The sequence below is a fragment of the Actinokineospora guangxiensis genome (assembly GCF_042657845.1).
In the GTDB taxonomy this organism is placed as follows: Bacteria; Actinomycetota; Actinomycetes; order Mycobacteriales; family Pseudonocardiaceae; genus Actinokineospora; species Actinokineospora guangxiensis.
The window spans coordinates 224811-280159 of record NZ_JBHSKF010000001.1 but is presented as its reverse complement, the minus strand read 5'-3'; the positions used below and the strand labels follow the sequence as shown (position 1 = coordinate 280159).

Annotated in this window: 57 protein-coding genes and 1 tRNA gene (2 of these 58 cut by a window edge); 24 read left to right on the top strand and 34 right to left on the bottom strand. The window is 72.0% G+C overall.

Going from position 1 to position 55349, the window contains the following annotated elements:
- From ACFPM7_RS01385 to fbaA, 3 genes are all read right to left on the bottom strand, one after another.
- A protein-coding gene (locus tag ACFPM7_RS01385) for an amidohydrolase (RefSeq protein WP_378242860.1) crosses the window boundary here: on the bottom strand, positions 1-516 show its 5' end (the start). It extends 663 nt beyond the left edge of the window; the window shows 516 of its 1179 coding nt (coding positions 1-516); the start codon lies at positions 514-516; the stop codon falls past the left edge of the window.
- Between the two features lies 1 nt (position 517).
- Positions 518-820: a GNAT family N-acetyltransferase gene (locus ACFPM7_RS01380; protein ID WP_378242858.1), complete on the bottom strand. Its 303-nt coding sequence runs from the start codon at positions 818-820 to the stop codon at positions 518-520.
- 272 nt (positions 821-1092) lie between these two features.
- Positions 1093-2127: a class II fructose-bisphosphate aldolase gene (gene fbaA, locus ACFPM7_RS01375; protein WP_378242856.1), complete on the bottom strand. Its 1035-nt coding sequence runs from the start codon at positions 2125-2127 to the stop codon at positions 1093-1095.
- Positions 2128-2214: 87 nt separating this feature from the next.
- Between fbaA and ACFPM7_RS01370 the strand changes: the two genes are divergently transcribed.
- The 3 genes from ACFPM7_RS01370 to ACFPM7_RS01360 all read left to right on the top strand — a co-directional run bounded on the left by ACFPM7_RS01370 (position 2215) and on the right by ACFPM7_RS01360 (position 3990).
- Positions 2215-2499, top strand: coding sequence for a DUF427 domain-containing protein (locus tag ACFPM7_RS01370; protein ID WP_378242854.1), 285 nt, complete (start codon positions 2215-2217; stop codon positions 2497-2499).
- Between the two features lie 94 nt (positions 2500-2593).
- A complete protein-coding gene (locus ACFPM7_RS01365) occupies positions 2594-3514 on the top strand; it encodes an SDR family oxidoreductase (RefSeq protein ID WP_378242852.1) in 921 nt (306 codons plus the stop codon).
- Positions 3515-3522: 8 nt separating this feature from the next.
- Positions 3523-3990, top strand: a complete 468-nt coding sequence (locus tag ACFPM7_RS01360) for a pyridoxamine 5'-phosphate oxidase family protein (protein ID WP_378242850.1) — start codon at positions 3523-3525, stop codon at positions 3988-3990.
- Here ACFPM7_RS01360 and ACFPM7_RS01355 read toward each other — a convergent pair.
- Entirely contained in the window at positions 3984-4265 is a 282-nt protein-coding gene (locus ACFPM7_RS01355) for a YciI family protein (RefSeq protein WP_378242847.1), read from the bottom strand. The genes ACFPM7_RS01360 and ACFPM7_RS01355 overlap by 7 nt on opposite strands.
- Before the next feature lie 49 nt (positions 4266-4314).
- Between ACFPM7_RS01355 and ACFPM7_RS01350 the strand changes: the two genes are divergently transcribed.
- Positions 4315-4914 carry a SigE family RNA polymerase sigma factor gene (locus ACFPM7_RS01350; RefSeq protein WP_378242845.1) on the top strand — a complete coding sequence of 200 codons (600 nt, stop codon included), beginning with the start codon at positions 4315-4317 and terminating at the stop codon, positions 4912-4914.
- 114 nt (positions 4915-5028) lie between these two features.
- Positions 5029-6168 carry an N-acetylglucosamine-6-phosphate deacetylase gene (nagA, locus tag ACFPM7_RS01345; protein WP_378242843.1) on the top strand — a complete coding sequence of 380 codons (1140 nt, stop codon included), beginning with the start codon at positions 5029-5031 and terminating at the stop codon, positions 6166-6168.
- A 118-nt stretch (positions 6169-6286) separates the two neighbouring features.
- On the opposite strand, the gene purB is transcribed toward nagA, so the two are convergent.
- The 4 genes from purB to ACFPM7_RS01325 all read right to left on the bottom strand — a co-directional run bounded on the left by purB (position 6287) and on the right by ACFPM7_RS01325 (position 9621).
- Entirely contained in the window at positions 6287-7714 is a 1428-nt protein-coding gene (gene purB, locus ACFPM7_RS01340) for an adenylosuccinate lyase (RefSeq protein ID WP_378242841.1), read from the bottom strand.
- Positions 7715-7725: 11 nt separating this feature from the next.
- Complete coding sequence (locus ACFPM7_RS01335) at positions 7726-8304, bottom strand: TetR/AcrR family transcriptional regulator (RefSeq protein WP_378242839.1); 579 nt, start codon at positions 8302-8304, stop codon at positions 7726-7728.
- A gap of 2 nt (positions 8305-8306) precedes the next feature.
- Complete coding sequence (locus ACFPM7_RS01330) at positions 8307-8591, bottom strand: hypothetical protein (protein ID WP_378242837.1); 285 nt, start codon at positions 8589-8591, stop codon at positions 8307-8309.
- Positions 8592-9093: 502 nt separating this feature from the next.
- Positions 9094-9621: a SigE family RNA polymerase sigma factor gene (locus ACFPM7_RS01325; protein WP_378242835.1), complete on the bottom strand. Its 528-nt coding sequence runs from the start codon at positions 9619-9621 to the stop codon at positions 9094-9096.
- 125 nt (positions 9622-9746) lie between these two features.
- Between ACFPM7_RS01325 and ACFPM7_RS01320 the strand changes: the two genes are divergently transcribed.
- Complete coding sequence (locus ACFPM7_RS01320) at positions 9747-10793, top strand: threonine aldolase family protein (RefSeq protein WP_378242834.1); 1047 nt, start codon at positions 9747-9749, stop codon at positions 10791-10793.
- Here the strand turns inward: ACFPM7_RS01320 and ACFPM7_RS01315 are convergent.
- From ACFPM7_RS01315 to ACFPM7_RS01295, 5 genes are all read right to left on the bottom strand, one after another.
- The gene (locus ACFPM7_RS01315) at positions 10750-11550 is read right to left on the bottom strand and encodes an ion channel (RefSeq protein ID WP_378242832.1); all 801 of its coding nucleotides are present in this window, start codon (positions 11548-11550) and stop codon (positions 10750-10752) included. The genes ACFPM7_RS01320 and ACFPM7_RS01315 overlap by 44 nt on opposite strands.
- 38 nt (positions 11551-11588) lie before the next feature.
- Positions 11589-11762, bottom strand: a complete 174-nt coding sequence (locus ACFPM7_RS01310) for a hypothetical protein (RefSeq protein WP_378242830.1) — start codon at positions 11760-11762, stop codon at positions 11589-11591.
- A 73-nt stretch (positions 11763-11835) separates the two neighbouring features.
- Positions 11836-12987 (bottom strand): pyridoxal phosphate-dependent aminotransferase, encoded by a 1152-nt coding sequence (locus ACFPM7_RS01305; RefSeq protein WP_378242828.1) that lies wholly within the window; start codon positions 12985-12987, stop codon positions 11836-11838.
- Positions 12988-12997: 10 nt separating this feature from the next.
- Entirely contained in the window at positions 12998-14560 is a 1563-nt protein-coding gene (locus ACFPM7_RS01300; protein WP_378242826.1) for a GMC family oxidoreductase, read from the bottom strand.
- A 51-nt stretch (positions 14561-14611) separates the two neighbouring features.
- Entirely contained in the window at positions 14612-16738 is a 2127-nt protein-coding gene (locus tag ACFPM7_RS01295) for a putative bifunctional diguanylate cyclase/phosphodiesterase (RefSeq protein WP_378242824.1), read from the bottom strand.
- Between the two features lie 316 nt (positions 16739-17054).
- On the opposite strand from ACFPM7_RS01295, the gene ACFPM7_RS01290 reads away from it, so the two are divergent.
- The 6 genes from ACFPM7_RS01290 (at position 17055) to ACFPM7_RS01265 (ending at position 22351) form a co-directional block, all read left to right on the top strand.
- The gene (locus tag ACFPM7_RS01290; RefSeq protein WP_378242822.1) at positions 17055-17873 is read left to right on the top strand and encodes a lysozyme; all 819 of its coding nucleotides are present in this window, start codon (positions 17055-17057) and stop codon (positions 17871-17873) included.
- Between the two features lie 20 nt (positions 17874-17893).
- Positions 17894-18781 carry a hypothetical protein gene (locus ACFPM7_RS01285; protein WP_378242820.1) on the top strand — a complete coding sequence of 296 codons (888 nt, stop codon included), beginning with the start codon at positions 17894-17896 and terminating at the stop codon, positions 18779-18781.
- Between the two features lie 71 nt (positions 18782-18852).
- Positions 18853-19371, top strand: a complete 519-nt coding sequence (locus ACFPM7_RS01280; RefSeq protein WP_378242817.1) for a WXG100 family type VII secretion target — start codon at positions 18853-18855, stop codon at positions 19369-19371.
- A 9-nt stretch (positions 19372-19380) separates the two neighbouring features.
- Complete coding sequence (locus ACFPM7_RS01275; RefSeq protein ID WP_378242815.1) at positions 19381-20172, top strand: ESX secretion-associated protein EspG; 792 nt, start codon at positions 19381-19383, stop codon at positions 20170-20172.
- Positions 20169-21524: a lipase family protein gene (locus tag ACFPM7_RS01270; protein ID WP_378242813.1), complete on the top strand. Its 1356-nt coding sequence runs from the start codon at positions 20169-20171 to the stop codon at positions 21522-21524. Before ACFPM7_RS01275 ends, ACFPM7_RS01270 begins: the two co-directional genes overlap by 4 nt.
- Positions 21521-22351 (top strand): hypothetical protein, encoded by an 831-nt coding sequence (locus ACFPM7_RS01265; RefSeq protein WP_378242811.1) that lies wholly within the window; start codon positions 21521-21523, stop codon positions 22349-22351. Before ACFPM7_RS01270 ends, ACFPM7_RS01265 begins: the two co-directional genes overlap by 4 nt.
- Positions 22352-22394: 43 nt before the next feature.
- Here the strand turns inward: ACFPM7_RS01265 and purL are convergent, their stop codons facing one another.
- The 3 genes from purL to purS are packed head-to-tail and all read right to left on the bottom strand — an operon-like array spanning position 22395 to position 25572.
- Complete coding sequence (gene purL, locus ACFPM7_RS01260; RefSeq protein WP_378242809.1) at positions 22395-24668, bottom strand: phosphoribosylformylglycinamidine synthase subunit PurL; 2274 nt, start codon at positions 24666-24668, stop codon at positions 22395-22397.
- Positions 24665-25336, bottom strand: coding sequence for a phosphoribosylformylglycinamidine synthase subunit PurQ (gene purQ / locus ACFPM7_RS01255; RefSeq protein ID WP_378242807.1), 672 nt, complete (start codon positions 25334-25336; stop codon positions 24665-24667). The genes purL and purQ overlap by 4 nt, the downstream gene beginning before the upstream one ends.
- Positions 25333-25572 (bottom strand): phosphoribosylformylglycinamidine synthase subunit PurS, encoded by a 240-nt coding sequence (gene purS, locus ACFPM7_RS01250; RefSeq protein ID WP_378242805.1) that lies wholly within the window; start codon positions 25570-25572, stop codon positions 25333-25335. The genes purQ and purS overlap by 4 nt, the downstream gene beginning before the upstream one ends.
- Before the next feature lie 139 nt (positions 25573-25711).
- Between purS and ACFPM7_RS01245 the strand changes: the two genes are divergently transcribed.
- On the top strand, positions 25712-26689 hold the full coding sequence (locus ACFPM7_RS01245) for an NAD-dependent epimerase/dehydratase family protein (protein WP_378242803.1): 978 nt from the start codon (positions 25712-25714) through the stop codon (positions 26687-26689).
- Between the two features lie 381 nt (positions 26690-27070).
- On the opposite strand, the gene ACFPM7_RS01240 is transcribed toward ACFPM7_RS01245, so the two are convergent.
- Entirely contained in the window at positions 27071-28894 is a 1824-nt protein-coding gene (locus ACFPM7_RS01240; RefSeq protein ID WP_378242801.1) for an acyl-CoA dehydrogenase, read from the bottom strand.
- A gap of 117 nt (positions 28895-29011) precedes the next feature.
- On the bottom strand, positions 29012-29719 hold the full coding sequence (locus ACFPM7_RS01235; protein WP_378242799.1) for a LuxR C-terminal-related transcriptional regulator: 708 nt from the start codon (positions 29717-29719) through the stop codon (positions 29012-29014).
- Positions 29720-30024: 305 nt separating this feature from the next.
- Between ACFPM7_RS01235 and ACFPM7_RS01230 the strand changes: the two genes are divergently transcribed.
- On the top strand, positions 30025-30477 hold the full coding sequence (locus ACFPM7_RS01230; protein WP_378242797.1) for a hypothetical protein: 453 nt from the start codon (positions 30025-30027) through the stop codon (positions 30475-30477).
- Between the two features lie 374 nt (positions 30478-30851).
- Here ACFPM7_RS01230 and ACFPM7_RS01225 read toward each other — a convergent pair.
- Positions 30852-30925, bottom strand: a tRNA-Gly gene (locus ACFPM7_RS01225).
- A 65-nt stretch (positions 30926-30990) separates the two neighbouring features.
- Here ACFPM7_RS01225 and dcd point away from each other — a divergent pair.
- On the top strand, positions 30991-31572 hold the full coding sequence (dcd, locus tag ACFPM7_RS01220; protein WP_378242795.1) for a dCTP deaminase: 582 nt from the start codon (positions 30991-30993) through the stop codon (positions 31570-31572).
- Here dcd and ACFPM7_RS01215 read toward each other — a convergent pair.
- A complete protein-coding gene (locus tag ACFPM7_RS01215) occupies positions 31569-32366 on the bottom strand; it encodes a DUF1206 domain-containing protein (protein ID WP_378242793.1) in 798 nt (265 codons plus the stop codon). The genes dcd and ACFPM7_RS01215 overlap by 4 nt on opposite strands.
- Before the next feature lie 113 nt (positions 32367-32479).
- On the opposite strand from ACFPM7_RS01215, the gene ACFPM7_RS01210 reads away from it, so the two are divergent.
- On the top strand, positions 32480-32755 hold the full coding sequence (locus ACFPM7_RS01210; protein WP_378242791.1) for a GlsB/YeaQ/YmgE family stress response membrane protein: 276 nt from the start codon (positions 32480-32482) through the stop codon (positions 32753-32755).
- Between the two features lie 47 nt (positions 32756-32802).
- Here the strand turns inward: ACFPM7_RS01210 and ACFPM7_RS01205 are convergent, their stop codons facing one another.
- From ACFPM7_RS01205 to ACFPM7_RS01195, 3 genes are read right to left on the bottom strand one after another with little or no spacing between them, the layout of a single operon-like run.
- Positions 32803-34662 carry a VanW family protein gene (locus tag ACFPM7_RS01205; protein ID WP_378242789.1) on the bottom strand — a complete coding sequence of 620 codons (1860 nt, stop codon included), beginning with the start codon at positions 34660-34662 and terminating at the stop codon, positions 32803-32805.
- A 27-nt stretch (positions 34663-34689) separates the two neighbouring features.
- On the bottom strand, positions 34690-35010 hold the full coding sequence (locus tag ACFPM7_RS01200; RefSeq protein WP_189209125.1) for a GroES family chaperonin: 321 nt from the start codon (positions 35008-35010) through the stop codon (positions 34690-34692).
- Between the two features lie 37 nt (positions 35011-35047).
- Positions 35048-36838: an NHL domain-containing thioredoxin family protein gene (locus tag ACFPM7_RS01195; protein ID WP_378243802.1), complete on the bottom strand. Its 1791-nt coding sequence runs from the start codon at positions 36836-36838 to the stop codon at positions 35048-35050.
- A gap of 83 nt (positions 36839-36921) precedes the next feature.
- Here ACFPM7_RS01195 and ACFPM7_RS01190 point away from each other — a divergent pair, with 83 nt between their 5' ends.
- On the top strand, positions 36922-37728 hold the full coding sequence (locus tag ACFPM7_RS01190) for an SAM hydrolase/SAM-dependent halogenase family protein (protein ID WP_378242786.1): 807 nt from the start codon (positions 36922-36924) through the stop codon (positions 37726-37728).
- Between the two features lie 624 nt (positions 37729-38352).
- Here ACFPM7_RS01190 and ACFPM7_RS01185 read toward each other — a convergent pair.
- The 5 genes from ACFPM7_RS01185 to purD form a co-directional block, all read right to left on the bottom strand.
- On the bottom strand, positions 38353-39117 hold the full coding sequence (locus tag ACFPM7_RS01185) for an ESX secretion-associated protein EspG (RefSeq protein ID WP_378242784.1): 765 nt from the start codon (positions 39115-39117) through the stop codon (positions 38353-38355).
- Positions 39114-40397, bottom strand: coding sequence for a hypothetical protein (locus ACFPM7_RS01180; RefSeq protein WP_378242782.1), 1284 nt, complete (start codon positions 40395-40397; stop codon positions 39114-39116). Before ACFPM7_RS01180 ends, ACFPM7_RS01185 begins: the two co-directional genes overlap by 4 nt.
- Before the next feature lie 10 nt (positions 40398-40407).
- Positions 40408-41004 carry a DUF3558 domain-containing protein gene (locus ACFPM7_RS01175; protein WP_378242780.1) on the bottom strand — a complete coding sequence of 199 codons (597 nt, stop codon included), beginning with the start codon at positions 41002-41004 and terminating at the stop codon, positions 40408-40410.
- Positions 40997-41407 carry a hypothetical protein gene (locus tag ACFPM7_RS01170; protein ID WP_378242778.1) on the bottom strand — a complete coding sequence of 137 codons (411 nt, stop codon included), beginning with the start codon at positions 41405-41407 and terminating at the stop codon, positions 40997-40999. The genes ACFPM7_RS01175 and ACFPM7_RS01170 overlap by 8 nt, the downstream gene beginning before the upstream one ends.
- Positions 41408-41511: 104 nt before the next feature.
- Entirely contained in the window at positions 41512-42768 is a 1257-nt protein-coding gene (purD, locus tag ACFPM7_RS01165) for a phosphoribosylamine--glycine ligase (protein WP_378242776.1), read from the bottom strand.
- 172 nt (positions 42769-42940) lie between these two features.
- Between purD and ACFPM7_RS01160 the strand changes: the two genes are divergently transcribed.
- Positions 42941-44029, top strand: coding sequence for a glycerophosphodiester phosphodiesterase (locus ACFPM7_RS01160; RefSeq protein ID WP_378242774.1), 1089 nt, complete (start codon positions 42941-42943; stop codon positions 44027-44029).
- 45 nt (positions 44030-44074) lie between these two features.
- On the opposite strand, the gene ACFPM7_RS01155 is transcribed toward ACFPM7_RS01160, so the two are convergent.
- Entirely contained in the window at positions 44075-45361 is a 1287-nt protein-coding gene (locus ACFPM7_RS01155) for an adenylosuccinate synthase (RefSeq protein ID WP_378242772.1), read from the bottom strand.
- A 99-nt stretch (positions 45362-45460) separates the two neighbouring features.
- Between ACFPM7_RS01155 and ACFPM7_RS01150 the strand changes: the two genes are divergently transcribed.
- The 3 genes from ACFPM7_RS01150 (at position 45461) to ACFPM7_RS01140 (ending at position 47166) form a co-directional block, all read left to right on the top strand.
- Positions 45461-46144 carry a hypothetical protein gene (locus tag ACFPM7_RS01150; protein WP_378242770.1) on the top strand — a complete coding sequence of 228 codons (684 nt, stop codon included), beginning with the start codon at positions 45461-45463 and terminating at the stop codon, positions 46142-46144.
- Positions 46145-46270: 126 nt separating this feature from the next.
- On the top strand, positions 46271-46900 hold the full coding sequence (locus ACFPM7_RS01145; protein ID WP_378242768.1) for an HNH endonuclease family protein: 630 nt from the start codon (positions 46271-46273) through the stop codon (positions 46898-46900).
- Positions 46901-46917: 17 nt separating this feature from the next.
- Positions 46918-47166, top strand: a complete 249-nt coding sequence (locus tag ACFPM7_RS01140; RefSeq protein ID WP_378242766.1) for a hypothetical protein — start codon at positions 46918-46920, stop codon at positions 47164-47166.
- Here the strand turns inward: ACFPM7_RS01140 and ACFPM7_RS01135 are convergent.
- Positions 47163-47834: a TetR/AcrR family transcriptional regulator gene (locus ACFPM7_RS01135; RefSeq protein WP_378242764.1), complete on the bottom strand. Its 672-nt coding sequence runs from the start codon at positions 47832-47834 to the stop codon at positions 47163-47165. The genes ACFPM7_RS01140 and ACFPM7_RS01135 overlap by 4 nt on opposite strands.
- 105 nt (positions 47835-47939) lie before the next feature.
- On the opposite strand from ACFPM7_RS01135, the gene ACFPM7_RS01130 reads away from it, so the two are divergent.
- Both ACFPM7_RS01130 and ACFPM7_RS01125 read left to right on the top strand, forming a co-directional pair.
- On the top strand, positions 47940-48593 hold the full coding sequence (locus ACFPM7_RS01130; RefSeq protein ID WP_378242762.1) for an SCP2 sterol-binding domain-containing protein: 654 nt from the start codon (positions 47940-47942) through the stop codon (positions 48591-48593).
- A gap of 20 nt (positions 48594-48613) precedes the next feature.
- A complete protein-coding gene (locus tag ACFPM7_RS01125) occupies positions 48614-49219 on the top strand; it encodes an SCP2 sterol-binding domain-containing protein (RefSeq protein WP_378242760.1) in 606 nt (201 codons plus the stop codon).
- 55 nt (positions 49220-49274) lie between these two features.
- On the opposite strand, the gene ACFPM7_RS01120 is transcribed toward ACFPM7_RS01125, so the two are convergent.
- The 3 genes from ACFPM7_RS01120 to pdhA are packed head-to-tail and all read right to left on the bottom strand — an operon-like array spanning position 49275 to position 52901.
- Positions 49275-50666, bottom strand: a complete 1392-nt coding sequence (locus ACFPM7_RS01120; RefSeq protein WP_378242758.1) for a dihydrolipoamide acetyltransferase family protein — start codon at positions 50664-50666, stop codon at positions 49275-49277.
- 7 nt (positions 50667-50673) lie between these two features.
- On the bottom strand, positions 50674-51699 hold the full coding sequence (locus tag ACFPM7_RS01115; protein WP_378242756.1) for an alpha-ketoacid dehydrogenase subunit beta: 1026 nt from the start codon (positions 51697-51699) through the stop codon (positions 50674-50676).
- Positions 51699-52901, bottom strand: a complete 1203-nt coding sequence (gene pdhA, locus ACFPM7_RS01110) for a pyruvate dehydrogenase (acetyl-transferring) E1 component subunit alpha (protein WP_378242754.1) — start codon at positions 52899-52901, stop codon at positions 51699-51701. Before pdhA ends, ACFPM7_RS01115 begins: the two co-directional genes overlap by 1 nt.
- A 441-nt stretch (positions 52902-53342) precedes the next feature.
- Between pdhA and ACFPM7_RS01105 the strand changes: the two genes are divergently transcribed.
- Positions 53343-54758: a M20/M25/M40 family metallo-hydrolase gene (locus ACFPM7_RS01105; protein WP_378242752.1), complete on the top strand. Its 1416-nt coding sequence runs from the start codon at positions 53343-53345 to the stop codon at positions 54756-54758.
- Here ACFPM7_RS01105 and ACFPM7_RS01100 read toward each other — a convergent pair.
- On the bottom strand, positions 54743-55349 hold the 3' portion of the coding sequence (locus tag ACFPM7_RS01100) for an ADP-ribosylglycohydrolase family protein (protein WP_378242750.1). 464 nt of this gene lie beyond the right edge of the window; only the last 607 of its 1071 coding nucleotides appear in the window; the start codon falls outside the window, past its right edge — the gene reads right to left on this strand; it ends in the stop codon at positions 54743-54745. The two genes, ACFPM7_RS01105 and ACFPM7_RS01100, sit on opposite strands and share 16 nt — an antisense overlap.

Here is a 55349-nt window from a genome sequence, read left to right as displayed (position 1 = left end):
CGTGTCGGCGGCGGCGAAGGACGGCCCGGCCCGCAGCCCGAGCACCCCGGCGGGCATCGGCGCCACGTGCTGCCCGAGCACCACGTCCGGGGCGCCGAACCGGTCGAACAGCCCGGCGTCGACCATGGCCTGTGCCCCGCCCCCGACCTCCTCGGCGGGCTGGAACACCGCCATCACGGTGCCCGACCACTCCAGCCCGACGAGCTGCTCGGCGGCCCCCACCAGGCAGGTGACGTGCATGTCGTGCCCGCAGGCGTGCATCACGCCGTCCACGGAGCTGGCGTAGTCCAGGCCGGTGTTCTCGGCCATCGGCAGCGCGTCCATGTCCGCGCGCAGCAGCACTGTCGGCCCGGCGCCGCGCCGCAGCACCCCGACGACCCCGGTCCCGCCGACGCCCTCGGCCACCTCGTACCCGGCCGCGCGCAGCCTGCGGGCGGCGATGGCGGCGGTGCGCGTCTCGGCGAAGGCGAGCTCGGGGTGGCGGTGCAGATCGCGGTAGAGCTCGGCCAGGGTCATGTCAGTCCTTGGCCGAGGTGCGGTTCTGGTAGGCGAGGTCCAGGTACTCCGGGTGCCGCCGCATCCACCCCGAGATGAACGGGCACGTCGCCAGCACACCGAGACCCCGCCGCCGCGCCTCGTCCAGCGCCGCCCGCGCCAGCGCGCTGCCCACGCCCCTGCCCTCGAACGCGGGGTCCACCTCGGTGTGCGGGAAGACGATCAGGTCCGCGCCCAGCAGGTACTCCGCGTGCCCGGCCCGCTGGCCGTCCACAGTGGCCTCGAACCGCCGCGCGTCCACGTTGTCCACAACCTCGACACTCATCCCCCGAGCATCCCCGAACCCCGCCCGCACGGCAACGGTGATCATCCGAGGGCGAACACCGCCTCACCGGCCCACCACCCCGGTCAGCACGGCCACCGGCCGATCCTCGCCGAACGGCCCGTCCCCGATCCGCTCCCGCACCCGCCTCGGCGTACCTGGCCCGACTCGCCGCGTCGGGGGTAGCCGGGCCGGAAGCGGGCTTAGCAGTTCCCCGCGGAGCGCAAAGGCCCGCCCCCGCCGGAAGTCGGGGACGGGCCTGCGGAGCGCTGCGGTCAGCCCGCGATCATGCGGCCGGCGGACTTCAGGTGCTCGCACGCCTGGGTCACGCGGGCGGCCATGGCCTGCTCGGCGGCCTTGAGGTAGCTGCGCGGGTCGTAGGCCTTCTTGTTGCCGACCTCGCCGTCGATCTTCAGGACGCCGTCGTAGTTCTGGAACATGTGCGACACGATCGGCCGGGTGAAGGCGTACTGGGTGTCGGTGTCGATGTTCATCTTGACGACGCCGTAGGTCAGCGACTCGTGGATCTCCTCGAGCAGCGAGCCGGAGCCGCCGTGGAAGACCAGGTCGAAGGGCTTGGAGCCGGCGGGCAGGCCCAGCTTCTCGGCCGCGACGTCCTGGCCCTGCTTGAGGATCTCCGGGCGCAGCTTGACGTTGCCCGGCTTGTAGACGCCGTGGACGTTGCCGAAGGTGGCGGCCAGCAGGTAGCGGCCGCGCTCGCCGCCGCCGAGGGCGTCAACGGTCTTCAGGTAGTCCTCGGTGGAGGTGTAGAGCTTGTCGTTGATCTCGTTGTCGACGCCGTCCTCCTCGCCGCCGACGACGCCGACCTCGATCTCCAGGATGATCTTGGCCTTCGCCGCCGCGTCGAGCAGCTCGGAGGCGATCTGCAGGTTCTCATCCAGTGGGACGGCCGATCCGTCCCACATGTGGGACTGGAAGAGCGGGTTGCCGCCGGCGGCCACGCGCTCGGCGCTGATCGCGATGAGCGGGCGGACGAAGCCGTCGAGCTTGTCCTTGGGGCAGTGGTCGGTGTGCAGGGCGATGTTCACCGGGTACTTCGCGGCGACGACGTGCGCGAACTCCGCGAGCGCCGTCGAGCCGGTGACCATGTCCTTGACCTTGGTGCCGGAGGCGAACTCGGCGCCGCCGGTGGAGAACTGGATGATGCCGTCGCTCTCCGCCTCGGCGAAGCCGCGCAGCGCGGCGTTGAGCGTCTCCGACGAAGTCACGTTGATGGCCGGGTAGGCGAACTCGTTCGCCTTGGCCCGGTCGAGCATCTCCGCGTAGACCTCGGGCGTGGCAATGGGCATCGGGGGCTCCTCCTCGGGATGGCCATGCGCCGTTCAGCGGCATCCTACGAAAGGCCGCCCGCGCTCGGGTCGGGCAGACTGGTGTTCATGGCAACCGCTACCTGGAACGGCGAGGTCATCGCTGAGAGCGACGACACAGTCGTGGTCGAGGGCAACCACTACTTCCCCATCGAATCGGTGCACCAGCACCTGCTGCGGCCCTCGGAGATGACCTCCGTCTGCCCGTGGAAGGGCACGGCCAACTACTACACCCTCAGCGTCAACGGCGAGACCAACGAGGACGCCGCCTGGTACTACGCCGAGCCCAAGAAGGAGGCCGAGCAGATCCGCGGCCGGGTGGCCTTCTGGCGCGGGGTCGAGATCACCGGCTGACTGTTACCGAGATTAACTGTTACCGCAGGGTAGCTTACCGGCGGTAAGGTGTTGTACCGTCGCCTCCACCGACCGACTGCGAGGAGGCACCGGCATGGGTGCGACGAACCTGTTCGCCCGCGAGCACGCCGTCGACGGCAAGGTCGTCCTGATCACCGGGGCCGCGCGCGGCCTCGGTGCGGGGCTGGCCAAGCGGCTGGCCGCGCGCGGGGCCAGGATCGCCCTGGTCGGCCTGGAGCCCGAGGAGATGGCGAAGGTCGCCGCCGAGTGCGGCGAGCACGCCGCCGTCTTCGAGGCCGACGTGACCGACTGGGCCGCCCTGGAGGCCGCGACGGCGGGCGTGGTCGAGCGCTTCGGCGGCATCGACGTCGTGGTCGCCAACGCGGGCATCGCCGCGGCGGGCTTCGTGCGCTCCATCGACCCGGCCGCCTTCGAGCGCACCATCGAGGTCGACCTGCTCGGCGTCTGGCGCACGGTCCGGGTGACCCTGCCGCACGTCATCGAGCGCCGCGGCTACGTCCAGATCATCTCCTCGCTGGCCGCGATCACCCACGCCCCCGCGATGGCCCCCTACGCCGCGGCGAAGGCGGGCGTGGAGGCCTTCGGCAACAGCCTGCGCGCCGAGGTCCGCCACCTCGGCGTCACCGTCGGTGTGGCGCACCCGTCGTGGATCGCCACCGACCTCGTGCACGGCGCCGACGAGCACCCGGTGTTCGGCAAGCTGCGCGCGGGCATGCCGGGCCCGATCGGCAAGACCCACTCCGTCGCCGTCGCGCTCGACGCGCTGGAGAAGGGCGTGCTGCGCCGCGACCGCACCATCCACGTGCCCGGCTGGGTCGGGGTGCTCAAGCTCTTCCGCGCGTTCCTGCCGCCGATCGTGGAGATCGGTGGCAGGCTGCGCGGCAACATGGTCGCCAAAGCGGACAAGGCGGCACTGGCCGACGTCGCCGAACGCGGCGCGGAGGTCTCCTCCCGGCCGGTCGGCGCGGGCGGCGCGGCGGCGATGCGGAGGTAGCACGGCCCATGGGTTCTCGACGCGAGCAGATCCGGATGACCGACGCCGAGGTGGTCGCTTTCCTCGCCGCCGAGAAGACCATGGCGGTGGCCACGCTCGGCCCGTCGGGCCGCCCACACCTGACCGCGCTCTGGTACGTGCCGGACGGCGTCACCCTCTCCACCTGGACCTACGCCGCCTCGCAGAAGGTGGCCAACCTGCGCCGCGCCGCGCAGGCGACGGTGCTCGTCGAGGCGGGGGAGTCCTACGAGGAACTGCGCGGCGTCAGCCTGGAATGCGACGTCGAGGTCATCGAGGACGAAGCGGGCGTCGTGCGGATCGGCGGCGCGATCCTGCACCGCTACAGCGGCAGCGAGGAGGCGGCGACCGCGGGCGCGCAGTTCATCAGGGCGCAGGCGGCCAAGCGGGTCGGCCTGGTGCTGCGCCCGACGAAGGTCGTCTCCTGGGACCACCGCAAGCTCGGCGGGGGCTACTGAGCCGCCCAGGGGCCCAGCACGATCGTCCACTCCCGGATCACCCGGGACGAGGCGACGCCCCCGGTGTACGGGTCGTCCGCCAGCAGGGAGTCCACCTCGGCGGCGTCCTCGGCGGCCAGGATGAAGAACCCGCCGGACCCGTCGGCCCACGGTCCGCCGCCCAGGACCCGGCCCGACTCGACGTGACCGGCCAGCCATTCCCGGTGCGCGGGGCGCGCGGCGGCGAGCAGCGCGGCGTCGTCGGTGTAGGTGGTGTCCACGGTGAACCAGGCCATGCGGCCCATCTTGGCACGGCGATCACCGCGGGGCGGGTAAGGTTTGCCCGTGGCAGGGGACGTGAGCGGTGCAGGCGCAGAGGGCCAGGCTGAGCAGAGCGTCGAGCAGACGCTGACACGGCTGCGGGCCATCGATCTCAAGGGCTCGCCCGCGGCGCGCCCGGATTCCCCGCTGACGCTGGAGGACCTGTACCGCACGCACCGGATGCGGCTCATCCGGCTGGCCCTGCTGCTGGTCGACGAGCCCGCCACCGCCGAGGACGTCGTCCAGGAGGCGTTCACCGGCCTGCACCGGCACTGGGGCAACCTGCGCGACTCGGCCGCCGCGGTCGGCTACCTGCGCACGGCGGTGGTCAACGGCTCGCGCAGCGTGCTGCGCAGGCGCAAGACCGCGCGCGAGTACACCCCGCCGCACGCCCCGAACGCCCGTTCGGCGGAGAGCCTGGCGATGCTGACCGCCGAGCACCAGCACGTGGTCAAGGCGCTGCAGCAGCTGCCGCCGCGCCAGCGCGAGGTGCTGGTCCTGCGCTACTACGGAAATCTTTCGGAGGCCGAGATCGCCGAGGCGGCGGGCATCTCCAGGGGTACGGTCAAGTCGACGGCGTCGCGCGCGCTGGAGGCACTGCAGAAGATTATGAACACGCCCTGACGGCTTACTCCAGCTGGGCCCAAGTTGGTTTAGACCATTGCGGTATAGACCAATACACTGCCACTGTGCACAGCGATCGCGGTTGTGCGCGGCGGGACGCGGCTCGGAGGACTCATGGCAGGACAGCTCATCACCGGCGGCAGGCTCGTCACCCCCGACGGCGTGCTGGATGACGGCTGGCTGCTGGCCGAGGACGGCGAGATCGCCGCGCTCGGCGTCGGCCAGCCCCCGCGCGCGGACGCCGTCGTCGACGCCGCGGGCTCCTGGGTCGTGCCGGGCTTCGTCGACATCCACTGCCACGGCGGCGGCGGCGAGCCGTTCACCAGCGGCAACACCGAGCGCATCGCCTTCGCCGCGGGCGTGCACGCCAAGCACGGCACCACCACGATGCTCGCCAGCCTGGTCTCGCGCCCCATCCCCGAGCTGGTCTCCCAGATCGCCGCGCTGCGCGAGCTGACCGAGGAAGGCGTGCTCGCGGGCGTGCACCTGGAGGGCCCGTTCCTCTCCGCGGTCCGCTGCGGCGCCCACGACCCGGCCATCCTCTGCGCGCCCGACACCGACTCCGTCGCCGCCGTCCTGCGCGCGGGCCGCGGCGCTGTGCGCATGGTCACCCTCGCCCCGGAGCTGGAGGGTTCCGTGCGCGCGGTGCGCCAGCTGGTCGACGGCGGCGCGCTGGCGGCCATCGGCCACACCGACGCCATCGAGTCCCAGGTCATGCCCGCCGTCGACGCCGGGGCCACCGTCGCCACCCACCTGTTCAACGGCATGCGCCCCCTGCACCACCGCGAGCCCGGCCCCATCGGCACCCTGCTCGCCGACCCCCGCGTCACCGTCGAGCTCATCTGCGACCTGGTCCACCTGAGCCCGACCATCGTCCGCCTCGCCGCCCAGCACGCGGGGCCCGAGCGCACCGTCCTGGTCACCGACGCCATCGCCGCGGCGGGCGTCGGCGACGGCAGCTACGACATCGGCGGCCTGGAGGTCGTCGTCCGCGACGGCGTCCCGACCCTGGCGGGCGGCACCTCCCTGGCCGGCAGCACCCTCACCATGGACGCCGCCTTCCGCAACCTGGTCGACTCCTGCGGCCTCTCCATCACCGACGCCGTCGCCGCCACCTCCACCCGCCCCGCCGCCCTCCTCGGCCTCGGCGACACCACCGGCCGTCTGGTCAAGGGAATGCGCGCCGACCTGGTCATCCTCGACGCCACCCTGCACCCCACCGCCGTCCTGCGCCGCGGCGAGTGGGTGGGCTGAGGACCTGTCCACACCCCGCTGTTTCCCGTGGAACCAGCCCTCCCACCCCCGATAACCTGGCGGCGGGGGGCCGGATGTCGCACCCCCGCACGACCGCACGGCACGCAGACCTGGCGGACTAGAGGATCGCCGCCGGGACGTAGCCGGTGGCCTCGGGGAAGCGCTTCAGCAGCTCTTCCACGCGCCGCACCACCTCGGCCACCTGCGCCCCCGCCACCCCGGTGAACGGCAGCCGGTCGGCGAGCAGCGCGTCCAGCGCCGCCCGGTCCAGCGGGATCCGGGCATCGGCGGCGAGGCGGTCCAGCAGGTCGTTGCGCTCCGCGCCCTCTTCCCGCATGGCCAGCGCCACCGCGACGGCGTGTTCCTTGATCGCCTCGTGGGCGGTCTCGCGGCCGACGCCGGCGCGCACCGAGGCCATGAGGACCTTCGTGGTCGCCAGGAACGGCAGGTAGCGGTCCAGTTCGCGGGAGATGACCGCCGGGTAGGCGCCGAACTCGGTGAGCACGGTGAGGAAGGTCTCCAGCAAGCCGTCGATGGCGAAGAACGCGTCCGGCAGGGCGACGCGGCGCACGACCGAGCAGGACACGTCGCCCTCGTTCCACTGGTCGCCCGCCAGTTCGCCGACCATTGAGGCGTAGCCGCGCAGGATCACCGCGAAGCCGTTGACCCGCTCGCAGGAGCGCGTGTTCATCTTGTGCGGCATCGCCGAGGAGCCGACCTGGCCGGGCTGGAAGCCCTCGGTGGCCAGTTCGTGCCCGGCCATCAGCCGGATCGTCTTGGCCAGGCTCGACGGCGCCGCCGCCAGCTGGACCAGGGCGGAGACGACGTCGTAGTCCAGCGAGCGCGGGTAGACCTGGCCGACGCTGGTGAACGCCGAGGCGAACCCCAGGTGCTCGGCGACGCGGCCCTCCAGCTCGGCCAGCCGCTCGGCCCCGCCGAGCAGGTCGACCATGTCCTGGGCGGTGCCGACCGGTCCCTTGATCCCCCGCAGCGGGTAGCGCGCGATCAGCTCGTCGAGCCGGGCGAAGGCGACCAGCAGCTCGTCGGCGGCGGTGGCGAAGCGCTTGCCCAGCGTCGTGGCCTGGGCGGCGACGTTGTGCGAGCGGCCCGCCATCACCAGGTCGGCGTGGTCGACCGCCAGCCGCGCGAGGTGGGCCAGGACGGCGGCGGCGCGGGCCCTGATCAGCTCCAGCGAGCGCAGCACCTGCAACTGCTCGACGTTCTCGGTGAGGTCGCGCGAGGTCATGCCCTTGTGCACGTGCTCGTGTCCGGCGAGGGCGTTGAACTCCTCGATGCGCGCTTTCACGTCGTGGCGGGTGACCCGCTCGCGCGCGGCGATGGACTCCAGGTCGACCGCGTCGAGCACGCGGCGGTAGTCCTCGACCGCGGACTCGCCGACGTCGACGCCCAGCTCCGACTGGGCGGAGAGCACGGCGAGCCACAGCTCCCGCTCCAACCGCACCTTCTGCTCCGGCGACCAGAGTCGGGCCAGTTCAGCCGAGGCGTAGCGACCGGCGAGGACGTTGGGGATACGGGGCTTCTCCACGGCCGGGCATGCTATCCGAGCGCGGCCCTCAGCATCCGACGAGCGCTTTCCCGCGGATCGGGGTCGACCTCGATCAGGGCGTTGACCACGGCGCCGTCGACCAGCGCGATCAGCTGCTCCAGCCGCTCGGCGCCGATCGGCACGCCCATCGCGGCGAAGGTGGCCAGCAGCAGCGCGCGCAGCTCGCCGCCCAGCTCCAGCATCAGCGGGCGCAGGTAGGGCCTGCGGCCGGTGGCGACGAGGCGCTCGTAGCGCAGCAGCACGGCCTCGAAGTCGCCCTCGGCGGCGGCCCGGCCGAGCAGCTGGTCGAGCACCAGCTCCACCAGCGTCTCCGGGGGCCGCTCGGCGAGGGAGTCCAGCAGCGCCCGGCCGCGGGCGAGCTCGGTGCGGCCGTGGTGCTGCAGCGCCGCGCCGATGAGCTCGTCCAGCGACTGGAAGTAATAGGTGGTCGAGGCCAGCGGCAGCCCGGCCCGCTCGGCGACGGCGCGGTGGCGCACGGCGTCGAAGCCGCCCTCGATGAGCAGCTCGGCGGCGGCCTCGACCAGGGCTTGGCGGCGGCGCTCGCCCTTGGGCGTGCTGGCGGTGGTCACCCTCAGAATTGTGGCTTGAGCCCGTCGGCGATGTCGCGGGTGTCCGCGGCGTCCAGCGGCGGGGCCGCCGAGCCCGCGACGGGCTCGATCACCACGACCAGCTGCTTGCCGGACTTCGCCACCACGACCGCGCCCTGCGCGCCGGGCCGGTCGGCCCACGGCGGCTGGAGGGCGTACTCGGCGCCCGCGGGCACGACCATGAGGGAGAGCAGACCCTTGCGCGGGCCGTCCGCCACCGGAATGGCGACAGAACGCCCGCCCGACGGGCACGTGATGGGGGAGTCCACCGGTTCACCGGCGGAAGTGGCGGCCGGGAGTTCGCCCGCGAGGGCAGCAGCGAACTCCCGGGCCGCCGTTCCACACCCCGAGGGGGTGCCGCCGGGCTCAGCCCCGGCGCTTCCAGTTGTCGAGCCCCCCTGCATGGGCGCCGACTCCGGAAGGTCTGGTGGAGGGTCGGCGCGGTCACCCGCGCCTTCACTCGGATGGTCGAATATCCCGTAGTCGCCGTTACGTTGGGATACGGGCGCGTCGGCCACTGCGGCCGAATCGTTACCTGAACCACCGTTCGGAGTAGTCGTCAGTACGACACCTGTCATGACGCCACCGACCAACAGCGCAAAGCCTAGCGCCGATCCGGCGAGAAGTCCGTTCCTCTTTCGGGTCAACCTGGCCGACTCGGCGGTGATGTCACCGGTGTCGAACGTGGGCGCCGGGACATCCCCGACCGCGTCCTCGAACAGCGCCGACACGCGCTTCTCGTCCATCACTCCCACCTCCTCGCCAGGCCGATCACTGCGCCGACCTCAGGTCGTCCAGGGCGTCGCCCAAGACGGTCCGCAGGGCCGCCAGACCGCGCGCGGTCTGGCTCTTCACGTTGCCCTCCGAGCACTTGAGCACGGCCGCCGTCGCGGCCACGTCCAAGCCTTCCAGGAACCGCAGGACCAGCACGGCCCGCTGCTTGGGCGGCACGCCTGCCAAGCCGTCGAGCAGCGCCGACCGGGTGGCCACGGTGTCGCCCACCTCGTCGCCGCCCCCGCCGCGGACCGGCCGCTCCGGGACGGCGTCGACGTGGCGTTCCCGCCGCCACGGCCGCCGCGACTCGTCGATCACGGCCCTGACCAGCGTGCGGCGCACGTAAGCGTCCAGGGCGGCTTTGTCCCGGACCTTGCGCCACCTGCGGTGCAGGGCCACGAACGCGGTCTGCGCCAGGTCGTCCGCCCGGTGCCAGTCACCGCAGAGCAGGTACGCGGTCCGCCGGACGGCGTCGCGCCGTGCGGCGAAGTACTCCGCGAACTCACGCTCCTCGCTCTGGTCCACGCGGACGCTCCTGGGGTTCCGGACAAAGGACGGACGTGCAGGGGCCAACGGTTGCACGGATGGCGGCCGTGTCGCACGCCACCCCCTGGGCAGCCGCGAGCACGTGGCTGTGGTGTGATCTGATCGTGACCTTTCCACGCCGCATCGACCTGCGCTCGGACACCGTCACCCAGCCCGACGAGGCGATGCGTGTCGCCATGTCGGCCGCGGAGGTCGGCGACGACGTCCTCGACCACGACCCGACGATGCGCAGGCTGGAGCAGGAGGCCGCCGCCCTGCTCGGCATGGGCGCGGCGCTCTGGGTGCCCAGCGGGACCATGGGCAACCTCATCGCGCTGATGCACCACCTGGAGCGCGGCGACCGCTACCTCGCCCCGCGCGCCGCGCACGTGCTGGAGGCCGAGCTGGGCAGCGGCGCGTGGCTGGCGGGCGGCATGCCGCAGCCGCTGGAGTGGAGCGGCGGGCCCGGCCGGGTCTCCCCGGAGGACCTGCGGACACACCTGGGCGGCGGCGCGCCGTACTACGCGCTGCGCACCCGGCTGCTGTGCCTGGAGAACACCCACAACTTCGCGGGCGGCGCGGTCACCCCGCCCGACGAGCACGCCAAGCTGGTCGCCCTGGCCGCCGAGGCCGGGCTGCGCGTGCACCTCGACGGCGCCCGGCTGTGGAACGCCTCGGTCGCCCTCGGCGTGCCGCCCGCGGCGCTGACCGTGGGTGTCGACACGGTGCAGGTGTGCCTGAGCAAGGGCCTCGGCGCGCCGGTCGGGTCGCTGGTGTGCGGCTCGGAACTGTTCATCGCCCAGGCGCGGCGGCTGCGCAAGATGCTCGGCGGCGGGGTCCGCCAGGGCGGGGTGCTGGCCGCGGCCGGGCTGCTGGCCCTGGGCCGCATCCCGGAGCTGGCCACCGACCACGCCAACGCCACCGCGCTCGCCGACGGGCTCGCCGAGCTGGGCTGGCAGGTCGGCAAGCCGGAGACCAACATCGTCATCGCCGCCGTCCCCGACACCGGGTACGCCCTGGCCGGGCTGGACAAGCTGGGCGTCGCCGCGGTCGCGGTGCCGGGCGGGGTGCGGTTCGTGACCCACCGCGACGTCTCGGCCGCCGACATCGCCGAAGTGCTGGACCGGATCAGGTCGGCGGCGGAGCGCTCGGCTGCGGTGACGGCGGGCTGACCGCGCCGCGGTTGAGCACGGCCAGCTCGGCGCGCAGGGCGGCCAGCTCGGCGCGCAGGGCGACGACCTCGGCGTGCGTGGCCTGGTCGGTGTCCTCGGCGCCGGCGATCTTCTCCAGGAACCAGGACGCGATCGTGCCGGTGGCGACACCGATCAGCGCGATCCCGCCGATCATGAGCGTCGCGGCGACGATGCGGCCCTCGGCCGTCACCGGGTAGCGGTCGCCGTAGCCGACGGTGGTGATGGTCGTCAGCGTCCACCAGAGCGCGTCGCCGAAGGTCGTGATGGTGGCGTCCGGGTGGCGGCGCTCGGCGTCGAGCACCGCCAGCGAGGCGGCCAGCCCGATGAGCAGGGTCGTCCCGCCGACGTAGATGCCGACGCGCCCGCGCAGGCCCGCGCCGAAGCGGCGGTTGAGCACCCGCAGGACGGTGATGAGCCGCAGCGCGCGCAGCTGGCGCACCATCGGCAGGGCCACGGCGAGCAGATCGAGCACGTGGCGGCGGACGAAGCGCCACTTGTTCCTGGCCAGCAGCAGCCGCATGGCGTAGTCGGCGGCGAAGGCCGCCCAGATCACCCACAGGGCGATCTCCAGCGCGAGGTGCAGGCCGGGCCCGACGTCGGTGTCGAGCACCTGCCAGGCGTAGACGCCGAGGAACAGCAGCGCCAGCCCGGTCATGGCGAGGTCGGTGCGCGCCTCCCAGGCCGACACGGCGGGCTCGGCCGGGTCGGGCTTCGGCGCGGTCTTGAGGTGCTGCACCGGGACATGCTCACCCGGCGGCCCCCTGTTTCGCCAGCTTATGGACGGATCTGGCGGTGTTCCTTCTTCCCCTTGATCGCCCCGTACGCCGCGACACCGGCCGTGGCGATGAGCGCCACGACCAGCAGGGTGCCCAGAATCTTGAACACGGTCCCGAGCACGGCGAACGCGATCCAGATGACGATGATCGCGCCGATGATCTTGAGTACCATTGCGCCTCCGTTTCACCAGGTCAACGGACGGACCCCCGGTCGCGTTCCCGCAGCCGGGCATCCGGTCCGGTTGCTACAGCCAGCCGCCGAGCCTGCGCAGCGCCTCGCGCACGTCCTCGGTGGACCCGGCGAAGGACAGCCGCACCGAGCGGTGCCCGTCGACCGGGTCGAAGTCGATGCCCGGCACGATCGCCAGCCCGGTGTCGGCGAGCAGCCGCTGGCAGAAGCTCATCGCGTCGTGGGTGAGGTGCGAGACGTCGGCGTAGGCGTAGAACGCCCCGTCGGCGGGGGCGACCTCGGTGATGCCCAGCTCGGCCAGTCCGGCCAGCAGCACGTCGCGGTTGGTCCGGTAGCGGGTGACGTGGGTGTCCAGCTCGGCGTAGGTCTCGGGCTCGAACGCCGCGACCGCGGCGTGCTGGGAGACCGTCGGCGCGCAGAGGTGGAAGTTGCCCGTCAGGCAGTCGATGGCGCGGTGCAGCCTGCTCGGCGCCAGCAGCCAGCCCAGCCGCCAGCCGGTCATCCCGAAGTACTTGGAGAAGGAGTTGACCACCACGGCCTCACGGGAGAACTGCCAGGCCGACGCGGTCTGGCTGCCGTAGGAGATGCCGTGGTAGATCTCGTCGCTGACCAGCTGCGCCCCGCGCTCGGCGCACCAGCCCGCGATGGCGGCCAGCTCGCCGGGGTCGAGCACGGTCCCGGTCGGGTTGGCCGGGCTGGCCACGATCACCCCGTCGAGCGGACCGGCCTCCTCCAGCATCGCCACCGTCGGCTGGAACCGGGTGTCGGGCCCGCACGGCAGCTCGACCACCTCGCAGCCCAGCGCGGTGAGGATGTTGCGGTAGGCCGGGTACCCGGGCCGCGCCAGCGCCACCCGGTCACCGGCGTCGAACGCGGCGAGGAAGGCCAGCAGGAACCCGCCGGAGGACCCGGTCGTGACGATCACGTCGGCGGCGGACACCTCGACCCCGCTGCGCCGCAGGTAGTGCCCGGCGATCGCCTCCCGCAGCTCCAGGATGCCGACCTGCTCGGTGTACCCCAGCGGCCCCGACCCGATCGCCTCGGCCGCCGCGACCCGCACCGCCGACGGCGCGCCGGTCGAGGGCTGCCCCGCCGCCAGGGACACCACGTCACCGCGCAACCGCTGCCGGGCACTGGCCGCCGACACGACGTCCATCACGTGGAACGGCGGCACCGCGGCCCGCTCCGCGACCTTGAGGAGCTTCATGCCGGGCAGCCTAGGCCGCGCGCCCCCTGATCAGGTCCGCGGCCTTCTCCGCGACCATGATCGTCGGCGCGTTGGTGTTGCCGCGCGGCACGACCGGCATGACCGAGGCGTCCACCACCCGCAGTCCGTCCACACCGAACACCCGCAGCTCCGGGTCCACAACGGATCCGATCGCGCAGGTGCCGACCGGGTGGTAGAGCGACTGCGTCCAGGTGCGGATGTGCTCGGCCAGCTCGGCGTCGGTCATCAGGGTCGCGGCGGGCAGGAAGGGCCGCGCCAGGTGTCCGCGCAGCGGGGCCTGGGCGCCGATCTCCATGAGCATCCGGGAGCCCGCGACGGTGGCGTCGAGGTCGGCGGGGTCGGAGTAGTAGGCGGGGTCGATCAGCGGGCGCCAGCGGGGGTCGGTGGAGCGCAGGCGCAGGGTGCCGCGGCTGAGCGGGGCGACGAGGGTGGTGGCCGAGGTGAAGCCGGGGACGGCGGGCTCGCGCATGCCGTTGTCGTAGAACAGCGTCGCCGCGACGTGGAACTGCATGTCCGGGGCGGCGAGGCCGTCGCGGGTGTGGACGAAGGCGCCCGCCTCACCGATGTTGGACGCCATCGGGCCGCGGCCCGTCGCCTGCCACAGCAGCAGCCGGGCCGGGGTGGCCAGGTCCACCAGGTCGCTGGTCCCGGTGGTCTCCCAGATGACCGGCGAGGCCGGGTGGTCGTGCAGGTTGTCCCCGACCGGCAGGCCCGCGACGACGTCGATGCCCAGCTCGCGCAGGTGCTCGGCGGGCCCGATCCCGGACAGCATGAGCAGCTGCGGGGAGTTGACCGCGCCCCCGCAGAGCAGCACCTCGCCCGCGCGCGCCACCGCCGTCGCCCCGCCGCGCAGGTACTCCACGCCGACGGCCCGCCCGCCCTCGATCACCACGCGGGTGCTCAGGGCGTGGGTGAGCACGGTCAGGTTGGGACGGTCGAGCGCGGGCCGCAGGTAGGCGTCCGCGGTGGACCAGCGCCTGCCCTTGTGGCAGGTGACCTGGTATCGGCCCGCGCCCTCCTGCCGCTCGCCGTTGAAGTCGTCGGTGGGCTTGACGCCCGCGGCGACGGCGGCGGCGACCCACTCTTCCGACAGCGGGTGGGTGTAGCGGCGGTCCTCCACGTGCAGGGGGCCGTCGGTGCCGTGCAGCGGCCCGCCGAGGCGGGTGTTGGCCTCGGCCCGGATGAAGTAGGGCAACACGTCGTCGTAGCCCCAGCCGGTGGCGCCGTGCTCGTCGCGCCAGGTGTCGTAGTCGACGCGGTTGCCGCGGATGTAGATCATGGCGTTCATCGAGCTGCACCCGCCGAGGGCCTTCATCCTCGGCCAGAACGCCTCGCGGTCGTTCATGTGCTTCTGCTCGACGGTGGTGAAGTTCCAGTCCCACCTGGTCTTGAACAGCGACGAGAACGCGGCGGGGATCTTGATCTCGTCGGCGTCGTCCTCGCCGCCCGCCTCCAGCAGCAGCACGGAGGTGGCGGGGTCCTCGCTCAGCCGGGCGGCCAGCACGCAGCCCGCGCTGCCCGCGCCCACGATGACGAAGTCGTACTCGGCCATGCAGGGATACTCCCCGGTAACCGCCGTCCGCGCAGCAGGCAGACGGGTGTTTCAGCCGCGCGCGGGCGCGTGCGGCACCGCCAGCCTGCGCTCGACCTCATCCGGCGGCCCCGGCTTGGCGTACAGCCAGCCCTGGGCGCTGTCGCAGCCGATCGCGGCGAGCCGGTCGGCCTGCTGCGGCTCCTCCACGCCCTCGGCGATGACCTGGAGCCCGAGCACGTGGGCCAGCGACACCAGACTGGCCACGATCTGGCTGTCGGCCGGGTCGGCGGCCGGGAGCCCGCGCAGGCCCTCCATGAAGGACCCGGCGAGCTTGATCGCGTGCACCGGCAGGTGCCGCAGGTAGGCCAGGTTCGAGTAGCCGGTGCCGAAGTCGTCGATGGCGATGCGCAGGCCCATGTCGGCCAGGCCGTGCAGGGTGGCCAGCGGCTCCCCGGTGGTGCCCATGATCGCCGACTCGGTCAGCTCCAGCTGGATCGCCGAGGCCGGGATGTCGGCGGCGGCGAGGATGGTCGCCACGTCGGCCACCAGCGTCGGCTCCTCGGTCTGGCGGGCGGCCAGGTTGACGCTGACCCAGGGCGCCCGGTCCCCGTAGGCGTCGCGCCAGCGCCGGGCCTGGCCCGCCGCCTCGCGCAGCACCCACCGGCCGATGGGGACGATCAGCCCGGTCTCCTCGGCCAGGCCGATGAACTGGTCGGGGCCGAGCCTGCCGAACTCCGGGTGCGCCCAGCGCACCAGCGCCTCGACGCCGATCAGCTCGCCGTCGGAGAGGCGCACGATCGGCTGGTAGTCGACGTAGAACTCCTCGCTCTCCACCGCGGCGGGCATGCGCGCCGACAGCGTGAAGCGGGCGACCTCGCGGGCGTTGCGCTCGGCGTCGTAGTCCGCCCAGCGGTTCTTGCCGTCGGCCTTGGCCCAGTACAGGGTCACGTCGGCGTCGCGCATCGTCTCGGCCGGGGTGGTGCCCGCGACCGAGCGCTCGACCACGCCGACGCTGGCCGAGACCGACAGCCGGTGCCCGCCGATGCTGACCGGCTCGGCGAGCGCGGCCAAGACGCGCTCGGCCAGGCCCACCAGCTCCTCCCGGCCGCCGCTGCTCTCCACCAGCACCACGAACTCGTCGCCGCCCATCCGCGCCACCATCCGGCCGGGCGCGGTGACCAGCGCGTCGAGCCTGGCCGCGACGGCGACCAGCAGCTCGTCGCCGACGTCGTGGCCGAGGCTGTCGTTGATGACCTTGAACCCGTCGAGGTCGAGGTAGCAGACGCCGACGCGGTTGCCGTCGCCGAGCGCGAACGCCGCGGCCAGCCGCTCGGTGAACAGCGCGCGGTTGCCCAGACCGGTGAGCGGGTCGTGGTTGGCCTGGTGGCGCAGCCGCTCCTCCAGGATGTGGCGCTCGGTGATGTCCTCGGCCATGCCGACCATGAACCGCGGCGCGCCGTCCTCGCCGCGCACCAGCGACACCGACTGGTCGACCCACAGGCCGCTGCCGTCGGCCTTCCGCAGCAGCCGCTCCATGCGGTAGTGGTCGCGCAGGCCCGCCGTCATCTGGTTGAACGGCTCGCGCATCGCGGCGGGCTCGTCGGCGAAGCGCAGGTCGGCGGCGGACATGCCCACCAGGTCGGCCTGCCGGTAGCCGAACATCGCCGCGAACGCGGCGTTGGCCTCCAGCAGGGTGCCCTCGGCGTCGGTGATCACGATGCCGATGGCGGCCTGGGTGAACATCGCCCGGAAGCGGGCCTCGCTGGCCATCAGCGCGGCCTCCGCGCCGCGGCGGGCCTCCAGCGCCGCGCGGCGGATCGCCTCCTGGTCGCGGAAGACCCGCTCGGTGTGCGCGGCGACGAAGCCGCTGGCGAGCGCGGCCTGCAGCGCGGGCAGCCGGGGCCCGGCGAGCAGCTCGCCGAAGAGCCGGGTCGTGGCCGCGAGCGTGGCGGCGCTGGTGAGGCTCAGCTCGACCAGGGCGGTGCCGACCTTCTCCACGGCGTGGGTGTCGAAGTCGGGACCGGCATCGCCCTCGTGGGTGGTTTCGTCGGTGGACAACGCCGCGTAGACGACGTCGGTGAGGGCGCGCACGCGCGCGGTGAGCGTGGCCCTGTCCAGGGCGACGAACCCGGTTGAGGCGAGCACCCCGGTCCACCGCTCGGCGAACGCGTCAGGCCCGACCGGTGCGTTGTCCACCCCTTACCCCTTCCATCCCTCCACGGACAGTTTCACCTGAACAACGGCTTGTGACCAGACCGGTTGCGCATTTGCGGGTTGCAACCACCTCTGTTCACATAAGGCTTCCAGGTGACTACCGAAAGCGTTCGCACGGAGGTGGCCGTGGTCAAGCTTCCACCGCGCGCCGCGGCCATCGGCCCAGCCCAGCGCTATCTGGTGATCCATTCACACGAAAGCGTGACAGTCAGACAGGTAATCCAGCACACTTGGTGCTCGGTCGGCTACCCCCTGTCAGCCGCCGGTGTGAGGGCACTTTCGCGAAGGGGCACACGAGATGACGTCCTTCTTCAAGACATCCCGCTTCGGGGCCGCGCTCGCGGCGATCGCCGCTCTGACCCTGGCCACCCTGACCGCCCCGGCGGCGGCGTCGGACCCGGCCGTCCTCGCCCAGGACCACCCCATGGGCTCCCAGATCCGCAAGCACGAGGGCGGTGACCGCAACGCCCGCAAGGCCCCGCCGGAGCCCGGCGTCGAGGCCACCGTCGCGGGGATCGATGTCTCCGGCTGGCAGGGCAATGTCGACTGGGCATACTGGTGGAACCAGGGCAAGCGCTTCGCCTACGTCAAGGCCACCGAGGGCACCGGCTACCGCAACCCGTACTTCGCCCAGCAGTACAACGGCTCCTACGCCGTCGGCATGATCCGCGGGGCCTACCACTTCGCGCTGCCCGACCGCTCCTCCGGCGCGGCGCAGGCCACCTTCTTCGTCAACAACGGCGGCGGCTGGTCCCGCGACGGCAAGACCCTGCCCGGCGTGGCCGACCTGGAGTACAACCCCTATGGCGCCACCTGCTACGGCCTGTCCCAGGCGCAGATGGCGAACTGGATCTCCGACTTCAGCGCCACGTACCGGGCGCGCACCGGCCGCGACCCCGTCTTCTACACGAGCACGAGCTGGTGGTCGCAGTGCGTCGGCACGGCCCGCCAGTTCGCCCACAGCAACCCGCTGTGGGTCGCGCGGTACTCATCGACCGTCGGGGCGCTGCCCCACAACTGGAGCGTCTGGACCTTCTGGCAGTGGACGTCCTCGCCCATCGACCAGAACCACTTCAACGGCGCCTACGACCGGCTCCAGGTCCTCGCCAACGGGTGATCATGCGTTAGGTTCCGGCCGTGGGCCTGCCCTTCCTGATCACCGGAGCGGTGCTGATCGCGGCGAGCCTGGTGGTGTTCGCGCTCTCGGCGCGGCGCTACCGGCTCAGCTGGCGCGGCACCGTGCTGCTCGCCGCCGGGCTGTTCGGCCTGGTGACGGGCTGGCTGCTGCTGGAGCCCAACGCCAACCGCGGCGAAGCCCTCAAGACCGGCGGTCTCGCCGCGGGCTCGGTGGTGGCGCTGTACGCGCTGTGGCTCAACGACCGCCGCAGGCGCACCGATGAGGCCCGCCACGAGCACGACCGCGAGCGGGTCTCCGACGAGCGCTTCGCCAGGGCCGTGGAGCTGCTCGGCGACGACGCCGACCAGGTGCGCGTCGGCGCGATGCACGCCCTCGCCGGACTGGCCCGCGTCGAGGACCGCTACGTCCAGACCGTGCTGGAGATCCTCTGCTCCTACCTGCGCAGGCCCTTCGACCACCTCAGCGGCGACGAGCACGAGAAGGTGGTCCGCTCGACCGCCCAGCGCCTGATCCGCGACCTGCTGCCGCTGGCCTCCGACGCTGACGCCCGCCCGCACCACCTGGACCTGACCGGCGCGCAGCTCGCCTACTTCGACATCTCCGAGCGCGTCGTCGGCACGCTCACCATGCGCTTCACCACGCTGCACGACTCGAACTCGATGTGGGGCTGCCGGATCACCGGCAGCGCCTGGTTCACCGGCGCGCGCAGCCTGGGCATCCTGCACGCGCACGACACCGCCTTCCTGGGCAAGGCCTGGTTCAGCGGGTTCATCGCCACCGGCCCGGTGCGGCTGGCCCGCTCCACCTTCGCCGGCCCGGTCAAGACGACCGGCGCGGAGGTCGCCGAGTGCGATGTCGACCTGCACGCGCTCGACACGGTCGGGTGATGGGAACCGTTCTCCGGCCGGGGGCGTCTACGGTCACGGACACAGGCGACCCGCTGCTGGGGGTATGAGGCATGGCGTTCTACGGCGACCCCGACGAGCTCGACCGCATCGCGACGCGCATCGAGGGCCGGGCGAGCGAGGTCCGCGACCACGGCGCGAGCATGGTCACCCAGGCCGAGGCGATGCGCTGGAAGTCGATCGCGGCCGACCGCTGCCGGGAGATGATCGCCGCCGACCGCACCACCCTCGACGGCGCCGCGGGCGGCCTGGACGAGGCCGCCGCGGTGCTGCGCAGGCACGCCCAGGAGCTGCGCGAGCTGATCGCGGCCATCAAGCGCATCGCCGAGAGCGTCGTGAACTGGTTCAACGGCGCCATCGAGCGCTTCAACCAGGCGGTGGAGAGCTTCAAGAACGCCGTGCGCGACATCGCCAACGGCATCGGCGACGCGCTCGGCTTCGGCGGAGACCAGCCGACGCCGCCGCGCCCGCCGTGGGAGGGCTGGCGCTACGGGCCGGAGAACCTGCCGCCCCCGGGCGACAAGGAGTGGCTGGACGTCGGCAAGTTCATGCGCGCGCAGGGAGTGGCGTAGGTGGCCGCGGTGACGTCAGCAGCGCACCGGCTGGTGCTCACGGCCGCCGAGTACGCCCACGTCGTCGGCGAGATGGGCCTGTCCATGCCCCCGGACTGGGCACCCGCCCCCGACATCGCCACCGGCGCGGAGGCCGCGGCGCTCGCCGAGCGCGAGGTCGTGGTTGACGGGCGGGTGCACCCGTCCGTCCAGGCCAACCTGCGGGTGCTCAGCGGCCCGCAGATCATGTTCGACACCACCGCCACGATCGGCGCGCGCGGCTCGCGGAGCCTGCACGCGATCGCGGGCCAGTACGGCGCGTCGCTGTTCCTGCTGCCCGACGCCGCGGTGGAGCTGTCGATGTTCCGGGCCACCGACCTGGGCCGCGAGCTGGTCCGCGCGGTGCCCGCCGAGGCGCCCGGCGGCATCGGCTCGGCCCTCGACGGCGACGACGCCGAGCCGCTGCGCGGGCGGGTCCCGCTGGCCGCGCTGCACGAGCTGGGCGTGGCCGAGCTGCTGCGCGAGTCCGACCCGGACGTCACCGGCCACGTGCTCGGCGAGCTGCGCCTTCCCCCCGACGAGGCCGCCTTCGCCGTGGAGGCCGTGCGCCGCGCCGACGGCGTGCTGCGCTGCCTGGTCGTCGCCCTGATCGGCGAGGGCGTGCGCACCGCGCAGCTGAGCTGGCTGCACAGCGACACCGGCTGGGTGGGCATCCGCCCGGCCCCCACCGGAGCCGACCGCCAGCTGGTCGACCTGGAACCCGTCGCCCGGGAGGACATCGGGGTCTGGCTGGCCCCCTTCGTGTCGGAGGCGCTGTCATGACCGGTCCCGGAGTCACGAACCTGACCGTCGCGGGCGGCGCGGGCGGCACCGAGGCGCAGTACGAGGACCTCGCCGCGATGGGCGACCTGACCGACGACGTCGCGGGCCAGACCCTCACCATCGCCATGGCGAGCCACGGCCACCTGGTCGACCCGAACGTGCTGGCCTCCGGGCTGCTCAACCCCGCGGGCGTGGTGCGCTTCGAGGCGAGCATGCTCGGCGCGCTGGACGGCCCGAGCGGGCTGACGGCGACCTCGGCGGCCATCGGCCTGCGCGGGCTTGCCCTGCAGGCGACCAACCAGGCCTACCAGATCACCGACGACCTCAACGCCAAGGCGCTGGAGGCGGGCCGCTGGCTGATGGGCGCCGCGGTCACCACGCCCGCCGGCCTGGCGGCGGCGGGCGGCACGGCCGCGCTCATCGCCGCCGACATCATGCTCAACTACGACGGGGACGCGCAGCGCTGGCTGGTCGAGCACCCCGGCATGGTCGACACCGTGCTCGGCATGAGCCCCGGCACGCTGAGCGCGCTCGGCCTGCCGACCGACATGGCCACCCTGACCGACCTCGTCGCCGCCGCCTACCCCGACGGCGACCCGGCGCTGGACCCGCCGCTGGGCCAGCCCCCGGTGCTGGACCAGAGCGCCTTCGGCACCACCCCGCCCAGCGGCCTCGGCGACCTGGTGGACGGGCTCAACCACCGCAACGAGACCGACGCCAACATCGACGTCAAGCGCGTCGTCGGCCCCGACGGCTCCGTCTCCTACATCGTCGACATCCCCGGCACCAAGGTGTGGAACCTGCCCGGCCAGGACGGCGGCAGCGCCAACGACTTCGGCACCAACGTCGACGCCATGGCGGGCAACGAGACCGTGCTGCAGGAGGGCATCGAGGAGGCGCTGCGCGCGGCCGGGGTGCCTGCCGACGCGCCGATCATGCTCGTCGGGCACAGCCAGGGCGGCATCGTCGCCGCGCAGGCCGCGGGCTCGCTGGCCAACCCGGAGACGGGCGTGCCCTACAACGTCACGCACGTGGTGACGGCGGGCTCGCCGGTCGGCAACATCGACGTGCCGGACAACGTCCAGGTGCTCTCCCTGGAGAACAGCGGCGACATCGTCCCCCACCTCGACGCCCGCGACAACCCCAACAGCGACAACCGCGTCACCGTCACCTTCGACAACCAGACCGGGACCGTCGGCGGCAACCACGGCATCGGGGGCAACTACACCGACGCCGCCCGCCAGCTCGACCAGAGCAGCGACCCGTCGGTGCGCCGCTTCATCGAGAGCGCAGGCGGATTCCTCGGCGGGCAGGACGTCACGACCTACGAGTACACGGTGTCGCGCAGGTGATCCGTGCGGCCGCGGCCACCGGGGTCATCGCGGCACTGCTCGCCTGCGGGGCGTGCTCGCAGGCCCCGGCGGAGCCGGTGCCGGTCGCCGAGGACTTCCGCGCGACCGTGGCGGAGCTGCTGCGCGCGGTGGACCCGGCCGCGGAGCCGGAGTTCGGCGCGCAGGCGTGCGGCGCGTGGCCGTCCACCCCGGACCAGGTCGTCACCTTCGCCGACGCCTCGGTAGCCGGGGTCGACGCGGCGCGGCTGCGGGAAGCCGCGCTCGCGGCGGGCTGGCAGCCGCAGGTCAGCGATAGCGCCGACCTCGCCTTGGTGGGCCCGCACGACGTGCTGCTCGCGCTGACGGGGGAGAAGGTGCGCGCCGAGCGCTCCGGCTGCACGACTCCGGTCGCCGCGCGCACGTTCGACCACAACGACTTCGCCCGCCCCGATCCCACTGGCGCGCAGGCGAGCGCGGTCGCCGAGGGCCAGGCACGGGCCCGCCGGACGGCCGAGGTGGTGGAGGGCGTTCTGCGCGGCGGCGGGCGCCAAGCCCCGGACCCCGCGCTGGCCAACTGCGGCGGTGCGGGACCGCGCGGTGTCACCTGGACGCTGCGCCAGACCGCGACGCTGCCCGCGGGGACCGATCTCCCCGATCTGCTGTCCAGAGTGGATGACGCGCTGCGCGCCGACGGCCTGACCACGAAGCGGGGGCCCGAGGGCGTCGAGGCCACCGGCGGCGGGATCGCCGTGGTGGTCGGCGCGCGGGAACCCTCCACAAAGGACGTGCCGGTGACGTTCCGGCTGGATGTCCGGCCGGACGGGTGCGTTCCCGTCGCCGGGCCGTAGCGACAGCCACGGCCCGGCGAGCGGGACTTCAGCCGACCAGGGCTCAGTCGAACAGGGCCGGGAGGGTCGCCTCCCACGCCGCGCGCAGCTCCGGCAGCGGGAGCACCCCGATGTCCTGGATCTCCAGCGAGCCCGACTCCGGGTCCACGACACCGGTCTTGCGCCACGGCAGCCCGCGCGCGGTGCACATGTCGGTGAACCGCAGCTCCTCGGTGCGCGGCACGGCGACCAGCACCCGGCCCGCGGACTCGCTGAACAGCTGGACGAACGGGTCGGCGTCGGGGTCGAGGAAGACCCGCGCGCCGGTCTCGCCGATCAGGCAGGACTCGACCAGCGCTTGGGCGAGACCGCCGTCGGAGAGGTCGTGCGCGGCGGAGACCATGCCGTCGCGCGAGCCCGCGACCAGGACCTCGGCCAGCAGCTTCTCCCTGGCCAGGTCCACCTTCGGCGGCAGGCCGCCCAGGTGGCCGTGGATCTCGTGCGCCCACTCCGAGCCGTTGAACTCCTCGCGGGTGTCGCCGAGCAGCAGCAGCGTCTCGCCCGCCTCCGCGCCGATCCCGGTGGGGATGCGGCGGCGGACGTCATCGATCACGCCGAGCACGCCGACGACCGGCGTCGGCAGGATCGCGGTGCTGCCGGTCTGGTTGTAGAAGCTGACGTTGCCGCCGGTGACCGGGATGCCCAGCTCCTTGCAGCCCTCGGCCAGGCCCTTGACGGCCTGCTCGAACTGCCACATCACCGCCGGGTCCTCCGGCGAGCCGAAGTTGAGGCAGTTGGTGACCGCCAGCGGCACCGCGCCGGAGACCGCCACGTTGCGGTAGGCCTCGGCCAGCGCCAGCTGGGTGCCGGTGTACGGGTCGAGCTTGACGAAACGGCCGTTGCAGTCGGTGGCCAGCGCGACCCCGCGGCCGGTCTGCTCGTCCACGCGAATCATGCCGCTGTCCGAGGGCTGCGCGAGGACCGTGCCGCCCCGCACGTAGCGGTCGTACTGCTCGGTGACCCAGCGGCGGGAGGCCAGGTTCGGCGCGGCGGCCATGCGCAGCACCAGTTCCCGCAGCTCGTCCGGAGTGGACGGTCGAGGGAGCCGGTCGGTCGAGTCGGCCTGCAGCGCGTCCTGGAAGTCCGGCCGCGCGATCGGCCGGGCGTACATCGGGCCCTCGTGGGCGACGGTGCGCGGCGGCACGTCGACCACCGTCTCACCGTGCCAGGTGATGATCAGCCGGTCGCCGTCGGTCACCTCGCCGATCACGGTGGCGATCACGTCCCACTTGGCGCACACCGCCATGAACGCGTCCACATTGGACGGCTCGACGACGGCGCACATGCGCTCCTGCGACTCGCTGGAGAGCACCTCGGCCGGGGTCATCCCGGTGGCGCGCAGCGGGACCCTGTCCAGCTCGACGTGCATGCCGCCGTCGCCCGCGCTGGCCAGCTCACTGGTCGCGCAGGACAGGCCCGCACCGCCGAGGTCCTGGATGCCCACGACGATGCCGGTCTGGAACAGCTCCAGGCAGCACTCGATCAGCACCTTCTCCATGAACGGGTCGCCGACCTGCACGGCGGGCAGCTTCTTGCGACCCGTGCCGCCTTCCTCTCCGGAGAAGGTCTCGCTGGCCAGGACCGACACGCCGCCGATGCCGTCGAGACCGGTGCGCGCGCCGAACAGGATGACCTTGTTGCCCACGCCGGAGGCGTGCGCCAGGTGCAGGTCCTCGGTGCGCATCGCGCCGACGCACAGCGCGTTGACCAGCGGGTTGCCCTGGTACGACGGGTCGAAGACGACCTCGCCGCCGATGTTGGGCAGGCCGAGGCAGTTGCCGTAGCCGCCGACGCCTGCCACGACACCGGGCAGCACGCGCTTGGTGTCGGGGTGGTCGGGAGCGCCGAAGCGCAGCGGGTCCATCACGGCCAGCGGGCGCGCGCCCATCGCCATGATGTCGCGGACGATGCCGCCGACGCCGGTCGCCGCGCCCTGGTAGGGCTCGACGTAGGAGGGGTGGTTGTGCGACTCCAGCTTGAACGTGACCGCCCAGCCGTCGCCGATGTCGACCACGCCCGCGTTCTCCCCGATGCCCGCCAGCATCTTGGCCTGCATCTCGGGGGTGGTGTTGTCCTTCCAGTGCTTCCAGTGGATCTTGGAGGACTTGTAGGAGCAGTGCTCGCTCCACATCACCGAGTACATCGCCAGCTCGGCGTCGGTGGGGCGGCGGCCGAGGATCTCCCGGATGCGGGCGTACTCGTCGTCCTTGAGGCCCAGCTCGCGGAAGGGCTGCGCCTGGTCCGGGGTCGTCGAGGCCAGCTCAACGGTGTCGGTCACGCTTTCACCACCGAGTCGATCATGGAGAGGAAGATGCCGAGGCCGTCGTCGGAGGGCCCGGTGAGCGCGTCGATGGCGTGCTCGGGGTGCGGCATGAGCCCGACCACCCGGCCGCTCGCGTCGCTGATGCCCGCGATGTCGTTCAGCGAGCCGTTGGGGTTGCCGCCGACGTAGCGGAACACCACCCGGCCCTCGCCCTCCAGCTCGGCGACGGTCTCGGCGCTCGCGGTGTAGCGGCCGTCCATGTTCTTGACCGGGATGATGATCTCCGCGCCCTCGTCGTAGCGCGACGACCAGGCGGTGCGGTTGTTCTCGACCTTGAGCCACTGGTCGCGGCAGACGAAGTGCAGCCCCGCGTTGCGCAGCAGCGCGCCCGGCAGCAGCCCGGCCTCGCACAGCACCTGGAAGCCGTTGCAGATGCCCAGCACGGGCATGCCGCCCTTGGCCGCGGCGATGACCTCGCCCATCACCGGCGCGAACCGGGCGATGGCGCCGGCGCGCAGGTAGTCGCCGTAGGAGAACCCGCCGGGCAGCACCACCGCGTCGACCCCGCGCAGGTCGGCGTCGCCGTGCCAGAGCGCCACGGCCTCACCGCCCGCCGCGGTGATCGCCCGCAGGGTGTCGCTGTCGTCGAGGGTGCCGGGGAAGGTGACCGCGCCGACCCTCACGACTCCACCCGCCGCACGACGAAGTCCTCGACCACCGGGTTGGACAGGAAGCCCTCGGCGATCTTGGCCAGCGCCGCGTCGTCCACCGAGTCGTCCACCTCCAGCTCGAAGTGCTTGCCCTGGCGGACGTCGGACACCCCGGCGAAGCCGAGGCGGGGCAGTGCGCGGGCGACCGCCTGCCCCTGGGGGTCGAGGATCTCCGGCTTGGGCATGACGTCAACGACGACTCGGGCCACGGCAGGCTACTCCTGAGTTCGAGGTGCCGGTACCCGCAAAGCGTACCTGACCTGCGTATTCGTCATTCGCCCCGGTGAGCGCGTTCACCCTCGGCGAGACCGCTGGCGCCCGACGGCCACCCGGAGTTGGGTGGTCGGTATGCGAATCCTCATCCTGGGCGGCACCCGCTTCCTCGGCCGCACCACCGCCGCCGAAGCCGTCTCCCGCGGCCACGACGTCACCTGCGCCGCCCGAGGCCAAGCAGGCCCCACCCCCGACGGCGCCCGCCTGGTCAAGGTCGACCGAGACGCCCCCGACGGCCTGACCCCGCTGGCAGGCGAGCACTTCGACGCCGTGGTCGACGTCTCCCCCATCTCCTACCCCTGGGTCCGCCGAGCCCTGGACGCCTTCGGCACCGCCGCCCACTGGACGTTCGTGTCCTCGATCAGCGCCTACGCCCACCCCGACCGCCTGGACGACGTCCTGCTTCCCCCACGCCAGGAACACGCCGACCGCTCCGTGGTCATGAAAGACCCCGACGCCTACGGCTCGATCAAGGTAGCCAGCGAGAACGCCGTCCTGGACACCGCCGCCGACCGAGCCCTGATCATCCGAGCCGGCCTCATCACCGGCCCAGCCGACGAACACGACCGCTTCGGCTACTGGGCCAACCGCCTCTCCCGAGGCGGCCAGGTCGTCGTCCCGGACACCGACCTCCCCATGCAGATCATCGACGTCGGCGACCTGGCAACCTGGATCATCGACGCGGCCGAGCGGGGGACGACGGGGGTGTACGACGGGATCGGTCCCGCGCAGCCCCTGCTGGATCTGTTGGGGGAGGTGGCGGCGGCGGTGGGGCCGTCGGCGGAACTGGTGCGGGTACCGGAGTCGGTGCTGCTGGAGCACGAGGTCGGCTACTGGTCGGGCCCGCGCTCACTGCCCCTGTGGCTACCGGACACCCACCGCAACATGGGCAACCGAGACGCAGGCCCTGCGATGGCGGCCGGCTTCTCGCCCCGCCCGATAGGCGAGGCCGCGACCCGGGCCTTGGCCCATGAACGCGAACTGGGCCTGGACCGGGAGCGCAAGGCCGGACTCCCCGCAGAGGTGGAGCAGGAGATCCTGGCCAAGCTCTAAACACCCGGCAGTCTCAGTCCCCATTCCCGCGTGCGCGGGGACAATCGGCAGATCCCACAACTTGGCGCACAATCGAGAACACTGACTCGACCGCCGGACCAGCCCCGCGTGCGCGGGGACGACTAACTGACCTGCGGCGATGCACGCCTCAACGCCATTCCGCATTCACTTCCCTCACCCACCGCACGACCTCACCGCCACCACCACAACCTCTCGCGGCACACGCCCCGCCCCAATCCGGGGGTCACTCCGCCCTACTCCTTCAAGGCTACGAGATCCGGAACCTGTCAAGAGGGTGAATCTCCAGCCCTGTGGACAACTCCCCGCGAACAGCGCTGCGGCGGACCCCCGAACAGGGAGCCCGCCGCAGCGTCACAGGGATCAGAAAGAGGCCTCAGGGACATCCATGATGTCGTTGTCCGCCGCTTCGACGATCTTGCGAGCGCCGGCCAGCTCAGGCAGCACGTTCTTCGCGAAGAACGACGCCACCGCCACCTTGCCCTCGTAGAACGCCTTGTCCTTGCCCGTGGCACCCGCGTCCAGCGCCGCCAGCGCGACCTCGCCCTGGCGCTGGAGCAGCCAGCCGACCAGCAGGTCGCCGGTCGCCATCAGCAGGCGCACGGTGTGCTGGCCGACCTTGTAGAGGTTGCGCACGTCCTCCTGCGCCGAGGTCAGCGTGCCGATCAGGGAGCCGAGGATGGCCTGGACGTCCTCCAGGCCCTGCTTGAGCAGCTCGCGCTCCTGCTTGAAGCGGCCGTTGCCGCCCTCGGACTCGATGAACTTGGTGATCTCGCCCGCCACGTAGGCCAGGGCCTGGCCCTTGTCGCGGACGATCTTGCGGAAGAAGAAGTCCATCGACTGGATCGCCGTGGTGCCCTCGTAGAGGGAGTCGATCTTGGCGTCGCGGATGTACTGCTCGATCGGGTAGTCCTGCAGGAAGCCGGAGCCGCCGAGGATCTGCAGGGACTGCACGAGCTGCTCGGTCGCGCGCTCGGAGCCGACGCCCTTGACGATCGGCAGCAGCAGGTCGTTGACGCGCTCGGCCAGTTCCCGGTCGCCCTCGCCGGTCCACAGCTGGTCCTGGAACGACGCCGTGTACAGGTACACCGCGCGCAGACCCTCGGCGTAGGCCTTCTGCAGCATGAGGCTGCGACGGACCTCGGGGTGGCGGGTGATGGTGACGCGCGGGGCGGACTTGTCGAGCATCTGGGTCAGGTCGGGGCCCTGGACGCGCTCCTTGGCGTACTCCAGCGCGTTGAGGTAGCCCGTCGACAGGGTCGCGATGGCCTTGGTGCCGACCATCATCCGGGCGTACTCGATGACCTGGAACATCTGCGCGATGCCGTCGTGCACCTCGCCGAGCAGCCAGCCCTTGGCGGGCAGGTCGTGCACGCCGAAGGACAGCTCGCAGGTCGTGGAGACCTTGAGGCCCATCTTGTGCTCGACGTTGGTGACGTAGGCGCCGTTGCGCTCGCCGAGCGCGCCGGTCTCGCTGTCGAAGTGGTACTTGGGGACGAGGAAGAGGCTCAGGCCCTTGGTGCCCGGTCCGGCGCCCTCGGGGCGGGCCAGGACCAGGTGCATGATGTTCTCGGTCATGTCCTGGTCACCCGAGGTGATGAAGCGCTTGACGCCCTCGATGTGCCAGGAGCCGTCCTCCTGCTGGACGGCCTTCGTGCGGCCCGCGCCGACGTCGGAGCCCGCGTCCGGCTCGGTGAGCACCATGGTCGCGCCCCAGCCGCGCTCGATCATGATGCGGGCCCAGCGCTGCTGCTCCTCGGTGCCGTTGCGGTCGAGGATCATGGCGAAGTTGGGGCCTGCCAGGTACATGAACAGCGCCGGGTTGGCGCCCAGGATCAGCTCGGCCGCGGCCCACTGCACGGTGGGGGGCATGCCGAGGCCACCCAGCTCGGGGGTCAGGCCCAGCCGCCACCACTCGCCGTCCCACAGCGCCTTGTAGGACTTCTTGAACGACTCGGGCAGCGTCGCGGAGAAGGTCTTCGGGTCGTAGACCGGGGGGTTGCGGTCGGCGTCGGCGAACGACTCGGCCAGCGGGCCCGTGGCCAGCTTGTTCAGCTCGGCGAGGGCGCCGCGCACGCTCTCCTCGTCGGAGTCGGCCAGCACGCCCTTGCCCAGGCGCTCCTGGACCTTGAGCACCTCGAAGAGGGTGAACTCGAGGTCGCGGACGTTGCTCTTGTAGTGACCCATGTCTGTTGCTCCGTGTCCTCGCGAGCGGCGGCGTGCCTCTCTCGGTCGGCACTACCCGTCGGTAACAACAAGGATATTACCAGCCAGTAACTGGAGCAAGTGCGCAGTTGGGGGATGTCAGGAACCTGTCCGGGTCTGACGGTTGCCGCTGATGCTGAGCACGCCCGCGCGGAAGGCGACGGCGACGGCGTGGGTGCGGTCGCGGGCGGAGAGCTTGCGCAGGATCGACTTGACGTGCGTGCGGACCGTTTCGACCGAGACGTACAGGATCTTGGCGATGGCCTGGTTCTCCAGCCCGTCGGCGATGAGCTGCAGAACCTGGAACTCGCGGCGCGAGAGCGGCTGCGTCGTCTCCGAGAGCCACGCCAGCCGTGCCCGCGGCGCGGCGACCGTCTGCGCCAGCGACGGGTCGACGTAGCGGCGGTCGCGGTGCAGCGCGTGCAGCGCCTCCACCACCTGCGGCGGCTCGGCCGAGCGCAGGATGACCCCATGGACGCCGGAGGCCAGGGCGGTGGCGACGTAGTGCGTCGTACGGTGGGCGTCGCGGACGAGGATGAGCATGGTCAGCTCGGGATGCCCGGCGGTCAGCATGTGACTGAGGTGGTGGCGCGGGTCCAGACCGGAGTCCACCAGCGCGACCGTCGGCCGGAACCGCTCGACCATCGACACCGCGCCCTGCGGGGTGTCGGTCGCCCCCAGCCACCGCAGGCCGGGCGTGCGCATGACCAGCGCGGACAGCCCTTCACGGAAGAGGGGCACCCCGTCAACGAGCACGATGCCCAGACCCGCCTGCCCCACCGGGCGCGGGATGGTGGTGCGAGGCATACGTGACCCTTCGTTCAACTACACCTGTCCTGTGTAGCGACGCGGCAACACCGCGCCCGTGACGTGCTGACGCGCGATGAGGCGGAAGTCACCCGCTTGGGCGAGCACATGTGACCTGGATTACAGGCCACAAGTGTGTCATCGTTGCGCGTTGGCAACACGTGTCACCCAACTGAGGAATACCCGCAAGTAAGCGCAGGTTCTGGTAGGAACCGTCGCCCGTCCGGGATAAGGTCGCGTTGACTCCGGAGTGACCGCCCCACTGCGGTGCGTACGCGGAGTGTTCACAGGGAAGGGGCTGCGCGGTGGAACCTGGCTCCGTGCGCAACGCCGACGGGTGGTTCCGCCTCATGGTGGAGACCGATCTGGCCCCTGGCCTGCGCGCCCTCGGCCTCTCCGGCAGCGACCGCCACTACCGCCTCGTCACCGACACCCACCGCGCCGAGATCTCCATCGTCCAGGCTCCCGCCCGCCAGGACACCACCCGCTTCACCCTGTCCCTCGGCGTCACCCCGACCGACGAGTGGACCAACCAGCGCCGCATCCGCCCGTACCTCACCCATTCCCAGCCGGGCTGGCGCGCACCCATCGGCCAGGTCGTCCTCGTCGGCTCCGGCGTCCCGATCGGCGACCTGTGGTGGCAGGTCCGCGCGGGCAGGCCGTTCAGCCGGATCTCCAAGGAGATCCTGAACCTGGTCAAGGAGTTCGCCCTCCCCGCGATGCGCGCCCAGATCAAGGACCGCACGACGGGCCGGTAAGCGCTCCTTTCCCGTGCTTCTCTTCGCCGAGCGAATCGAGGTCTGGCCGCAGGGGCCCCGTGGTCCCCACGGTCTTCCGAGATCACCGCGGGCACGCCGTCTCCCACACCACAGTCCGACGAGTTCCACCGAGTCGACATCAGCAGGGGTGACGTCGCTTTCGCGAACTGGCGATTCCTGGACACAGAGGTGGCCGCCCACGCGGGGTACCGGTTGGACTGGTCGGAACTCACCGCAGCGGACAACACCGACGCTTCGCGGCACAACATGCTGACCAGGAGCACCGCGCTGTTGGTCTCCGCATTCGACCGCGTCGTGGTCCGGGTGTGCGGAAAAGCGAAAGCCCCAGGCTTGCTGACCTGGGGCTTCACCGATGGAGCGGATGACGGGAATCGAACCCGCGTATTCAGCTTGGGAAGCTGATGTTCTACCATTGAACTACATCCGCAAGATCAAGCTCGCCGTGAGCATACACCGTGCCGTCCGAGCGCCGCACCCGGCTAGGGTGTCCCCGTGCTGCTGAGCGATCGCGAACTCCGCAAGGAACTCGAGTCCGGCAGGCTCGGGATCGAGCCGCTGGATCCGGCGATGGTGCAGCCCTCCAGCGTCGACGTCCGGCTGGATCGCTACTTCCGGGTGTTCAACAACACCCGCTATACCCACATCGATCCCCAGCAGCAGCAGGACGACCTCACGTCGCTGGTCGAGGTCGAGGGTGACGAGCCGTTCGTGCTGCACCCCGGGGAGTTCGTGCTCGGATCGACGTTCGAGTCCGTGACGCTGCCCGACGATCTGGCCGGGCGGCTGGAGGGGAAGTCGTCGCTGGGGCGGTTGGGGCTGCTCACGCACTCGACGGCCGGGTTCATCGATCCGGGCTTCACCGGGCACATCACGCTGGAGCTGTCCAACGTGGCGAACCTGCCGATCACCCTCTGGCCGGGGATGAAGATCGGCCAGCTGTGCCTGTTCCAGCTGTCCTCGGCGGCGGAGTTCCCGTACGGGTCGAAGGAGGCGGGCTCGCGCTACCAGGGGCAGCGCGGCCCGACGCCCTCGCGTGCGTACCGCAACTTCCACCGGGTCGACACCAGGCGCTAGCGGTGGGCCCTGGCGGCGGCGAAGCAGTAGACGCCGAACGCGGCGAAGCCGACCGCCATCGCGCCGAGCAGCACCATGCCGAACGGCTGGCCCGCCAGGGTGCGCAGCGCCGCGTCCAGGCCGCCCGCCTCGCCGGGGTCTCTGGTCAGGGCCGCCGCGCCGATGAGGCCGCCGATCGCGGCGATCGAGATGCCCTTGGCGATGTGCCCTACCTTGCCGATCCGCTCGACCCACTTGCGGCTGCCCGCGGGCAGGTCGGCGGCGTTGAGGTCGTCCATGAACGAGCCGCGCACGCCGGTGACGATGCCCGAGACGCCGACGATGATGACGACGAGGGCGACCAGGCCGACGATGAACTGCCCGCCGGGCCAGTCCATGACGGTCGCGGTCATCTCCTGCTGCTTCTTGTCGCTGTCGCCGGCGCCGCCGCCGGAGGCGATGCGCACGGCGGCGAGGCCCAGCACGACGCCGGTGCCCGCGCGGATGCCCGAGCTGACCCGCTTGCGCAGGCGCTTGCTCTTCTTGTGCACCCATGTGTAGCCGACCGCGGTCTCCATCGCCTGCCACAGCGCGAAGGCGAACAGGCCGATCCCCAGCACCCACAGCACCGCGACGCCGGGACCGGCGGCGATCTCGGCGAGAGCACCGTTCTGGTCGGTGTTCTCCTTGCGACCGCCCAGCACCACCTGCAACGCCAGCCAGGCCAGCACGACGTACACGGCGCCGTAGGCGACCATCCCCGCCTTGCCGAACTTCTGGACCGGTCTGGCGACCCGCTCCGCGTCGACCACCACCGCCCGCCTCCCTCACTCGATCAGGTGAAACCGCCGTGGAGGAGGTGTCACTCGGCGGGCAGGTCGAAACCTGTGGTGCCAGCCTGACGACGGAAGAGAAGGAGGGCCGTCCCATGCCAGTCGGCGGAATCTTCAGCGCGATCATCGTCGGCGCCATCCTCGGCGTCCTTGGCCGGGCCATCGCCAAAGGGGACCAGAAGATCCCCTGGTGGCTGACCATCCTCACCGGCGTCGCCGCCGCGTTCATCGGCACGTTCCTGGCCAAGCCGTTCGGCTGGGACGACACCCCCGGCATCGACTTCCTGGAGATCGTGCTCCAGGTGATCGTCGCCGTGGTCGCGGTGACCGTGGTCGCCGGGCTGTGGGCGAAGATGAAGTCACCCCGGTAGCGCGAAGGCCCCCCGACAGCACGTCGGGGGGCCTTCGACCAGCGGTTCTACGGCTCGTCGGGCTTGCGGTCCGGCGACGGGCAGATGATCTTCGGCTGCGGGTTGTAGCGCACCGTGCGGGTGTCGCGGCGGACCACCGAGCCCGACAGGTTCTTCACGACCCGGGTGTCGGTGATGGTGAACCCGCCCGCGCCGTTGGAGGCCTTGCAGTTCTCCTTCGGCCCCTCCTTCTCGAAGGGCGGCGTCGGGTTGGTGCGCGGGCCGGTGACCGACTCGATGATGTAGCGCTTGGTGCCCCAGATCTTCACCGTGATCGACGACGGCGTCCACACGGTCTGGATGGCCACCCCGGTGTCGGCGTCGTTGGTGAACTTCAGGTCGATGACGCTGCTGCCGTCGGGGTTCTGGAACACCGTGGCCTCGCGCGCGGCCGGGTAGCGGCTGATGTAGTAGCTGTGCTCCTGGTGCCCGGCGTCCTTCATGCCCGCGAAGTACGAGGCGTTGTAGAGCGTGGTGGCGAACTGCGAGATGCCGCCGCCGACCGCGCGGCCCGGGGCGCCGTCCTTGATGACACCCGCGCCGACGTAGCCCTGCGACTCGGTGCGCGGCCCGGTGTGGCCGTTGAGGCTGAACGTCTCGCCCGGCTTCACGATCGCGCCGTTGACCTCACCCGCGACCACGCGGATGTTGACGCCGGAGTCCGCGGCGAAGCCCTGCGTGGTGAACTCGCCGATGACCTCCTTGATGCCCAGGCCCTTGGCCTGCTCGGTGGTCACCTTCGCCGGGGTCTTGGCGTACTCGACCTTGATCTCGCGGCCGTCGGCCTTCTTCAGCACGTCCAGCAGCGGCTTCCAGGCGGTGTCGTACTTGATGCCCATGCCGTCGACCGACGGGGTCACGGTCGGCTTGCCGCCCTCGAAGACGATCTCGGCGTCCTTGCCTTCCTTCTCCGTGGACTCCAGCTGCGGCTTGACCGCGTCGGTGACCTTCTTGAGGTCCAGCTTGGGGGTCAGCCCGCCGCCCTCGGCCGGGGCGAAGCTCAGCGCGCCCGCGATGACCTCCGGCTTGATGGTGGCGTCCTTGCCCTGGCCTTTGACCACGACCGGCTTGGCCACCGCGGGCTTGGCGACCTGCTCCAGCGCGGCGGCCACGCCGTCGGCGGTCGTCTTGACCGGGGTGGTGGCCACCGGCAGCGTCAACTCCTCGCCGCGCGCCCAGCCGTCGACGATCACCGTGCGGGAGGCGGGCACGTCCAGCGACTGGCCCGGGATCGGGTCGACGGCCACCGGCTGCACGCCGGTGAAGGTGATCGCGCCCTCGACCGGGTCCTTGGCCGTGTCGGTGGCCAGCTTGTCCATCGCCGCGTCGAGCTTGGCGTCGTCGGTCGCGGTGACGACGCCGATCTCGCTGGTGCTGAAGAACGAGCCGACCCGGGTGAACGGGTTCAGCGGCTGGTCGCCCGCCTGCTCCAGCGTCGCCGTCCAGTCCAGGGTCAGGCCCGCGTCGGCCGGGTTGAGCTTCTGCTCGACGGTGCCCGCGCGCAGCGCCACCGGCTGGCTCAGGCGCGGTTCGATCTCCGCGCGCAGCGCCGCCTCGGCCTCGTCGGTCGACATGCCGCCGACGTCGACGCCCGCCACGGTGACCCCGCGCGGCACCGAGCCGCTGGTCACCAGCAGGTCGATGCCGTAGAGCGCGACGAGGGCGCCGAACGCCGCGCCCGCGATGATCGCGGGTTTGCGCATGCCGCGCTTGGCCTTCGGCTCCGCGGCACCGCCCGGGGGCGGCACCACCGGGCCGATGCGCTGGGTGGCCTGGTCGGCGCCCACGTGGGGGAGCAGGTCGGTCTGCTCACCGTGGGACACCGGCCACTGGTGCTCCTGGCCGGGCCAGTGGTGGTCCTGCGGCACGACTTCCCCCTCATGCCCTCGCGGTTCTCACAGGTACAGGCCGGTTCCGTGCTCGGTGCGCTCGCTGGCGATGGCGTGCACGTCCCGCTCGCGGATCACCAGGTAGGTGCGGCCCTGGATCTCGACTTCCATCTGGTCCTCGGGGTTGAACAGCACCCGGTCGGACACCTTCACGTGACGGACGCTGGTGCCGACCCCGAGCACATCGCCCCAGGACAGCCGCTTGGCCATCTGGGCGGTGGCCGGGATGACGATGCCCCCGCTGCTGCGCCGTTCCCCCTCTTCGGGGGTGAGCTGCACCAGCACGCGGTCGTGCAGCAGCTGGATCTCGAGCTTCAGTTCCGGCACCGGCGAATCCTAACCGCCTGCGGAAAGCGCGATGACCTCAGGGACGGCTGTCGAGCCCGCCCATGACCAGCGGCAAGCGGTTCGTCCCGTTCCCGGTGATCCGCACCGGCACGCCCCAGTCCTGCCTGGTCAGGTGGCAGGCGCCGTGCTCGGCGTCGTCGGTGTCGCAGGCCGCGACCTGGGCGACGACGTGCAGCACGCCGTCGCCGAAGCGGTCGGAGACGCGGATCGCCCTGGTCAGGTCGGTGCCGACGCCCGCGCCGTCGATCAACAGCTCGGGCGGGGAGGCGGTGACCTCCAGGCGGGTGCTGGGGCCGTAGCGGTCGTCGAGCTTCTGGCCGGGCGGCGGGGTGAACACCACGACCAGCTCCAGCTCGCCCGCGGCGATGTCGGTCGGCGGCCTGCGCACCTGGTGGGCGTCGCCTGCGACGATCTCATCGGCCAGCGGCGTGCGCTCCAGGCGGTGCGCGGCGGAGGCGACGACGAGCAGGTCACCGTCGAGCAGGACCGCGCCGGAGGGCTCGGCCAGGCCGGTCGCCAGCGTGCTGACCTGGTCGGACGCGGGGTCGTAGCGGCGGATGGCGCCGTTGTAGGTGTCGGCGACGGCGACCGAGCCGTCGGGCAGCGCGGTCACGCCGAGGGGGTGCTGCAGCAGCGCCTTCTCGGCGGGGCCGTCGCGGTGGCCGAAGTCGAACAGGCCCGCGCCGACAGCCGTGTGGACCATCCGATCGGGGTCGATCCAACGCAGGGCCGAGGTCTCGGAGTCGACCAGCCAGAGGCGCTCGGCGGTGGCGGCGAGGCCGGAGGTCTGGGCGAAGAACGCCTCGTGGGCGGGTCCGTCGAGCAGGCCCTCGACGGTCGTCCCCGCGAACCGCTCGATGCGGCCCGCGACCGGATCGAACCACCCGATCGTGTGGTTTCCGGCCATGGCGACGACGACGCCGCCCGCGGGCTCCCACCAGACGACGTCCCAGGGGCTGGTGAGGTCGATGTCCAGGGCGGGCCCGTCGGTCGTGCCGTCGCGCCACTGGGCGCCGGTGCCCGCGACCGTGGTGACCGCGCCGGTCTCGGTGTTGAGGCCGCGCAGCAGGTGGTTCACGGTGTCGGCGACGACGACGTCGTAGCCGACCTGCGCGGCGATGTGCTCGGGCAGCACGGCGAGGCCGGACGGCTCGGAGAAAGTCGGCTCCGGCCCGTCGCGCCTGCCGCGCTCACCGGTGCCGAACGTCCTGGTCAGCTCGCCGTCGACCAGCTCGACCACGCGGTGGTGGGCGGTGTCGGCGACCAGCAGGCCGCGGTCGTGGGCGACCGCCTTGGCCGGGAACCGCAGCTCGGTCTCGGCGGGCGGCGGCGGCACGTACGGCCCGTCCCCGCGGTGCAGCGTGCCCTTGGCCTCGTGCGTGGCGACGACCTCGGCGATGACCCTGCGCAGCGCCTCGGCGTGCCCCTCACCGGCGGCGACGTGCACGACGTAGCCCTCGGGGTCGACCACGACCAGCGTCGGCCACGCCTTGACGGCGTAGGCCTGCCAGGTGGTCAGGTCCGGGTCGTCCAGCACGGGGTGGCGCACGTCGTAGCGCTCGACCGCGGCCCGCAGCGCCGCTTCGTCGGCCTCGTGGACGAACTTCGGCGAGTGCACCCCGACGGTCACCAGCACGTCGGCGAACTCCTCCTCCAGCGGGCGGAGCTCGTCGAGCACGTGCAGGCAGTTGATGCAGCAGAAGGTCCAGAAGTCCAGCAGCAGCACCTTGCCGCGGAAGTCGGCGAGGCGCGGCCGGGCGTCGCCGGTGTTCAGCCACCCGCGGCCGACCAGCTCCGGGGCCCGCACCTTGACCAGGGTCGTCACCTCGGCAGTGAACCGGAACTTCCCACCCGGGTGGTGCGGTGTCCGCATTGCGGGACACTCGACCGGTGACCTACGACTGGATCACCTTCACCACCGATTACGGCCTCGCCGACGGGTTCCCGGCGATCTGCGAGGGCGTGATCGCCCGCATCGCACCCGCCGTCCGCGTGGTGCACGTCACGCACCAGGTGCCCGCACAGGACGTGCGGCGGGGCGCGGACCTCCTCGCGCAGGCGGTCCCGTACCTGCCGTCCTCGGTGCACCTGGCCGTGGTGGACCCGGGGGTGGGGACGCGGCGGCGAGCGGTGGCGGTCGCGGCGCTCGGCGGGGTGCTGGTGGGGCCGGACAACGGATTGCTGGTGCCCGCGGCGGCGGCGCTCGGCGGGGTGGTGGGGGCGGTCGAGCTGACCGAGGTGCGCCTGGAGCCGGTCTCCCCGACCTTCCACGGCCGCGACGTGTTCGCCCCGGCGGCGGCACACCTGGCGCTCGGGCGGCCGATGGGGGAGCTGGGCCCGGAGGTGGACCCGGCGACCCTGATCCGCCTGCCCGCGCCAGTCACCTCGGCGGTGCCCGGCCGGGTGACGACGGAGGTTCTGGGAGCCGACGGCTTCGGCAACATCCAGCTCGCGGCCACAGCGGACGACTTGACCGCGGCGGGCACCACCCCGGGCCGCGCGGTACACGTGGAGATCGGCGGCCGATCACTACAAGCCCGAATGGGCCGAACCTTCGCCGACGCGGCCCCGGGCTCGGCGGTGGTCCTGGTCGACTCAGCCGCCCGGGTCGCGGTAGCCATCAACGGAGGCTCGGCCCAATCCATCTTCGCCACCCACCCCGGCGACACCGCCGTCCTCCTAGTCGAGCGCCACTAACCCCGCCGCCGATCCATCACCTTCACAACCCCATCCCCCGCCCATCCCTCTTGCTCCCCGGCTATTCCGCGCACCCCTCGCGCTCTGTCCACCCCCTTGCGCCCCGGCATTCCCCACCCATTCCCTCGCGCCCTGCCCCTCGCCTCGCGCCCTGCCCCTCGCCTCACGCCCTGCCCATTCCCTCGACCGGCCATTCCTTCGCACGCCCGCGCATTCCCTCGCACCCGCCCATTCCCCGTCCATCTCCTCTCGGCTCCAACCACCTCCATCGAATCCGTCCTCACCTGCTGCATCGCTTCCACACAACTGCCCCAGCCGAGAGAGCGGCGCTCTCCCAACACAACGGCGCTCCCGTAGTGGAGCACTGCTCTCACTCAGAGCACTGCTCTCGCCGAGGATTTCCGTCCGTATCGCAGAGCGCCGCTCTCACCGCACAGCCGCTCGCGGCGAAGAGCACCGCTCTCGTTGAGATCACCGCTCACATCTGAGAGCACTGCTCTCGCTACGAACTGCTGCCTGCGCTGCGGAGCAGTGCTCTCGGCACGGATTGCTGCTCTCGTGGAGGATTGCCGCTCGCGAGCAGTGGTCCGCTGCGAGAGCGGTGCTCGGCGATGAGGCCGGTGGTCACGCTTCGTCGAGGAGTTCCCAGACGCAGGCGGTGATGCGAGCGTTGTCGGCCGGGGTGATGGTGCTCCACATGCGGCCGTCGTTGGCGGGGCGCTTGAGGTAGAGGTAGCGGCCCTCGGCGGTGTCGTGGAAGGAGACGACTCGGGGGGCGCGGGTGCGGCGTTGGTCGCGGTGCAGGCGTTCGGCGCCGAACTGGCCGCGGGCGGCCATGCCGGTCACCATCGCGGAGAGGGCTTGCGCCTCGCTGAACGGGATGTCGCGTTCGGACAGGATCGTGGTGAGGCGTTGGGCGTCGCCGCGGCAGCGGGCGTCGGCTTCCTCCAGCACGTCCGTCGGGAGGCTGATCGAGCGGCCGGGGCCCGCTGGTCCGTTGCCGGCCATCGACACCGCGGCGTCGGCCAGGGCCGTCGCGCGGGCCGGGATCAGCCAGACCTCGCCCTTGTCGACCGCGCCGAGCATCGCCTGGCCGCCGCTGCCCGCGGCCAGCGCCGCGATCTCGCGATCGGTCCACACCCAGACGTCCACGCTCACCTGCGGGTACGCCAGGAGCGCCAGCCGGTCGGCCAGCTCGGGCACAGCTCGCCCGCCTTTGGCGAGACCGCGCGCGGCCAGGCTGTCGAAGGCGCGCTCCACGAGCAGGGCGCGCTCGGAGTGGGTGATTCCCGGGCTGGGCACGTCAAGCGCGACGTGCTTGCTCGGCAGGCGCTCGGCCTCCCAGACGACGTCGAACTCCAGCGCCGAGAGGACCAGGGTCTCGGTCAACGGCGCGCGTCGTCCTCGCCGCCGAGCACGGCGTCGATCACGAGGCGCTCGTCGGCGAAGACGTCGTCGGAGTCGATGCCGTACTTGCGCACGTGCTCGTCGTCGTCCTCGCCCGGCGCGCTGCCCGCCGCGGGCGACATCAGCGACGAACCGGACTTGCCCGCGCCACCGCCGAGCCGCTCGGCCGCGCGCGCCGCCCGCGCCTGCTCGTCGGGCACCCCGGCCAGGGCCGCCGCGCCCCGCGCCCGCGCGTCGGGTCCGTCGACGGCCGCCTTGCCCGCGGCCTTGCCGTCGGCCCCGCCCGCGGACGCCCCGCCCGCACCACCCCTGACCAGCTTGTCCTTCGGCAGTGCTGCCCCAGCGGCCGCGCCTCCCGCCGTCGCCCCGGCAACCCCGGCGAGCGCACCCATGTCCGCCACCAGGCCGAACGGGAACGGCCGCGGCGTGAACCCGGGGCCACCACCGATCGGCATACCCGGAACCCCCGGAACCGGCCCGATCCCCGCCACCCGACCGGGCAGCGGCGAACTCTGGCCTCCACCGGGCGACTGTCCCGGCCCGCCCGGTGTGTTGATCCCGGTGTAGCCCAGGTGCCCCTGTCCGTTCCCGATGCCGACCGGCCCGGCCGTCGTCGGACCTCCGGCCCCGCCGCCCGGCGTGTAGGCGCCCTGGTTGCCGTGGAAGCCCTGGGCGGAGGTCATGCCGTGCGGATCGGTCGGCCGCGACACCAGGTCCATCCCCGGCGGCACCGGCAGGTTCTGGTGGTTGTCCAGCGCCGACTGGCTCCCGCGCTGGTAGTCGTCGAGCGACCCGATCGCCTGCCCGCGCGCGGCCTGCGTCTCCTGCACCTTCTTGGCGTTGTCGGTCGTGTGCCCGAACATCCCGGCGAACCGATCGATGCCGTTGAGCTGGGAGGGCCCACGCAGCGTGTCGGAGTTGGGCGCGGAGTTGCGGCTGTGGGAGAACGAATCCCCCTGCTCGTTCACCCCGCTCGCCGACCGCGCCACCACCGGCACCGCGTCCTCGGCGTAGATCGACGCCTGCTGCGTCTGCTCCTGCCCCTGCTCGGCCGCCGCGCCCTCCCACTCGACGCCGATCTTCCGCAGCTCCTGGCGCAGAGTGCGATCGGTGTCCGCCAGCGCGTCGGCGATGCTCATCAACGCGTGCACGGCCCGGTGCAACGACTCCGACCCGGCCCCGTTGCGCAACCCGTCGATCTCCCCGGCGAGCTGCTCATTGCTGAACCCCTCGAACCGCAGATCACCCAGTCCGCCGCTCATCCGTCACCCCTCACCCAACCCGCAACGTGGCCAACGCCGCCGCCGCGAACCGATCGGTGGTCTCACAGAGCTTCTCGCGTGTCCACTGCTGACCTGGGATCAGCAGACCCACCTGCAGATTCTGTCCGTCCGCCACGTCGATCGCGGTAGAGCAGTCAGAGCCTTTCGTGCCCTTCAACCAGAACCGGGCCGCCCCGTATCCCTCGATAGTGGCGACCTCCGCGTCGACATTGCGGTCGCCCTTCAGCCAGGCGTCGACACCTTCGCGAGTGTCGGAGACGATCCGGACATCGATATTCCGGGAGTCGGTCTCAACCGTGAGCGCGCATTCGGCCTCGGTGTCCTCCTTGGTCTCCCGCGCCCGCACGACCTTCAGCTCCGCGCGCTGGGCGTCGGTGATGAGGTCACAGGGGTTGACCGCGTCTATCGGCAGAGCCTCCGGTCGCTCGGGCAGAGGCTCGGCTGTCGCGGACGAAGCAGTGGTCGTGGGAGCACCGGTCGTCGGCTCTCCTTGATCTCCCTCGGGCACAGGGGAGCCTGCCTCGGGCGAACTGCAGGCAGACGCCAGAACCGCGAGAAGAGCGAGAGAGACCGCCGATCTACGCACTCTTGGCCCCCAGGGCCGCTGTAATCTCTTCCTCGTTGTAGCCGTATCCCAACGCGCTCTCGCGAAGCTGGGTGACCAGGTTCTCCAAGCCGACTATGTACGAATCGACCCGAACGGCGTACGAGCCCTCATCGTCGATCAGCCGCTTGTTCCACTCTTCGGCGACGAGCCCGCTGACCCGGTCGCTACCGGGCGGGACGACGCGCAGGTCGCCCTTGGAGTCGTCGAGCCGGTCCTTCAGCGCATCGATCTGCGCCTGGATGATCTTGCCGGCTGCGAGGATGTTGTCCTCGTTGACGACGAATCTGCCGGAGTTCGCCGTGGCGAGTCCCTTCATGGCCGCGTGGACCATGCCCGCTGCGGCGTTGACGAAGCCGGCTGGGCCGAGGTTCATCTCGCGCACCCCCGTACGCATCGTGACGGTGTCGTCTCCGTAGGCAGGCTACCAACGGGGCTGTCAGGGCTACCTGAACTTTGACGAAGGAAAATGCGCGCCGGTTCCGCGCCTCACACGCTGATGGCGCCCTGTTCGGCGCGCAGCGCGATGTCGGTGCGGTGGTGGGAGCCCGCGAGGTGGACGGTGGTGGCCAGGCGGTAGGCGTCCTTGCGGGCGGTGGCGAGGGTGTCGCCGGTGCCGACGACGGAGAGGACTCGGCCGCCGGTGGAGACGATGGCGCCGTCCTCGCGGCGGCGGGTGCCCGCGTGCAGGACGCCGTGGGTGTCCGAGCCCGCGATGACGTCGCCCGTGCGGGGGCGGCCGGGGTAGCCCTCGGCGGCGATGACGACGGTGACGGCGTAGCCGTCGGCCCACTCCAGCGGGGGGTGTTCGGCGAGGGCGCCGGTGGCGGTGGCGTGGAGCAGGCCTGCCATGGGGGTGCGCAGGAGGGCGAGGACGGCCTGGGTCTCGGGGTCGCCGAAGCGGCAGTTGAACTCGATGACCTGGGGGCCGGTGGCGGTGAGGGCGAGGCCGGCGTAGAGCAGGCCGGTGAAGGGGTTGCCGCGGGCGGCCATCTCGTCGACGACCGGCTTGACGACGGTGCGGGCGATGTCCTCGGCCAGGGTGTCGGGGGCCCAGGGCAGCGGGCTGTAGGCGCCCATGCCGCCGGTGTTGGGGCCGTGGTCGCCGTCGCCGACGCGCTTGAAGTCCTGGGCGGGGAGCAGGGGGACCACGGTCCCGTTGGGGTCGACCAGGCAGAAGAGGGAGACCTCGGGGCCGTCGAGGAAGGCCTCCAGCAGCACCGGGTGGCCGCCGTCGAGGAGGGTCATCGCGTGGGCGCGGGCGGTGGCGAGGTCGCTGGTGACGACGACGCCCTTGCCCGCGGCGAGGCCGTCGTCCTTGACGACCCAGGTGGGGCCGAAGCGGGCGAGGGCCGCGTCGAGGCGGGCGGTGGTGTCGACGACCTCGCTGTGGGCGGTGGCGACCCCCGCGGCGACCATGACGTCCTTGGCGAAGGCCTTGGACCCCTCGATGCGCGCGGCGTCGGCGCTGGGACCGAAGCAGGCGATGCCCGCGGCGCGGACGGCGTCGGCTGCCCCGACGACCAGCGGCGCTTCGGGGCCGATGACGACGAGGTCGGCCGACCAGCGGACGGCCAGGTCGGCCACGGACGCCTTGTCGGTCGCGTCGGCCGGGTGGGTCTCGGCCAGCGCGGCCGTCCCGGCGTTGCCGGGGGTGCAGGCGAGGGCCGTCACGGCGGAGTCCTGCGACAGGGCGAGGACGAGGGCATGCTCACGGGCACCGGACCCGATAACCAGGACGCGCACGGCTGAGCAGCCTAGATGGCATCGCCGCCCGCCGCCCGCCCGACCCTGGGGTTGCCGCGGCAGGCGGCGGGAGTGGGGTGGACAACTGGCGTTCATCCACCCGTCAGGCGGTTGCACAGAGGGCGTTGGGTGCGCCGACGATGGTGGGTTTCCCTGACGAGGAGGTTCGCGGATGCGTGCGGTGGGTGCGTTGGTGTTGGCCGCGGTGTCGATGGTGGGGGTGGTGGCGCTCAGTCCGGCCAGTGCCGCTCCCGAGGCGCGGCATGGGCAGGCTGAGCCGCTGGTGATCGGGCATCGGGGGGCGTCCGGGTATCGGCCGGAGCACACGCTCGCCGCCTATGAGCTGGCGGCGCGGATGGGGGCTGAGTACGTCGAGCCGGATCTCGTGATCACCAAGGACGGGGTGCTGGTGGCGCGGCACGAGCCGGAGATCGGAGGGACCACCGATGTGGCGGGCAGGCCGGAGTTCGCCGGGCGGAAGGTGACCAAGGACCTGGACGGGGTCCAGGTCACCGGGTGGTGGACGGAGGACTTCACGCTGGCCGAGCTCAAGACGCTCAACGCCGTCGAGCGCATCCCGGACGTGCGCCAGCAGAACACCGTCTACAACGGCCGCTACGAGGTGCCGACGCTGCAGGAGGTCATCGACCTCACCCGCCGCCTGTCGCGGGAGCTGCGCCGCGAGATCGGGATCTACCCCGAGACCAAGCACCCCACGTACTTCCAGCGGCTGGGCCTGGCCCTGGAACCGGAGCTGGTGCGGGTCCTGGAGCGCAACGGGCTCAACCGGCCGGGCGCGAAGGTGTTCGTGCAGTCCTTCGAGGTCGCCAACCTCAAGTGGCTCGACCGGCGGCTGCGGGTGCCGCTGGTGCAGCTGACCAGCGCGTCCGGGCGGCCCTACGACTTCACCGCGAGCGGTGACCCGCGCACCTACCGGGACCTGATGACCCCGGCGGGCCTGCGCGAGGTGTCCACCTACGCCGACGGGCTCGGCCCGGCGAAGGACTCGGTCATCCCGCGCGACGCGTCCGGGAACCTGGCCCAGCCGACGAGCCTGGTCCGCGACGCGCACCGGGTGGGCCTTGAGGTCCACCCGTACACCTTCCGGGTGGAGAACCAGTTCCTGCCCGCGAACCTGCGCTCCTCGGCGGTGCCGTCGGACTACGGCGACCTGTTCGCCGAGCTGGAGGCGTTCTGGCGGGCGGGCGTGGACGGCGTCTTCACCGACAACCCGGACGTGGCCGTCGCCGCACGGGGCTGAGCCGAACCCGGTGCGGCCCCGCACCGCGGGGCCGCACCGGGACGCTCAGACCAGCTCGTGGCGGACGATCGTCTCGTCGCGGCCGGGGCCGACGCCGACGGCCGAGACGCGGGCGCCGGAGATCTTCTCCAGGTACTCCACGTAGGCCTTGGCGTTGGCGGGCAGCTCGTCCCAGGTCTTGCACTGGGAGATGTCCTCGAACCAGCCCGGCAGGTTCTCGTACACCGGCACGGCGTGGTGGACGTCGGTCTGGGTCATCGGCATCTCGTCCACGCGGCGGCCGTCGATCTCGTAGGCCACGCAGACCGGCACCTGCTCCAGGCCGGAGAGCACGTCGAGCTTGGTGAGGAAGTAGTCGGTGATGCCGTTGACCCTGGTCGCGTAGCGGGCGATGACGGCGTCGAACCAGCCGGTGCGCCGCGTGCGGCCGGTGGTGACGCCGAACTCGCCGCCGATCTTGCGCAGCCGCTCGCCCATGTCGTCGTCCAGCTCGGTCGGGAACGGGCCGGAGCCGACGCGGGTGGTGTAGGCCTTGAGGATGCCGATCACCGTGGTGATGCGCGTCGGGCCGACGCCGGAGCCGTTGGAGGCGCCGCCGGAGGTCGGGTTCGAGGAGGTCACGAACGGGTAGGTGCCGTGGTCGACGTCGAGCAGGGTGCCCTGCGAGCCCTCCAGCAGCACGGTCTCGCCGCGGTCGAGGGCCTGGTTGAGCAGCAGGCGGGTGTCGGCGATGCGGTGGGCGAAGCGCTCGCCCGCGCTGAGCACCTCGTCGACGACCTGGTCGACCTCCAGGCCCTTGCGGTTGTAGACCTTGACCAGGATCTGGTTCTTGGTGTCGAGCGCGGCCTCGACCTTCTGCCGCAGGATCTTCTCGTCCAGCAGGTCCTGCACCCGCACGCCGACGCGGGCGACCTTGTCCTGGTAGGCCGGGCCGATGCCGCGGCCGGTGGTGCCGATCTTCGCCTTGCCCAGGTAGCGCTCGGTGACCTTATCGATGGCCACGTGGTAGGGCATGATCAGGTGCGCGTCGGCGGAGATCAGCAGGCGCGAGGTGTCGATGTCGCGCTCCTCCAGGCCGGCCAGCTCCTTGAGCAGCACGGCCGGGTCGATCACCACGCCGTTGCCGATGACGTTGGTGACCCCGGGGGTGAGGATGCCCGAGGGGATCAGGTGCAGGGCGAACTTCTGCCCGTCGGGCAGCACCACGGTGTGGCCGGCGTTGTTGCCGCCCTGGTAGCGGACGATCCATTGCACGCGGTCGCCGAGCAGGTCGGTCGCCTTGCCCTTGCCCTCGTCGCCCCACTGGGCGCCGATCAGCACGATAGCCGGCATGTGAAACTCCAGGTGTTCGTCAAGTGGAGCTGCGGTGACACCCGGACCCGGAATCGCGCGGGCGAATGCCGGTGGCTCAGCCTAGACCAGGAGACAGCCTTGAACGCACTCGTGCTGGCCTGCGGAAACGACCGCGTCGCCGACAGCGCGGCGTTGTTCACCGACAGTGACAGCCAGGTCGAGGTGCACGCCGTGCCGGAGCGGCCGGAGCGGCCGGTGCTCGACCCGCTGCTGGTCGGCGCCGAGCACGTCGTCGTGCACGGAACCGACGCCGACCTCGCCGCGGTCGCGCTGCGACTGCTGCGCAAGGAGCTGTTGGAGACCATCACGGTCGGTTACGTGCCTGCCGACCCGGCGCGCTCCACGGTCCGCGCGCTGTGGGACCTGCCCGCCGATCCCCGGCGCGCCGCCGCGGTGGCGCTGCGCGGCGACGCCGACCCGGTCCCGCTGGTCCGCGACGACGCGGGCGGCGTGCTCGTCGGGCTCGGGGTGCTCGCCAGCGTGCGCGGGGTCGTCTACTGCGACGACGCCGTCGCCCTGCGCGGGCGGGCCAGCCGCGTCGAGGTGACCCCCGACCCCGACGGCGGCCCCGGACTCGCCGTGCGGGTCGTCAAGGTCGGGCTGACCGGCAAGCGGGTGCACACCTTCCAGTGCCGCGCGGTGCAGGCGGGCTGCCTGCCGGTGATCCCGCGCAGCGACGGGGTCGACCACCCGAGGGAGGCGGGCCGCTGGACGTGGTACCGCCACACCGCCGATCTCCGCCTGACACGTGGCCTGCTCTGAACGGACCAACTTCGCGAACGATCTTCCACTGACCGTCGTCATCACGTCACTCTGACGAGTGAGGCATTCCACCTCGATTCGTCACTGTCGACCCGCTCCACGTGATTCCCCTGCCACGGAGGAACGATGACGAAAACCCGAGCGACCCTCGGTTCCCTGCTCCTGACCGCCGCGATGACCTTCGGCCTGGCCGGGGTCGCGCAGGCGACACCACCCGGAATCCCCAGCGAGTCCACCGCGCGCAGCGAGCTCTCCGCGCTGCGCACCGCCACGGAGGGCTCGATGTCGGGCTACTCCCGCGAGAAGTTCCCGCACTGGATCACCATCTCCGGCGCGTGCAACACCCGTGAGACCGTGCTCAAGCGCGACGGGTCCAACGTGGTCACCGACTCCTCGTGCGCGGCGACCTCGGGAAGCTGGTACAGCCCCTTCGACGGCGCGACCTGGCGCGCGGCCTCCGATGTGGACATCGACCACATCGTGCCGCTCGCCGAGGCGTGGCGCTCCGGGGCGTCGTCCTGGTCGACCGCGCAGCGGCAGAGCTTCGCCAACGACCTGTCGGGCCCGCAGCTGATCGCGGTGACCGACAACGTCAACCAGTCCAAGGGAGACCAGGACCCGGCCGCGTGGAAGCCGCCGCTGTCGTCCTACTGGTGCACCTACGCCAAGATGTGGATCCGCACCAAGCACCGCTACAACCTGACCGCGCAGTCGACGGAGAAGACGGCGCTGTCGTCCATGCTGGACCGCTGCTGATCGGGGAGGATGGCGGCATGAGCGACTACTCCACCCCGTTCGCGGCCGGGCCCGGTGTGATGACCGAGGAGGTCGGCGTCGTCACCGGCGACCTGGAACTGCGCACGACCTGCGGTCCCGACAACGTCGTGACGGCGAAGGTGCGCTACGCGGGCGCGGAAGAGTGGTACCGGGTGCGCGGCGGGCAGTGCAAGCTCGCCGACCCGGCCGATCACGCCGCTGTCCACTCCCTGCTCGCGGGCGTGCTCAACCGGCCGTCCGGCTAGCTCTGACCGTCCTCGGGCTTGACCGGCGTCCAGACGTTGCCGTCGACGAGGTCGCCGAAGCCCATCCACACGAGGTTCATCAGCCAGCCCGCGACGACCTTGTCGGAGACCTCGGGGTGGTCGAGCCACCAGTCCGCCAGCGACTCGCTCGCGCCGACCAGCGCGGCGGCGAGCGCCTCGGTGGACTTGGTGGCGGCCTCGTTCATGCCGCGGCTGGTCGCCGAGCGGACCAGCAGCGCGTCGACCAGGGCGATGGCCCGGTCGCGCATGGCCAGCAGCTCGTCGCTGAACGGGCCGCCCTGCGAGGTGGCCTGGCGGTGCAGGACGCGCCAGCTCTCCTTCTGCTCGCCGACGAAGCGGAAGAAGGCGCGCAGCCCGTGCCAGAGCTGCATGTCCGGCGGGGACTCGACCTGCACGCCCTCGGCGATGGCGTCGATGAGCAGGGTCGCCTCGCGGCGGATGCAGGCGGCGAAGAGGTCTTCCTTGTGGCCGAGGTAGGCGTAGATCATCGGCTTGGAGACGCCCGCGACCTCGGAGATCTCGTCCATCGATGCGTTGTGGTAGCCGTGCTGGGAGAACACCCGGACCGCGGCGTCGAGGATCTGGCGCTCGCGCACCTCGCGCGGCAGCCGCTTCACCTTCGTCGGACGGCGCTCGTCCACACTCACGCCCGTTTCCTCCCCATCGCTCGAACCCACTTGGCCGGAACCCCCTTGCCAGTCCAAGCTACCCGGCCGTAGCCTACTGAAGAGTAGGTACTGCCGGAGGTGGCCATGTCCGAGCCCACGGGCGCCGGTGCCGAGCTGGGCGCCCTCAAGCCGCGGGAACTGGTCGAGCTTCTCGATCGGATGAACCCCGCGGACATCGCCGCGCGGAACATCGACGTGGATGCTATCGGTCGCGCCATCGACCCACGGAAGCTGCGCGGCGGCGACCTGTCCGCGCTGCTCTCGGCCATCACCCGCCTCGCCGAGGCCGGCGCCGAGGTCGACCTGGCCAGGATGGGCCCGGACACCTTCGCCGCGATCATCAGCCGCGCCTCGCGCGAGCAGCTCCAGACCGTCATGGCCGACGCGGGTCTGCGCGCGCGGATCATCGGCGAGGTCTTCCGCCGCATGGGCGACCACGTCCGCCCCGACCGGGTGCGCGGCGTCGAGGCCGTGGTGCACTGGCGGCTCTCGGAGGGCACCGGGGCGGGCGGCTACGACCGGTGGGAGACCGTCATCGCGGGCGCGGCCTGCTCGGTGAACCGGGAGATGGCGGGCAGGCCGAGGGCGACCATCACGCTCTCCCCGGCGGACTTCCTCGCCCTGATCACCCAGAACGCCTCCGCGCCCGTGCTGTTCCTCACCGGCAGGCTCAAGGTGCGCGGCGACCTGGCCTTCGCCGCCGGGCTGCCCGGCCTCTTCGACCTGCCGCGCGGGTAGGGGTCTGGTTGTCTGGCGAGGTGCGCAGGCGAGAGAAGTGGCACCGGCTTCCCCCCGCGCGGGTCGCCGACCTCGACGGGTTCGCCGAGCTGATCGATCCGGCGCTGCTGACCCCGGAGCAGTTCGTCGAGCTGATCGCCGTGCTCGACATGCTCGGGACCGCGGGCACCGGGGTGCGGCTGAGCGGCCTGCGCACCGAGACCTTCATCCGCTTCCTGGACAAGGCCTCGCGCGAGCAGCTGGCGGCGCTGATGGCCCACCCGCGCCTGCGGTACGTGGTGTTCGCCGAGCTGTTCGACCGCATGGCCGCGCACCTGGATCCGGGCAAGGTGGCGGGGCTGCGCGCCGTCGTGCACTGGGCGTTCACCGGCTCCCCCGACTCCGACTCTGCCGCCGACGGCCTCGACCGCTACGAGACGCGCATCCGCGAGGGCGTCTGCACCACCGGCGACGAGCCGACCGCCGACCCCAGGGTGACGATCACCATCAGCCCTGTGGACTTCCTGCGCGTGGTCACCGGCGCGGTCAGCACGCCCATGCTGTTCCTGTCCGGGAAGGTCAAGGTGAAGGGCGACATCGCGTTCGCGGCCACCCTGATCGGCAACTTCGACCTGCCGAGGGCGTGAAGAAGGGGCGGGAGTGCCGTCCCGCCCCTTCTCGCCCTGACGCCGGAAAGGCCGCCTAGAAGGTCATCGCCATGGCCGGGTCGGCCAGCAGCGCGCCGACGTCGGCCAGGAACTCCGAGCCCTGCTGGCCGTCGACCAGCCGGTGGTCGAAGCTCAGCGCGAGCTGGCAGACCTTGCGCACCGTGATGTCACCGTCGACCACCCACGGCATGTCCTTGATCGCGCCGAAGGCCAGGATCGCCGACTCGCCGGGGTTGATGATCGGGGTGCCGGTGTCGACGCCGAAGACGCCGACGTTGGTGATGGTGAACGTGCCGTTGACCATGTCGCCGGGCGGGGTCTTGCCGTCGCGGGCGGTGGTGGTCAGCCCGTCGAGGGCCACCGCCAGCTCCCGCAGCGACAGCTGCTCGGCGTCGCGGATCTTCGGCACGATCAGCCCGCGCGGCGTGGCCGCGGCGATGCCGAGGTGCACGTAGTCCTTGTAGACGATCTCCTGGGCCTGCTCGTCCCAGGCGGAGTTGACCTCGGGCGTGCGCTTGATGGCCATGGTCACCGCGCGGGCGCAGAAGGCCAGCGGGGTCACCCGCACGTCGCGGAACCCGCGGTGGGACTTGAGCTTGGCCCGCAGCTCCATCATCGGCGTCACGTCGACGGTGAGGAACTCCGTGACGTGCGGTGCGGTGAAGGCGCTGGCGACCATGGCCTGGGCGGTCATCTTGCGCACGCCCTTGATCGGCACCCGGCGCTCGCCGCCCCGGGTGACGGCGGCCTGGGCCGCGGCGGGCTCCGGCGCGGCGGCGGCCTGCTGGACGTCCTCGCGCGTGATCACCCCGCCCGACCCGCTGCCCGCCAGCGACCGCAGGTCCACGCCGAGGTCCTTGGCCAGCTTGCGCACCGGCGGCTTGGCCAGCGGCACGTAGCCGCCCGGGGCCACCGGCTGGGCCGCGGGGACGGGGGCGGCCTCGGGCACCGGCTCGGTGACCGCGGGCGACGGGGTGGTCCCGTTGCTGTTGAACGCCGCGCCGACCTGGGCCTGCACCGCGGCGGCCGCGGGCTCGGCCGGGACGGCCGGGCCCTTACGCGGCCTGCGCTTGGCGGTGACCGTCTTGGAGCCGTAGCCGACCAGCGGCTTCATCTCCTCCTCGACGGGCTCCGCGGCGGCGGGGGCCGCCGCCGCGGGCGCCGGGGCGGCGGCGCCGCCGGGGTCGGTGTCGATGGTCAGGATCGGCGTCCCGACCTCGACGGTCTGGCCGGGGGTCACGTGCAGCTCGGTGACCACGCCCGCCCACGGACAGGGCAGCTCGACGGCCGCCTTCGCGGTCTCGATCTCCACGATGATCTGGTTCACCGTGACCGTGTCGCCCGGCTTGACGTGCCAGGACAGGATCTCGGCCTCGGTGAGCCCTTCGGCGGTGTCGGGCAGGGGGAAGCTCTTGAACTGCGGCATCAGCGGATCACCAGGCCAGCGAGCGGTCGACGGCGTCGAGCACCCGGTCGAGGTCCGGCAGGAAGTGCTCCTCCAGCTTCGCGGGCGGGTAGGGCGCGTCGAAGCCGTGCACCCGCAGCACCGGGGCCTCCAGCGAGTAGAAGCACTCCTGCTGCACCCGCGCGGCCAGCTCCGAGCCGATCGAGGACTCCGACGGCGACTCGCTGACCACGACCATCCGGCCGGTCCGGCGCACCGACTCGAACACCGGGCCGAGGTCCAGCGGCGAGAGCGTGCGCAGGTCGATGACCTCCAGCGCGTGCCCGTCCTCCTCGGCGGCGGTCGCCGCGTCGAGCGCGACCTTCACCGACGGGCCGTAGGCGACCAGGGTGGCCGTGGTGCCCGCGCGCACGACGCGCGAGGCGAACAGCGGCTCCGGGGTGGCCGACGGATCGATCTCGGCCTTCATCGCCGCCGAGTGGTAGTACCGCTTCGGCTCGAAGAAGACGACCGGGTCGTCGCTGCGGATGGCCTGCTGGATCATCCAGTAGGCGTCCACGGCGTTGGAGCAGGCCACCACCTTCAGCCCCGCGGTGTGCGCGAAGTAGGACTCCGGGGACTCCGAGTGGTGCTCGACGGCGCCGATGCCGCCGCCGAACGGGATGCGGATGACCAGTGGCACCTTCACCCGGCCCTGGGTGCGGGCGTGCAGCTTGGCGACCTGGGAGACGATCTGGTCGAAGCCGGGGAAGACGAACCCGTCGAACTGGATCTCGCAGACCGGCCGGTAGCCGCGCACGGCCAGGCCGACCGCGGTGCCGATGATGCCGGACTCGGCCAGCGGCGTGTCCAGCACGCGGTGCTCGCCGAAGTCCTTCTGCAGGCCGTCGGTGATGCGGAAGACGCCGCCGAGCTTGCCGACGTCCTCGCCCATGACGATGACCTTGGGGTCGGACTCCATCGCCGCGCGCAGACCGAGGTTGAGCGCCTTGCCCATGGTCAGCGACTGCACGGCCGGGGTCGTCTGCGGCTTGGTGATCGCGGGTGCGGCCATCAGTGCTCACCTCCGAAGGCGGCGTGGTAGCTGAGGAACTCCTCGCGCTGGGCGTCGAGGAAGGGGCTGGGCTCGGCGTAGACGTTGTCGAACATCTGCCGCACCGGCGGGTCGGGCATGGTGAAGCAGAACTCGCGGAGTCCGGCGGCCATCTCGTCGGCGTCGGCCTGCACGGAGTCCAGGAAGTCCTGGTCGGCCATGCCGTGGCGGACCAGGTGCACGCGGACGCGTTCGATCGGGTCCTTGAGCTTCCAGGCCTCCAGCTCGTCGGAGAGCCGGTAGCGGGTCGGGTCGTCGGTCGTGGTGTGGGCGTCCATGCGGTAGGTGAACGCCTCGATCAGGACCGGGCCGTTGCCGTTGCGGCACTCGTCGAGCGCCCAGCGCGAGACCGCCAGCGTGCCGAGCACGTCGTTGCCGTCGACCCGGATGCCGGGGAAGCCGTAGCCGCGGGCGCGCTGGTACAGCGGCAGGCGCGACTGGCGCTCGGTGGGCTCGGAGATGGCCCACTGGTTGTTCTGGCAGAAGAACACCAGCGGCGCGTCGTAGACCGCCGCCCACACGAAGCCCTCGTGCACGTCGCCCTGGCTGGTGGCGCCGTCGCCGAAGAAGCACATCGTGGCCTCGCCGTCGGGGTCGCCGACCTTGCCGTCGAAGCGCTGCCCCATGGCGTACCCGGCGGCGTTGAGCACCTGGTTGCCGATGACGATCGTGTACGGGTGGAAGCGGTGCGCGACCGAGTCCCAGGTGCCGTTGTCGGTGCCGCGGAAGATGCCCAGCAGCTCCTCGGGCTTGATGCCCCGGCACCAGGCGACGCCGTGCTCGCGGTAGGAGGGGAAGACCATGTCGGTCGGCCGCAGGGCCCGACCGGCGCCCACCTGGGCGGCCTCCTGCCCGAGCAGCGGCACCCAGATGCCGAGCTGGCCCTGGCGCTGCAGGGCGTTGGACTCGCGGTCGGCGCGGCGCACCAGCACCATGTCGCGGTAGAGCCCGCGCAGGTCTTCCTCGGTGACGTCGGCGACGTAGCGGTCGAACTGGGGGCTCTCGACCCGCTCACCTTCCGGCGTGAGGAGCTGCACCAGCTCCGGACCGCCCTCGCTGGTCGCACGCAAACCCGCGATCACCTGCTCTGCTGTCGGAGCGGCTGCGGTCGCGGCCGGGCCCTCCCTGGGCTCCGGGTGCGTCCACTGTTCGGCAGAGGACATGGGTGTTCTCCTCGGGGTCAGGTCCGCACCCCCGCTTGTGGCGGGCCGGCACGGCCGCGTCGCGGGACGCCGCCGCCGCTGTCGCTCGGCTTCGGCCCCCGTCGGCGCTGACGGTTCGTTCCCACATCCTGGCACGGCGATGCCCGATCCGGTGAGCCCTGCCCGCCCGTTCGTTACCAACTGCGACCCTCTGACCTGGGAAAACCCTAGGACTACCGACGTTCGGGGGTCATAGGGGCGCACAAACGGCGCAGCGTGGCGCGGTTCGGCCGAGCACGGCGGACCCACCCGCGGCCGAGGAGTGACGTGCATCACCCAACCCTGGCGAGCCCGCGGCGGCGGGCGGGAACGAACGCCGCCGCGGGCTCATCCCCGAGGGTGGCGCGGGCCCGCTGAGAACGTCATCAGCCGTCCTGTCCGCCCTGATGGCAGGATCGGGCCGTGGACACCTCCGCCGTTCGACAGCACGTGCGCGCGACCTGGGACTCGGCGATCCTGCCCAGCCTGCGCGACTTCATCGCCATCCCCGCGCTCTCCCCGGCCTTCGACGCCGACTGGGCCACCACCGGGCACCTCGACGCCGCCGCGGAGCACCTGCGGGCCTGGATCGACGGCCGCGGCCTGCCCGGCGCGACGCTGGAGATCGTGCGGCTGCCCGAGCGCACCCCGCTGCTGGTGGTCGACATCCCCGGCACGGTCGCCGACGCCGAGACGGTGCTGCTCTACGGCCACCTGGACAAGCAGCCCCCCGTCGGCGGCTGGTCCGAGGGCCTGGACCCCTGGACCGCGGTCGAGCGCGGCGAGCGGCTGTACGGGCGCGGCGCGGCCGACGACGGCTACGCCGGGTACGCCGCGACCGCGGCCGTCGAGGCGGTCAGGGCCACCGGCGGCGAGCACGCGCGCTGCGTGATCATGCTCGAGACCGGCGAGGAGTCCGGCAGCCCCGACCTGCCCGCCTACCTCGACCACCTGGGCGAGCGGCTCGGCGAGATCGCGCTCGTGGTCTGCCTGGACTCCGGCGGCCACGACTACGACCGCATGTGGCTGACGACCTCGCTGCGCGGCCTGGTGTCCATCGACGTCACCGCCCGTGTCCTGGAGTCCGGCCAGCACTCCGGGCTGGCGGGCGGCATCGTGCCCAGCTCCTTCCGCGTGCTGCGCGCGCTGCTGGAGCGCCTGGAGGACTCCGCGACCGGCGAGTTGCTGCTGCCGGAACTGTCGGTGCGCATCCCCGAGCACCGCGTCGAGGAGGCCAGGGCGACCGCCGAGACGGCCCCGGCGAGCGCGCTGCCGCTGCACGGCGGCACCCGCACCGTCACCGACGACCCGCTGGAGCTGCTCCTCAACAACAGCTGGCGGCCGTCGCTGAGCGTCATCGGCGCCGCGGGCTTCCCGCTGCCCGCCGACGCCGGGAACGTGCAGCGCCCGTTCACGACCCTGTCGCTGAGCTTCCGGCTCCCGCCGACCGCCGACGCCAAGGCCGCGCTCGGCGCCATCCAGAAGGCGCTGACCACCGACGTCCCGCACGGGGCGAGCATCGAGTTCGACCGCATCGACATCGCCGACGGCTGGGACGCCCCCGAACTCGCGCCGTGGCTGCGCGCCGCGCTCGACACCACCGCGCGCGAGGTGTTCGGCAGCCCGTGGGGAGCCGTGGGCCTGGGCGGCAGCATCCCGTTCATGGGCCTGCTGGCCGAGCGCTACCCGGCCGCGCAGTTCGTCGTGACCGGCGCGCTGGGCTCCGACAGCAACGCCCACGTCCCCGACGAGTGGCTGCACGTGCCGCAGGCGGTGCGGGTGACCGAGGCGGTCGCGCACATCCTGGACGCGCAGGCGCGGGGTCACCAGGCGGGGTAGCTGTCCTGCCAGTCGGGGTCGGTCTCCTCGGCGGTGAAGATCAGCACGGCGTCGCCGACGAGGCGGGTCATGGCCTCGCGCAGTTCCAGGGCGTCCAGCAGGTGCCGGGGAATGGCGTCGACGCCGTGCACCGCGCCGAGCAGGTTGCCGCAGATGCTGCCGGTGGAGTCGCTGTCGCCGGAGTGCTCGACGGCCATGGCCAGGCCGTCGAGCACGTCGCGGGCGTGCAGGGCGGCGCAGACCGAGATGGCCAGCGCCTCCTCGCCGACCCAGCCGCCGCCGAGGGTCTCCAGGTCCTCCGGCGTCGGCCTGCCCTTCTCCGCCAGCGACACCGCGGCGGCGAGCGCGGCGACGGTCTCCTCGTTGCCGTCCCATTCGGACAGTTCGGCGACGGACTCCTCGATCGCGGTGGGCAGGGTCGCGCCGTCGAGGAGCCTGCGCACCAGGAAGGCCAGCGCGCCCGCGCTGAGGTAGCCGCTGGGGTGGCCGTGGGTGAGCGCGCCGGAGCGCGCGGCGAGGTCGAACACCTCGGCGGCGTCGCCGGACCAGAGGGCGACAGGCGCGGCGCGCATGACCGCGCCACAGCCCTTG

Coding starts and splice junctions, on each gene's coding strand:
- ACFPM7_RS01380 (WP_378242858.1), bottom strand. CDS start 820: ATGAGTGTCGAGGTTGTGGACAACGTGGACGCGCGGCGGTTCGAGGCC.
- fbaA (WP_378242856.1), bottom strand. CDS start 2,127: ATGCCCATTGCCACGCCCGAGGTCTACGCGGAGATGCTCGACCGGGCC.
- ACFPM7_RS01370 (WP_378242854.1), top strand. CDS start 2,215: ATGGCAACCGCTACCTGGAACGGCGAGGTCATCGCTGAGAGCGACGAC.
- ACFPM7_RS01365 (WP_378242852.1), top strand. CDS start 2,594: ATGGGTGCGACGAACCTGTTCGCCCGCGAGCACGCCGTCGACGGCAAG.
- ACFPM7_RS01360 (WP_378242850.1), top strand. CDS start 3,523: ATGGGTTCTCGACGCGAGCAGATCCGGATGACCGACGCCGAGGTGGTC.
- ACFPM7_RS01355 (WP_378242847.1), bottom strand. CDS start 4,265: ATGGCCTGGTTCACCGTGGACACCACCTACACCGACGACGCCGCGCTG.
- nagA (WP_378242843.1), top strand. CDS start 5,029: ATGGCAGGACAGCTCATCACCGGCGGCAGGCTCGTCACCCCCGACGGC.
- ACFPM7_RS01310 (WP_378242830.1), bottom strand. CDS start 11,762: ATGGTACTCAAGATCATCGGCGCGATCATCGTCATCTGGATCGCGTTC.
- ACFPM7_RS01305 (WP_378242828.1), bottom strand. CDS start 12,987: ATGAAGCTCCTCAAGGTCGCGGAGCGGGCCGCGGTGCCGCCGTTCCAC.
- ACFPM7_RS01300 (WP_378242826.1), bottom strand. CDS start 14,560: ATGGCCGAGTACGACTTCGTCATCGTGGGCGCGGGCAGCGCGGGCTGC.
- ACFPM7_RS01290 (WP_378242822.1), top strand. CDS start 17,055: ATGACGTCCTTCTTCAAGACATCCCGCTTCGGGGCCGCGCTCGCGGCG.
- ACFPM7_RS01280 (WP_378242817.1), top strand. CDS start 18,853: ATGGCGTTCTACGGCGACCCCGACGAGCTCGACCGCATCGCGACGCGC.
- ACFPM7_RS01270 (WP_378242813.1), top strand. CDS start 20,169: ATGACCGGTCCCGGAGTCACGAACCTGACCGTCGCGGGCGGCGCGGGC.
- ACFPM7_RS01245 (WP_378242803.1), top strand. CDS start 25,712: ATGCGAATCCTCATCCTGGGCGGCACCCGCTTCCTCGGCCGCACCACC.
- ACFPM7_RS01240 (WP_378242801.1), bottom strand. CDS start 28,894: ATGGGTCACTACAAGAGCAACGTCCGCGACCTCGAGTTCACCCTCTTC.
- ACFPM7_RS01235 (WP_378242799.1), bottom strand. CDS start 29,719: ATGCCTCGCACCACCATCCCGCGCCCGGTGGGGCAGGCGGGTCTGGGC.
- ACFPM7_RS01210 (WP_378242791.1), top strand. CDS start 32,480: ATGCCAGTCGGCGGAATCTTCAGCGCGATCATCGTCGGCGCCATCCTC.
- ACFPM7_RS01180 (WP_378242782.1), bottom strand. CDS start 40,397: ATGAGCGGCGGACTGGGTGATCTGCGGTTCGAGGGGTTCAGCAATGAG.
- ACFPM7_RS01160 (WP_378242774.1), top strand. CDS start 42,941: ATGCGTGCGGTGGGTGCGTTGGTGTTGGCCGCGGTGTCGATGGTGGGG.
- ACFPM7_RS01155 (WP_378242772.1), bottom strand. CDS start 45,361: ATGCCGGCTATCGTGCTGATCGGCGCCCAGTGGGGCGACGAGGGCAAG.
- ACFPM7_RS01145 (WP_378242768.1), top strand. CDS start 46,271: ATGACGAAAACCCGAGCGACCCTCGGTTCCCTGCTCCTGACCGCCGCG.
- ACFPM7_RS01140 (WP_378242766.1), top strand. CDS start 46,918: ATGAGCGACTACTCCACCCCGTTCGCGGCCGGGCCCGGTGTGATGACC.
- ACFPM7_RS01130 (WP_378242762.1), top strand. CDS start 47,940: ATGTCCGAGCCCACGGGCGCCGGTGCCGAGCTGGGCGCCCTCAAGCCG.
- ACFPM7_RS01120 (WP_378242758.1), bottom strand. CDS start 50,666: ATGCCGCAGTTCAAGAGCTTCCCCCTGCCCGACACCGCCGAAGGGCTC.
- ACFPM7_RS01115 (WP_378242756.1), bottom strand. CDS start 51,699: ATGGCCGCACCCGCGATCACCAAGCCGCAGACGACCCCGGCCGTGCAG.
- pdhA (WP_378242754.1), bottom strand. CDS start 52,901: ATGTCCTCTGCCGAACAGTGGACGCACCCGGAGCCCAGGGAGGGCCCG.